The organism is Streptomyces sp. NPDC048650, from assembly GCF_043199095.1.
In the GTDB taxonomy this organism is placed as follows: Bacteria; Actinomycetota; Actinomycetes; order Streptomycetales; family Streptomycetaceae; genus Streptomyces.
In genome coordinates, this window is sequence record NZ_JBICVM010000001.1 from 839,746 (window position 1) to 897,416 (window position 57,671).

At 72.3% G+C, this 57,671-nt stretch carries 46 protein-coding genes and 1 tRNA gene (1 of these 47 running past the window's edge); 30 read left to right on the forward strand and 17 right to left on the reverse strand.

All coding sequences use genetic code 11. The features are described from left to right. The first annotated feature begins 95 nt into the window (after nucleotides 1–95). The 7 genes from ACGFML_RS03925 to fxsT all read left to right on the forward strand — a co-directional run bounded on the left by ACGFML_RS03925 (nucleotide 96) and on the right by fxsT (nucleotide 12,269). A complete protein-coding gene (locus ACGFML_RS03925) occupies nucleotides 96–500 on the forward strand; it encodes a CU044_2847 family protein (RefSeq protein WP_393539645.1) in 405 nt (134 codons plus the stop codon). After that, nucleotides 500–2,647: a trypsin-like peptidase domain-containing protein gene (locus tag ACGFML_RS03930; protein ID WP_393539646.1), complete on the forward strand. Its 2,148-nt coding sequence runs from the start codon at nucleotides 500–502 to the stop codon at nucleotides 2,645–2,647. The genes ACGFML_RS03925 and ACGFML_RS03930 overlap by 1 nt, the downstream gene beginning before the upstream one ends. A 361-nt stretch (nucleotides 2,648–3,008) precedes the next feature. Then, nucleotides 3,009–4,076, forward strand: a complete 1,068-nt coding sequence (locus tag ACGFML_RS03935) for an AAA family ATPase (RefSeq protein ID WP_393539649.1) — start codon at nucleotides 3,009–3,011, stop codon at nucleotides 4,074–4,076. 5 nt (nucleotides 4,077–4,081) lie between these two features. Then, on the forward strand, nucleotides 4,082–7,453 hold the full coding sequence (locus ACGFML_RS03940; protein WP_393539651.1) for an SAV_2336 N-terminal domain-related protein: 3,372 nt from the start codon (nucleotides 4,082–4,084) through the stop codon (nucleotides 7,451–7,453). Between the two features lie 107 nt (nucleotides 7,454–7,560). Next, on the forward strand, nucleotides 7,561–7,779 hold the full coding sequence (locus tag ACGFML_RS03945) for a YxD-tail cyclophane-containing RiPP peptide (protein WP_393539653.1): 219 nt from the start codon (nucleotides 7,561–7,563) through the stop codon (nucleotides 7,777–7,779). Between the two features lie 183 nt (nucleotides 7,780–7,962). Continuing rightward, entirely contained in the window at nucleotides 7,963–9,150 is a 1,188-nt protein-coding gene (locus ACGFML_RS03950; protein ID WP_393539655.1) for an FxsB family cyclophane-forming radical SAM/SPASM peptide maturase, read from the forward strand. Between the two features lie 110 nt (nucleotides 9,151–9,260). Then, entirely contained in the window at nucleotides 9,261–12,269 is a 3,009-nt protein-coding gene (gene fxsT, locus ACGFML_RS03955; RefSeq protein WP_393539657.1) for an FxSxx-COOH system tetratricopeptide repeat protein, read from the forward strand. Nucleotides 12,270–12,376: 107 nt separating this feature from the next. Here the strand turns inward: fxsT and ACGFML_RS03960 are convergent, their stop codons facing one another. From ACGFML_RS03960 to ACGFML_RS03975, 4 genes are all read right to left on the reverse strand, one after another. Next, on the reverse strand, nucleotides 12,377–16,177 hold the full coding sequence (locus tag ACGFML_RS03960; protein ID WP_393539659.1) for a multifunctional oxoglutarate decarboxylase/oxoglutarate dehydrogenase thiamine pyrophosphate-binding subunit/dihydrolipoyllysine-residue succinyltransferase subunit: 3,801 nt from the start codon (nucleotides 16,175–16,177) through the stop codon (nucleotides 12,377–12,379). Between the two features lie 248 nt (nucleotides 16,178–16,425). Next, entirely contained in the window at nucleotides 16,426–17,562 is a 1,137-nt protein-coding gene (locus ACGFML_RS03965) for a sensor histidine kinase (protein WP_393539662.1), read from the reverse strand. Then, the gene (locus ACGFML_RS03970) at nucleotides 17,559–18,299 is read right to left on the reverse strand and encodes a response regulator transcription factor (protein WP_393539665.1); all 741 of its coding nucleotides are present in this window, start codon (nucleotides 18,297–18,299) and stop codon (nucleotides 17,559–17,561) included. The genes ACGFML_RS03965 and ACGFML_RS03970 overlap by 4 nt, the downstream gene beginning before the upstream one ends. Before the next feature lie 74 nt (nucleotides 18,300–18,373). Then, nucleotides 18,374–19,120 (reverse strand): spermidine synthase, encoded by a 747-nt coding sequence (locus tag ACGFML_RS03975; RefSeq protein ID WP_393539667.1) that lies wholly within the window; start codon nucleotides 19,118–19,120, stop codon nucleotides 18,374–18,376. Between the two features lie 218 nt (nucleotides 19,121–19,338). On the opposite strand from ACGFML_RS03975, the gene ACGFML_RS03980 reads away from it, so the two are divergent. The 3 genes from ACGFML_RS03980 (at nucleotide 19,339) to lon (ending at nucleotide 23,725) form a co-directional block, all read left to right on the forward strand. Next, complete coding sequence (locus ACGFML_RS03980) at nucleotides 19,339–20,112, forward strand: rhomboid-like protein (protein ID WP_393539670.1); 774 nt, start codon at nucleotides 19,339–19,341, stop codon at nucleotides 20,110–20,112. Between the two features lie 205 nt (nucleotides 20,113–20,317). Then, on the forward strand, nucleotides 20,318–21,160 hold the full coding sequence (locus ACGFML_RS03985; protein WP_393539673.1) for a pentapeptide repeat-containing protein: 843 nt from the start codon (nucleotides 20,318–20,320) through the stop codon (nucleotides 21,158–21,160). A gap of 156 nt (nucleotides 21,161–21,316) precedes the next feature. After that, on the forward strand, nucleotides 21,317–23,725 hold the full coding sequence (gene lon / locus ACGFML_RS03990; protein WP_393539676.1) for an endopeptidase La: 2,409 nt from the start codon (nucleotides 21,317–21,319) through the stop codon (nucleotides 23,723–23,725). Between the two features lie 69 nt (nucleotides 23,726–23,794). Here lon and ACGFML_RS03995 read toward each other — a convergent pair whose 3' ends face one another. Beyond that, nucleotides 23,795–24,670 (reverse strand): lysozyme, encoded by an 876-nt coding sequence (locus tag ACGFML_RS03995; protein WP_393539678.1) that lies wholly within the window; start codon nucleotides 24,668–24,670, stop codon nucleotides 23,795–23,797. 308 nt (nucleotides 24,671–24,978) lie between these two features. On the opposite strand from ACGFML_RS03995, the gene ACGFML_RS04000 reads away from it, so the two are divergent. Further along, a complete protein-coding gene (locus ACGFML_RS04000) occupies nucleotides 24,979–25,446 on the forward strand; it encodes a MarR family winged helix-turn-helix transcriptional regulator (protein ID WP_393540402.1) in 468 nt (155 codons plus the stop codon). 36 nt (nucleotides 25,447–25,482) lie between these two features. Here ACGFML_RS04000 and ACGFML_RS04005 read toward each other — a convergent pair whose 3' ends face one another. Then, nucleotides 25,483–26,328, reverse strand: a complete 846-nt coding sequence (locus tag ACGFML_RS04005; protein WP_393539681.1) for a hypothetical protein — start codon at nucleotides 26,326–26,328, stop codon at nucleotides 25,483–25,485. Nucleotides 26,329–26,811: 483 nt separating this feature from the next. Between ACGFML_RS04005 and ACGFML_RS04010 the strand changes: the two genes are divergently transcribed. The 5 genes from ACGFML_RS04010 (at nucleotide 26,812) to ACGFML_RS04030 (ending at nucleotide 32,609) form a co-directional block, all read left to right on the forward strand. Beyond that, nucleotides 26,812–29,679: a nitrate- and nitrite sensing domain-containing protein gene (locus tag ACGFML_RS04010; RefSeq protein ID WP_393539684.1), complete on the forward strand. Its 2,868-nt coding sequence runs from the start codon at nucleotides 26,812–26,814 to the stop codon at nucleotides 29,677–29,679. Beyond that, a complete protein-coding gene (locus ACGFML_RS04015) occupies nucleotides 29,676–30,164 on the forward strand; it encodes a roadblock/LC7 domain-containing protein (RefSeq protein WP_393539686.1) in 489 nt (162 codons plus the stop codon). Before ACGFML_RS04010 ends, ACGFML_RS04015 begins: the two co-directional genes overlap by 4 nt. 73 nt (nucleotides 30,165–30,237) lie before the next feature. After that, the gene (locus tag ACGFML_RS04020; RefSeq protein WP_393539689.1) at nucleotides 30,238–30,645 is read left to right on the forward strand and encodes a DUF742 domain-containing protein; all 408 of its coding nucleotides are present in this window, start codon (nucleotides 30,238–30,240) and stop codon (nucleotides 30,643–30,645) included. Next, the gene (locus ACGFML_RS04025) at nucleotides 30,626–31,297 is read left to right on the forward strand and encodes an ATP/GTP-binding protein (protein WP_393539691.1); all 672 of its coding nucleotides are present in this window, start codon (nucleotides 30,626–30,628) and stop codon (nucleotides 31,295–31,297) included. The genes ACGFML_RS04020 and ACGFML_RS04025 overlap by 20 nt, the downstream gene beginning before the upstream one ends. Before the next feature lie 58 nt (nucleotides 31,298–31,355). Beyond that, a complete protein-coding gene (locus ACGFML_RS04030) occupies nucleotides 31,356–32,609 on the forward strand; it encodes a styrene monooxygenase/indole monooxygenase family protein (protein WP_393539693.1) in 1,254 nt (417 codons plus the stop codon). Nucleotides 32,610–32,678: 69 nt separating this feature from the next. On the opposite strand, the gene ACGFML_RS04035 is transcribed toward ACGFML_RS04030, so the two are convergent. From ACGFML_RS04035 to ACGFML_RS04050, 4 genes are all read right to left on the reverse strand, one after another. Beyond that, nucleotides 32,679–33,707 (reverse strand): coiled-coil domain-containing protein, encoded by a 1,029-nt coding sequence (locus tag ACGFML_RS04035; RefSeq protein WP_393539695.1) that lies wholly within the window; start codon nucleotides 33,705–33,707, stop codon nucleotides 32,679–32,681. 117 nt (nucleotides 33,708–33,824) lie between these two features. Further along, a complete protein-coding gene (locus tag ACGFML_RS04040; RefSeq protein ID WP_393539697.1) occupies nucleotides 33,825–34,103 on the reverse strand; it encodes a hypothetical protein in 279 nt (92 codons plus the stop codon). A 36-nt stretch (nucleotides 34,104–34,139) separates the two neighbouring features. Next, complete coding sequence (locus ACGFML_RS04045) at nucleotides 34,140–34,880, reverse strand: TetR/AcrR family transcriptional regulator (RefSeq protein WP_393539700.1); 741 nt, start codon at nucleotides 34,878–34,880, stop codon at nucleotides 34,140–34,142. A 72-nt stretch (nucleotides 34,881–34,952) separates the two neighbouring features. Then, on the reverse strand, nucleotides 34,953–35,900 hold the full coding sequence (locus ACGFML_RS04050) for a diiron oxygenase (RefSeq protein ID WP_393539701.1): 948 nt from the start codon (nucleotides 35,898–35,900) through the stop codon (nucleotides 34,953–34,955). Nucleotides 35,901–36,157: 257 nt separating this feature from the next. On the opposite strand from ACGFML_RS04050, the gene ACGFML_RS04055 reads away from it, so the two are divergent. Continuing rightward, nucleotides 36,158–37,264 (forward strand): ferritin-like domain-containing protein, encoded by a 1,107-nt coding sequence (locus ACGFML_RS04055; protein ID WP_393539703.1) that lies wholly within the window; start codon nucleotides 36,158–36,160, stop codon nucleotides 37,262–37,264. 56 nt (nucleotides 37,265–37,320) lie between these two features. Here the strand turns inward: ACGFML_RS04055 and ACGFML_RS04060 are convergent, their stop codons facing one another. Beyond that, the gene (locus ACGFML_RS04060; protein WP_393539705.1) at nucleotides 37,321–37,632 is read right to left on the reverse strand and encodes a hypothetical protein; all 312 of its coding nucleotides are present in this window, start codon (nucleotides 37,630–37,632) and stop codon (nucleotides 37,321–37,323) included. A 115-nt stretch (nucleotides 37,633–37,747) separates the two neighbouring features. Here ACGFML_RS04060 and ACGFML_RS04065 point away from each other — a divergent pair, with 115 nt between their 5' ends. Continuing rightward, nucleotides 37,748–38,644 (forward strand): ADP-ribosylglycohydrolase family protein, encoded by an 897-nt coding sequence (locus ACGFML_RS04065; protein ID WP_393539706.1) that lies wholly within the window; start codon nucleotides 37,748–37,750, stop codon nucleotides 38,642–38,644. Here ACGFML_RS04065 and ACGFML_RS04070 read toward each other — a convergent pair. From ACGFML_RS04070 to ACGFML_RS04085, 4 genes are all read right to left on the reverse strand, one after another. After that, complete coding sequence (locus tag ACGFML_RS04070; protein ID WP_393539708.1) at nucleotides 38,641–39,462, reverse strand: ABC transporter ATP-binding protein; 822 nt, start codon at nucleotides 39,460–39,462, stop codon at nucleotides 38,641–38,643. The genes ACGFML_RS04065 and ACGFML_RS04070 overlap by 4 nt on opposite strands. A 71-nt stretch (nucleotides 39,463–39,533) precedes the next feature. After that, a complete protein-coding gene (locus ACGFML_RS04075; RefSeq protein WP_393539710.1) occupies nucleotides 39,534–39,995 on the reverse strand; it encodes an HD domain-containing protein in 462 nt (153 codons plus the stop codon). 4 nt (nucleotides 39,996–39,999) lie between these two features. Then, the gene (locus ACGFML_RS04080; RefSeq protein WP_393539713.1) at nucleotides 40,000–41,484 is read right to left on the reverse strand and encodes a penicillin-binding transpeptidase domain-containing protein; all 1,485 of its coding nucleotides are present in this window, start codon (nucleotides 41,482–41,484) and stop codon (nucleotides 40,000–40,002) included. Further along, nucleotides 41,481–42,935, reverse strand: a complete 1,455-nt coding sequence (locus ACGFML_RS04085; RefSeq protein ID WP_393539715.1) for an FtsW/RodA/SpoVE family cell cycle protein — start codon at nucleotides 42,933–42,935, stop codon at nucleotides 41,481–41,483. The genes ACGFML_RS04080 and ACGFML_RS04085 overlap by 4 nt, the downstream gene beginning before the upstream one ends. 544 nt (nucleotides 42,936–43,479) lie before the next feature. Between ACGFML_RS04085 and ACGFML_RS04090 the strand changes: the two genes are divergently transcribed. The 5 genes from ACGFML_RS04090 to ACGFML_RS04110 all read left to right on the forward strand — a co-directional run bounded on the left by ACGFML_RS04090 (nucleotide 43,480) and on the right by ACGFML_RS04110 (nucleotide 48,978). Continuing rightward, nucleotides 43,480–44,766: a cytochrome P450 gene (locus tag ACGFML_RS04090; RefSeq protein ID WP_393539717.1), complete on the forward strand. Its 1,287-nt coding sequence runs from the start codon at nucleotides 43,480–43,482 to the stop codon at nucleotides 44,764–44,766. A gap of 639 nt (nucleotides 44,767–45,405) precedes the next feature. Further along, nucleotides 45,406–46,017 (forward strand): LuxR C-terminal-related transcriptional regulator, encoded by a 612-nt coding sequence (locus ACGFML_RS04095; RefSeq protein WP_393539719.1) that lies wholly within the window; start codon nucleotides 45,406–45,408, stop codon nucleotides 46,015–46,017. A gap of 272 nt (nucleotides 46,018–46,289) precedes the next feature. Continuing rightward, nucleotides 46,290–46,985: a hypothetical protein gene (locus tag ACGFML_RS04100; RefSeq protein ID WP_393539721.1), complete on the forward strand. Its 696-nt coding sequence runs from the start codon at nucleotides 46,290–46,292 to the stop codon at nucleotides 46,983–46,985. Between the two features lie 176 nt (nucleotides 46,986–47,161). Continuing rightward, on the forward strand, nucleotides 47,162–47,755 hold the full coding sequence (locus ACGFML_RS04105) for a DUF5819 family protein (RefSeq protein ID WP_393539723.1): 594 nt from the start codon (nucleotides 47,162–47,164) through the stop codon (nucleotides 47,753–47,755). Then, complete coding sequence (locus tag ACGFML_RS04110; RefSeq protein ID WP_393539725.1) at nucleotides 47,752–48,978, forward strand: HTTM domain-containing protein; 1,227 nt, start codon at nucleotides 47,752–47,754, stop codon at nucleotides 48,976–48,978. Before ACGFML_RS04105 ends, ACGFML_RS04110 begins: the two co-directional genes overlap by 4 nt. 57 nt (nucleotides 48,979–49,035) lie before the next feature. On the opposite strand, the gene ACGFML_RS04115 is transcribed toward ACGFML_RS04110, so the two are convergent. Further along, nucleotides 49,036–49,425, reverse strand: coding sequence for a hypothetical protein (locus ACGFML_RS04115; protein ID WP_393539728.1), 390 nt, complete (start codon nucleotides 49,423–49,425; stop codon nucleotides 49,036–49,038). Between the two features lie 597 nt (nucleotides 49,426–50,022). Here ACGFML_RS04115 and ACGFML_RS04120 point away from each other — a divergent pair. After that, on the forward strand, nucleotides 50,023–50,517 hold the full coding sequence (locus tag ACGFML_RS04120) for a hypothetical protein (RefSeq protein WP_393539731.1): 495 nt from the start codon (nucleotides 50,023–50,025) through the stop codon (nucleotides 50,515–50,517). Nucleotides 50,518–50,604: 87 nt separating this feature from the next. Here ACGFML_RS04120 and ACGFML_RS04125 read toward each other — a convergent pair. Next, nucleotides 50,605–50,676: transfer RNA gene (locus tag ACGFML_RS04125), tRNA-Arg, on the reverse strand. 214 nt (nucleotides 50,677–50,890) lie between these two features. Here ACGFML_RS04125 and ACGFML_RS04130 point away from each other — a divergent pair. From ACGFML_RS04130 to thrB, 6 genes are all read left to right on the forward strand, one after another. Continuing rightward, nucleotides 50,891–51,475, forward strand: coding sequence for a PleD family two-component system response regulator (locus tag ACGFML_RS04130; RefSeq protein WP_393539733.1), 585 nt, complete (start codon nucleotides 50,891–50,893; stop codon nucleotides 51,473–51,475). 108 nt (nucleotides 51,476–51,583) lie between these two features. After that, the gene (nrtL, locus tag ACGFML_RS04135) at nucleotides 51,584–52,567 is read left to right on the forward strand and encodes an ArgS-related anticodon-binding protein NrtL (protein ID WP_393539735.1); all 984 of its coding nucleotides are present in this window, start codon (nucleotides 51,584–51,586) and stop codon (nucleotides 52,565–52,567) included. A 24-nt stretch (nucleotides 52,568–52,591) separates the two neighbouring features. Further along, complete coding sequence (gene lysA, locus ACGFML_RS04140; protein WP_393539737.1) at nucleotides 52,592–53,983, forward strand: diaminopimelate decarboxylase; 1,392 nt, start codon at nucleotides 52,592–52,594, stop codon at nucleotides 53,981–53,983. 137 nt (nucleotides 53,984–54,120) lie between these two features. Further along, nucleotides 54,121–55,413, forward strand: a complete 1,293-nt coding sequence (locus ACGFML_RS04145) for a homoserine dehydrogenase (protein WP_393539739.1) — start codon at nucleotides 54,121–54,123, stop codon at nucleotides 55,411–55,413. Between the two features lie 8 nt (nucleotides 55,414–55,421). Beyond that, entirely contained in the window at nucleotides 55,422–56,507 is a 1,086-nt protein-coding gene (gene thrC / locus ACGFML_RS04150; RefSeq protein ID WP_393539740.1) for a threonine synthase, read from the forward strand. 336 nt (nucleotides 56,508–56,843) lie between these two features. Further along, nucleotides 56,844–57,671, forward strand: the 5' portion of a protein-coding gene (gene thrB / locus ACGFML_RS04155; RefSeq protein WP_393539742.1) for a homoserine kinase. It continues 90 nt past the right edge of the window; only the first 828 of its 918 coding nucleotides appear in the window; the start codon lies at nucleotides 56,844–56,846; its stop codon lies off the right edge, out of view.

The following is a 57,671-nucleotide window of genomic DNA, read 5'->3' on the forward strand; positions in this document are numbered from 1 at the left end:
CTCTCGCGCCACAGGCACCCGAGGGCTAACCTGATCGCCTGTCAACGGTCCTGCGGCAATGGGTAGTTGCCGTCCAGGGGGAGCAGGAGGCCGTGATGCAAGATCGCGCGCAGTACATCGAGCTGCCCGACGGTACGGGAGTCTGGGCCCGGGTCTCCCGGCTGGACGCGGCCGGACTCGACGGGCGCGGCGCGGCGGACGGGGACTTCGACGACGTCGGCGCCTGGGACACGCTCGGCGCCCGGGTCGAGGGCCTGCGCGAGGTGGTCGGCGGCGTCGCCGCCAGCGTCCGCGAGGCCGCCGCATCGGTCGCGCCGCACGAGACCAGCGTGACCTTCGGAGTGGAGGTCTCGGCCAAGCCGGGCAAGGCCGTCGCCCTGCTCGCGGACGGCGAGGCGAAGGCCAACCTCTCCATCACGCTGACCTGGCGGCGCGAGGACGGCGCGGCCGCGCCCGACCGGCCGGCCGGCAGCCGGGAGCCGGACGATTCGGGCCGCTGATGACGCCGCCGGACGGCCCCGCCCGACTCCACGCCGGACGGGCCGGATACGCGGAGCTGCTGGAGCACGCCGGGCGCGCGACCGTAGGGCTGTGCGCCGCCCCCGGCGGCACGGAGGACGGGCTGTGGGGGAGCGGGGTGCTGATCGCCCCCGGCTGGGTGCTGACCTGCGCCCATGTGCCCGCCCCGCACGACGGGCGGCGCCGCTCGGCCGGCCCGGACGGCGTCCTCGGCGTCGTCGTCGGCGGCCGGGTGACCCCCGCGCGGCTCGCATACGACCTCAGCCGGCCCGCCCCGGAGGCCGGCACCGCCGCCGCACGGCCCGATCTCGCACTGGTCCGGCTGCTCGACCCCGCCGTCGAGCACCCCTGCGCCTGGGTCAGCGATCAGCCGGCCACCCTCCTGGAGGACGCCTACATCTTCCGCGGCCACGACGAGCCGGCGTCCCCGCGGCCGGGCGAACGCGTACTACGCGAGTGGGGTCCCGCCGGGCACGGCAGCGGCGGCAACGGTCCGGCCGGCGGGCCCGCCGAGCCCTTCATCGCCGTCCGGTTCGGCGCCCGGGACGCCCGCGGCCTGCAGTTCGGCAGCGACGTCCGGGTCACGCCCGGCGCCTCGGGCGGGCCGCTGGTCGAGTGCGACCGCGGCGAGGTCGTCGGCATCGTCAAGGGCAGCCACCGGCACGACCACCTCGGACTCGCGGTGCCGGTCACCGCGCTCCGCGGGCTGGGCCCCGAACACCTGGTGGCGGGCGCCGAGGGGCTGGGCCCCGACCCGTACCACGCGCTGATGAGCCGGCACGACCGCTGGCACTGGAGCGGCCAGGACCTCGGCCGCGCGGGCGGGGCCACCTGGTTCGACGCCCAGCACGCCATCATGGCCGGACGCGGGCGCCTGTGGGGCGTCCAGGAACGCCTCCAGGCGCTCGACCTGCTCGCCCGGCTGCCCGCACCGCGCGACCCGCTGGTCGTCCAGGAAGCGGTCGGCGCCGCCCTGGACCGCACCGACGGCGGCCCCGGCGCCTGGACGCTGCGCACCTGGCGGGACGGGCACGGCGCGCTCTACCAGGGCAGCGACCCGTACACCGAACTGCGCGCCTTCGTGCACTATCTGCGCATCGTGGCGCAGCTGACCGCCGACCGGGCCCGCGACGTCCCCGGCGACGAGGCCGCCTCGGTACGCGAAGAGGCCGCCAGGCTCACGGAGTTCGTCCAGGCCAAGGCGGTCGTGCTGCGGCCGCAGGACCGCCGGCGGATCGGCCCGGTGCGGCGCCGGCCGCGCTCCGTGCTCGTCGAGTTCGAGCCGCTCTTCTTCTCCGACGAGGCCGGACGCGAGCTGTTCAACTGGTCGGTCAGCGAGGGCTACGGACGCGGCCAGTGGCTGCGCGTCGAGGTCCGCGAATCGGCCGGCGGGGTGCCCTTCGAGCAGGCCGAGGGCGAGGTGCTGCGGCGGCTCGGCGCGCGCCTGCTGCGCGCCGACGACGAAGCGGGCGACGACACCCGGGTGCGCCTGGAGGTCGCCGTCCCCGAGGGCCGCTGGCACACCCCGGCCGGCCAGTGGGAGGTCGCGGCCTCCACCCGACGCACCGCCAAGGGCTGGCCGGTGGGCCCGCGCCGCCCCGTGGTGCTGCGCGACCAGGCGCGCCGCGAGGAGGTCGATCCGGCCTGGCTGCGCCGCTGGGACGGCATCACCGCCGCCCGCGAACTGCGTGCGCTGCGCCTGCTGACGGACCGGACGTCCGGCGGGACGGGGCCGGGCTCCGCCGAGGCGCTGCTGCGGCTCCTGGAGAGCGCGGACGACGGCACGCTGCCCGTGCTGTGCCACACCGTCGCCGGCGGCCCGGGCCAGGAGGCCGTCGGCATCGCCCTGGACAGCGGCTACCCGGCGGCGCTGTGGCCGTCGGCCGGCCACGGCGAGCGCGCCTGCGACGCCGCCTGCGAGGAGTTCCACCGCGGCGTACGGGAGCTGCTGCAGGGCCCGGGCGGCGTGGCCCGGCTGCCGGAGCTGGTGCGCGAGCTGCGCGCGAAGGCCGCCGAGCCCGCGGCGCGGGGCACCCACTGGGCGCGCGACCTGGTGCTCCTCTACGACGACCCGCTGGACCCGCTGCCGCCGCTGTTCGCGGACCGCCCGCAGGTCTCGCCCCGGTGAGCCCCGCACCGGCGGCGGCATACGCCGTGCCGCGCGCCGTGCGGTACGCCCCGCAGGCGCCAGCGTCCCCCTGCACGCGCCCGGCGCCCGCTCCCGCCGCGGGCGCCCGTGCCGCGCAAGTCGCGCCCCGGGAACGGCACTTGGCGCCCATGGTGAAAACATCGGAGACCGGAAACCGCCCCGTGACCTTCCGTACGGCTGGGTACTGTCATAGCGTCGTGGGAGAGAAGCGAGACCGAGATTTTCGTGAGGGGCGTGGCGGACGCGGGGGAGCGCCGGGGGCGAAGGCCGACGTCTCCCGGGGGGCCCGCCGAGACCGTCGCTCCTGCCTGATGCCCGGCCGGCGACGAGGAGTTCCGACGTGAGCGACTGGCTCATCTACCGTGGCGCGGGGGCACCGCACGACGGCATTGAGCACCTTCCGCCGCCCCCGCCCTGGCGCGATTTCGACGGCGGACCCCTGGTGCCGCCGCCCGCCGCCCTCGACCCGGCCTCCGAGCGCCGACTCGGCGTACGGCCCGCCGAAGCCCGCCACCACCGGCCCGGCGAGACCGAGCGCGAGCTGGTCAACGCCGCCCTCTATCTGCGCCGGCCCCTGCTGGTGACCGGCGCCCCGGGCAGCGGCAAGAGCACCCTGGCCCACGCCGTCGCCTTCGAGCTGGGCCTGGGCCGGGTGCTCAGCTGGCCGGTCGTCAGCCGCAGCACGCTCCGCGACGGCCTGTACGCCTACGACGCGATCGGCCGTCTCCAGGACCTGCAGATCGCCCGCGCCGCCCCGCAGCAGTCCGATTCCGGCCAGACCCCGCAGCCGGGCGCGGAGGCCGATGCCGCCGCGGAACCCGGCGGCGGCATCGGCCGCTACATCCGCCTCGGCCCGCTCGGCACCGCGCTGCTGCCCGCCGCCCGGCCCCGGGTACTGCTCGTCGACGAACTCGACAAGAGCGACATCGATCTGCCCAACGACCTCCTGAACGTCCTGGAGGAAGGGGAGTTCCGGATCCCGGAGCTGGAGCGGCTGGCCGGACCCGCCCCCGAGGTGCCGGTGCTCAGCGACGACGGCACCCGGGTGACGGTGCGCGACGGCCGGGTGCGCTGCCGGGCCTTCCCGTTCATCGTCCTCACCAGCAACGGCGAACGCGACTTCCCGGCGCCCCTGCTGCGCCGCTGCATCCACCTCCACATCCCGCTGCCGGACAAGGAGCGGCTCGCCTCGATGGTGCGGGCCCACTTCGGCGAGGGCGCGGCCGAGCGCCACGAAGCGGTGATCGACCGCTTCCTGGACCGCGAACCGGGCGATGTGCGGGCCGTCGACCAGCTGTTCAACGCCATCCACCTCACCCAGAAGGCCGGATGGACCGACGAGGACGAGGAGGAGACCCGACGGCGGCTGACGGCCGAGCTGATGCGACCTCTTGACCGGACGAGGTGAGGACGGTGCCTCTCGGGGAGCCTGGCCCAGGTCCCCTCGACGGACTCGGTGAACTCGTCGGGCGGTTGACGGCGGCGGGAGTGCCGGCCGACGCCCGCTCGATGGCCGACGCCCTCTGGCTCGCCCAGTGGATCACGCCGGACCCGGCGGGAGCCGCCGCGCATCCCGGCCCGCCGCCCGGCGACGGCCGGGAGCCGGCCGGATTCTCCGTGGGGGCGGTCGGGGAGCCGCCGGGCGCGAGCGGGACGGACCCGGCGGCCACGGGCGCGCCGGCGGCGGACCCGGCCGCCGCCGACCCCCACCGCCCGGACCGCCCGGCCGACCTGCTGCCCCGCCACGACGACCGCGCCGCCGACCCCGACCATCTCCGCCTCGGCGAGATCGCCGTCCCCATCGCCTCCGCCTTCCCCGGACTCCTGCCGCTGCAGCGCGCCATGCGGCCGGTCCAGCGCTATCACCCGCCGACCGCTCCGGCCCGGCGGGAGCTGGACGACGACGCCACCGCCGAGCTCTCCGCGCACGCCGAGATGGTCATCCCCGTGCTGCGCGGGGTGCACCGCCGCACCGCCGCGCTGCGCCTGCTGATGGACGGCTCGTCCTCGATGGCCGTGTGGGAGCAGATGCTGCACGACCTGCGCCAGGTCTGTGAACGCGTCGGCGCCTTCCGCGACGTCACGGTGCACTACCTCCACCCGCACGGCCCGGACGTCGGCGTCGCCGCGGCCCCCGGCGCGGGCCGCCCGCTGCGCCCCGCCGACCAGCTGCACGACCCCACCGGCCACCACCTCACCCTCGTCATCAGCGACTGCGCGGGGCCGCTGTGGGAGGACGGGCGGATGCAGCGCCTGCTCTACCGCTGGGCGGCCGACGCGCCGCTCGCCGTCGTCCAGCCGCTCCCGCAGCGCATGTGGGCGCGCACGCTGCTGCCCGCCGTCGCCGGCACCCTCGTCCGCCGCCAGGGCCCCTACCAGGCACTGGACTTCCGGCCCGCCCGGCGCCGCCGACGCGCCGCCCCGCCCGGCGCAGCGGCCGGCGCGGCCCGCGAACGCGCCGTACCGGTCCTGTCGCCCACCCCCTCCGCCCTCGGCACCTGGGCCCGGCTGGCCGCCGCCGACGCCGGTCTCTCGCTGCCCGGCGCGGCCACCGTCGTACGGGCCGACCACGGCGCCGAGCCCGCTCCGCCGCGGCCGCCCGCGGGCACCGAACCGGCGCGCATGGTGCGCGAGTTCGACCAGCTGGCGTCCCCGGCCGCCCGGCTGCTCGCCGTCCACCTCTCGGCCGTGCCGCTCGCGCTGCCGGTGATCCAGCTCGTGCAGCGCGCGATGCTGCCGCAGACCGGCCCGGCGGAGCTGGCCGAGGTGCTGCTCAGCGGGCTGGTGACCCAGCTGCCGCCGGACAGGGGGATACCGACCTGCTCCTCGACAGCTCGGGGGAGTCTGTCGGGAGCCGCGGGGGGCGGCCCGTGGTACGACTTCGCGCCCGGCGTCCGCGACGAACTGCTCGGGCGGCTCAGCGCGGGCGAGGCCGCCCTGGTCCTCAAGCACTGTTCGCTCTACGTCGAGCGCACCTTCGGCCGCGGCGCCCGCAACTTCCCGGCCGTCGCGGTCGCCATGCTCTCCGGCAGCGGCCGCGAGCCCAGGACCGGCCAGCGCGCCGTCCCCGAGCCGTTCGCCCGCGTCTCCGAGCGCGTCCTGCGCCGCTTCGAACCGGCGCTGCGCCCGCCCGACCGGCGGCCGTACGCGTCCGACGGCCCGGCCGCCGAGGGCGCCGCCCTCCTGGAGCGCTACGAGAACGACCGGGCCGTCCGCGATCTGATCGAGGCCGTGCGCCTGCTGCGGGCCGCCGCCGGCCGCCTGCCGCTCGCGGGCACCGACCTCGCCCGTGCCCTGCTGCACGCCTGGGCCACCTGGCGCCAGCCCGACGCCCTGGCGGAGGCCGAGGAGGCGGTGCAGGCGGCGGAGCGGGCCACGGCGCAGGGCGGCGCCGACGCCGAGCGGACCCGGGCGCTGATCGTGCTCGGCCGGGTCCGGCACGCCCGCGCCCAGGAACGCCGCGCGGCCGGCGACGGGCCCGAGGAACGCGCCGCCCTGGCGGACGCCGCCCGCCGGCTCGACGCCGCCTGCGGCCTGATGAGCCTGCTCGACCCCCGGGTCCTGGAGAGCATGGTGCTGCGCACCGAGATCCTGCGCCGACTGGCCGCCCTGCCACCGAGCCCCCCGGCCCCGGAGCCCGGCGCGACACCGGACGCCGGCCCGCTCGCCGAGGCGGAACGGTCCCTCACCACCCTCCTCGACCAGTGGCCCAGCGGCCGCCAGGTCCCCGGCGAGGTCTACGCCGCCCGCGGCGGCGTCCTCCTGGACCGGGCCCGCCGTGCCGAGGGGCCGCAGCGGGCCGACGCGTTCGCGGTGCGCGCCGCGGCCGACCTCGAGTCCGCCACCGTCCTGCTGCGCCGCCGCGGCAGCGCCGCCGACCGGCTCGTCTGCGAAACGCTGCTGGACCTCGCCGCGGCCCGCTCGCTGACCGGCGGCGCCGACCTGGCGTCCGTGCTGCCCACCCTGGAGCGGGCCCGCGCGATGGCCCGGGAGCTGGCCGACCCGGCCCTGGAGGCCGACAGCCTGCGCCGGATCGCGGCCGCCCAGAGGGCGGCCCACACCCGTACGGGCTCCCTGGCCGCCCTCGACGAAGCCATCGCCGCGCAGGCCGCCGCGCTCCGCCTGGCCACCCCGGACTCGCCCGAACACAGCGCACTGCTCGCCGAACGCGGCGCGGCGCTGCTGCTGCGGGCCCGGCTGGAGCCTCCGGAGGCAAGCATCGGCTCCACCGGAGCGGTCGGCGCCGCGCTGCCCTCCGCGCCGGGCAAGCGGCTGGCCGACGAAGCCGTGCACGTCCTGCGCGAGGCGCTGGGCCGGGTCGCGCCGCAGGACCCCGACCTCGGCAGCCACCGCCTGCTGTTCGGCCGCGCGCTGCGGCTGCGCTATGAACGCCAGCCCTCGCTCGCCGATCTGCACGAGGCCGACTGGATCCTGGAACTGGCCGCCCGCGGCACCGACGTGGCATCCGTCGCCGCCGAGGCATGGCTCGAAGTCGGCGACGTCCAGCTGCTGTTGGACCGCCGCCTCGACTCCCGCGAACGCCACGACCGGGCCGCCGCCTGCTACCGCCGCGCCGCCGCCGCGGCCCTGGACGCCGGCAGCGCCCTGCTGGCAGCCCGCGCCCACCACCGCCGCGGCGAGGTCCTGGAGGACACCGCCGGGCCCCAGTCCGCGCTGCACGCCTACCGCGAGAGCTGGGAGCAGTGGCAGCGCGCGGCCGAGGAGACCGGCGCCGAGGCCCAGCGCACCCGCACCCGTATGCGCGCCCTCGAATCCACCGCCTGACCGCTTCTGTGCGCCCCGGCCGAGTGCCTGGCCCTGTGCCGTCGCACGTGTTTCCGTGGAGGGGAGTGCGGGAACACACCCGTCCAGCCGGCCCAGAGGAGAGCAGTGTGGCGACGACTGACCGCACCGAACCGGCTGTGGCCGCGCCATGGGCCCCGTCGGCCGAGCCGTTGCCGGATTTCGGGGGCGTGGAGGTGCGCGCGCTGGCCGCGCGGACGGACCATCCGGTGCTGGGCGAGGTGGCGGCGCTGCTGTTGCGCAACTGGCCGTCCGAGGCCGACGCGGTGGCGTACTACGAGGACAGCCCCCGCGGCCCCGACGACTGACGGCGCCCGACGGGTCCGCAGGCGAGTGTTTTTGGGCAATCCGGCTCGGGAACCGGCCAGTTGTGGAAGGAGTTCGGTTCTGGGGCCGGTGGGGGAGCCATGTACCCCACAGGCAAGTACTGGACAGCGGACCGGAGTTGACCCTCCCGGATCGCAGACTCGGCGAGAGCGGGGGGCGGCGCCGTGGGCGGACAGAGTGGCCCGGCCCCCTCGGTGCCCTTCCGGCAGTTCGTCATCAAGATCCACAGTAGGTGCAACCTCGCCTGCACCTACTGCTACATCTACACCGGTCCCGACCGCAGCTGGCGCGACCGTCCGGCACTCGTCCCCGCCGCCACGGTCCGCCGGACCGCCCTGCGCATCGCCGAACACGCCCGGACCCACCGGCTGCGTGAGGTCCGCATCGACCTGCACGGCGGCGAGCCGCTGCTGACCGGGCCCGGCCCGCTCCTCGAACAGGCCGCCGCCATCCGCGCCGCGCTCCCGGCCGGCTGCACCGCCGCGCTGGGGGTCCAGACCAACGGCACCCTGCTCACCCCGTACGTGATCGACACCCTGGGCGCCGCCGGGTTCCGGATCGGCCTCAGCCTCGACGGCGGCTCCCCCCACCTCAACCGCCGCCGCGTCGACCACGCGGGCCGCCCCTCCTGGCCCGCGGCCGCCCGCGCCGTACGCCTGCTGGGCGCCCGGCCCGACGTCTTCGGCGGCATCCTGTGCACCATCGACGTCACCGCCGACCCCGCCGAGGTCTACGGCTCGCTGCGGGCCCTGGAACCGCCGATGCTCGACTTCCTCCTCCCGCACGCCAACTGGTCCAGTCCTCCCCCGGCCGCCGCCCGGGGCCCCCGGCATGCCCCCGCGGGCCGCACCCCGTACGGCGACTGGCTGTGCACGGTCTTCGACCTCTGGTGGGACGGCGGCCCCGGCCCCCGGGTGCGGATGTTCACCGAGATCCTCGGCCTGCTCCTGGGTCGCCCCAGCTCCAGCGAGGCGGTCGGCCTCTCGCCGGTCGTCGCCCTGGTGATCGACACCGACGGCGCCATCGAGCAGGTGGACTCCCTCAAGTCCACCTACGAGGGTGCCCCTGCTACCGGCCTCGACGTCTTCCGGCACACCTTCGACCAGGCCCTGGCCCACCCCGGCATCGCCGCCCGCCAGCGCGGTCGTGACGGCCTCGGCCCCCAGTGCCGCAGCTGCGCCCTGATGGCGGTGTGCGGCGGCGGGAACTACGCGCACCGCTACCGCGCCGGCCCCAGCGCATTCGCCAACCCGTCCGTGTACTGCGCCGACCTCGAACGCCTCATCCGGCACATCGCGGCCCGCCTGGACGCCACCGTTTCACTCAACTCGCGCTGTCCCGACATGACCTGACGCACTGTCGCCGAATCGGGGGGCACTTGGGCTATCGTGCAAATCAGCCAGGCGTGTCCCACGAACCAGCCTCTGCACGCGCGCACACCGCATCTCAGGGAGACGGTCGCATGGTCGGTCAGTCCGCTCTTTCCGGTCCTTCCGGCTCCGCCGAGCACATCACCATCAGCTACGCGGGCTTCGCCCGGCCATGGGCCGCCTGGATCTCCCACCAGCTGGAACAGCTCGGCCACGGTACGACCATGCTGCGCTGGGACCCGCAGGCCGACACCGCGCTGGCCGAGGAGCTGTCGGGGCTGCTGGCGGCCGAGGGACGGCTGCTGATGGTGCTCGACGACTGGTACTTCCGGCTGGGCCCCAAGAACCAGGAGGAGTGGACGGCCGCCCTGCGGGACGTGGTGGCGCCGCACGCCGAACGCTTCGCGGCGGTGAGCGTGGCGTTCCAGAGCCTGCCCGCCACCGCGGCCCTGCTCCGCCCGGCCGACCTGCGCGACCTGGACGCCCGCGAGGCCCAGCGCCGGGTGCTGCACCGGCTCGGCATCACGGGCGCCGGCAGCGTGGACGAGAGCGCACCGGGCGCGCCCCGCTTCCCCAACAACCCTCCCGTGGTGTGGAACATCCCGCGGCGCAACAACCGCTTCACCGGCCGCGACGACGTGCTGGAGGAGCTGCACGACAAGCTGGCCGACTCCGGCGCGGGCTCGGCCCCGCCGCTGGAGACCCGGATCGCGCTCTACGGCACCTCCGGCGTCGGCAAGAGCCAGATCGCCGCCGAATACGCCCACCGCTTCGGCAACGACTACGACGTGGTGTGGTGGATCAGCGCCACCAACCGCGGCGCCGCCCGCGAACAGCTCGCCGAACTCGCCGGCCGCCTCGACCTGCCGGTCGGCCAGGAGCTCGGCGACCGGATCCGCGCCGTCCACGAGGCGCTGCGCATCGGCCGCCCCTACCGCCGCTGGCTGCTGATCTTCGACAGCGCCGACGACATGGAACAGATCGAGGACCTCGTCCCCGACGGCCGCGGCCATGTCCTGATCACCACCCTCACCCGCGACTGGTCCGGGTCCGGCAGCGCCCAGGAGATCGAGGTGCTGCCCTTCACCCGCGTCGAGTCCGTCGCCTACGCCCGGCGCCGCGCCTCCCGGTTGACCCCCGTCGAGGCCAGCCTGCTCGCCGACGCCGTCCAGGACCTGCCGCTGCTGCTCGCCCAGACCGCCGCCTGGCTCGACGCCAACCCCATGCCGCCCAGGGAGTACATCGAGCTGATCCGTCGGGGCGAGCCCAGCCTCGTCGGCATCCGGATCTCCTCCGACTACCCGATGGCCTTCCAGACCAGCTGGGCCATAACCCTCAACACCCTGCGCGAACGCAGCCCGGCGGCCGTGGAGCTCCTCAAGCTGTTCGCGTTCTTCGCCCCCGACACCATCCCCGTACCGATGCTCGCCAAGGCCCGCCGCGGCGACCTCCCCGAACACCTCGCGGACCTCGCCGCCGAGCCGATCAGCTGGAACACCGCGCTGCGCCGGCTGACCGAGTCCACCGCCGTGCGCCTGGACTACCAGGTCTCCCAGGACTCCGACCCGGCCGTCGAGACCGCCCTGATGCACCGGCTCTACCACCGCTTCCTGCGCAGCGACATGAGCGAGGACGAACGCGACCAGATGTCCGCGTCGGCCTGCCGCGTGCTGGTCACCGCCGACCCGCAGAACCCCTCCGACACCCGCTGCTGGGAGCGCTACGCCGAACTCATCCCGCACCTGGAGTCGGCCGGCGTCCTCGACAGCCCCGACCCGGCCGTCCAGGGACTCCTGCTCAACTGCATCGAATATCTGCGGGTACGTGGCGAACACCGGATGGGACTGCGGCTGTGCGAACAGTTCATGTCCCGCTGGCGCACCCGCATCGAACCCACCCAGCGCACCATGCTCGTCCTCACCCACCAGCACGCCAACATGCTGCGCCGGCTCGGCCGATACCGCGAGGCCGAGGCGGTCGGCAGCGCCGTCGTCGACCAGCTCGCCACCGAACGCGACGCGTCCGACGCCGACCTGCTGCGCGCCCAGGACGGCCTGGCCGGCACCCTGATGGCGCTCGGCTCGTACGAGGAGGCCCACCGGCTCTTCGACGCCGTCTGGCGCGCCTACGCCGGCCTGCTCGGCACCGAGGCCCCGCGCACCCTCTCCTCGCGCCACAACCTCGGCTGCGTCTTCGCGATGCTCGGCCGCTACGAAGAGGCGCTGGTCACCCACCGCGAGGTGCTCGCCTTCCGCGAGCGCGAGCTGCGCGCCCGGCACCACCTCACCCTGAACGCCGGCAACGCCTACGCCCGGATGCTGCGCCTGCTGGGCCGCTACCGCGACGCCACCTCCACCCAGGAGCTCAACGCCCGGCTGCATCTGCAGGTGATGGGACCGCACACCCCGCAGACACTGCGCTCCGAACACGACCTCGCGCTGTGCCTGCGCCGCTCCGGCGAGACCGCGCGGGCCGGCGAGCTGATGGCCGACCTCGTCGAGCGCTCCCGTCAGGTACAGGGCCCCCGGCACCCGGAGACGCTGATGGTGCGCGCCGACTACGCCAACTTCCTGCGCGAGCACGGCGACCTCGGGCAGGCGCGCGACCTGGCGGACGAGGTCGCCGAGCGGTACCGCGCACTGGCCGGCGACGCGCACCCGTACACCGTCGGCACCCTGGGCAACACCGGCCTGGTGCGCGGTGAGTTCGGGGACCTGGCGGAGGCGCTGGAGATCGCCGAGCGGGCGTTGAGCGGGATGCGCGAGGTGATGGGCGCCGATCACCCCTGGACGCTGGGCTGTGCGCTGAACGCCGCCGCGGCCCGCAACCGCGTCGACGACGAGGAGGGCGCCGCGGAGCTGGGCCGCGACACCCTGGAGCGGGCGAAGATCATGGTGGGCGACACCCATCCGCTGACCCTCTCCGCCAAGACGGCGCTCGCCGAGGACCTGCGGGCGCTGCGCCGCGGTCAGGAGGCGGCGAAGCTGGAGCAGGAGGCCATCGGACAGCTCGGCGAGACACTGGGCGCCGAACATCCGCACACCCTCTCCGCCCGGCGCCGCCGCCGCCCGTACTGGGACTTCGAACCGCAGCCCGTCTAGGGAGCCGCCCGCAGCAGCAGGCCGGGCCGGCGCCGTGACAGCCCGAAGGGCCCGCCCCCGCAGTGGGGACGGGCCCTTCGGCTGCTGCCGGCCGGTGGTCTCGACGCCTACGCGTCGAAGACCTCCGCCACCAGCTGTGCCTGCTCGGCCTGGTGCCGCTTGGCGGAACCGACCGCCGGCGAGGAACCGTGCGGCCGCGAGATGCGGCGCAGGCGCTCACCGTGCGGCACGTCCGCGCCGACGGCCAGGTCCAGGTGGTCGATCAGGTTGAGGCCGAGGAACGGCCAGGCACCCTGGTTCGCCGGCTCCTCCTGGGCCCACAGGTACTTCTCGGCGTTCGGGAACTTGGCGATCTCCGCCTGGAGCTCCTTGCCCGGCAGCGGGTAGAGCCGCTCCAGACGCACGATGGCGGTGTCGTGCGCACCGCGCTTCTCGCGCTCCGCCTCCAGGTCGTAGTAGACCTTGCCGGAGGTGAAGACGACCTTGCGGACGTCCTCCGGCTTGACCGTGGAGTCGCCGATGACGGGACGGAAACCGCCCGTGGTGAACTCTTCCGTCTTCGACGCCGCCGCCTTCAGACGCAGCATCGACTTCGGGGTGAAGACGACCAGCGGCTTGTGGTGCGGGTTGTGGACCTGCCAGCGCAGCAGGTGGAAGTAGTTCGACGGGAGGGTCGGCATCGCGACCGTCATGTTGTTCTGCGCGCACAGCTGGAGGAAGCGCTCGATCCGGGCCGAGGAGTGGTCCGGGCCCTGCCCCTCGTAGCCGTGCGGGAGGAGCAGGGTGACGCCGGACGTCTGGCCCCACTTCTGCTCGGCGGAGGAGATGAACTCGTCGACGATCGTCTGGGCGCCGTTGACGAAGTCACCGAACTGCGCCTCCCACATGACCAGCGCCTCCGGGCGGGCCAGCGAGTAGCCGTACTCGAAGCCCATCGCCGCGTACTCGCTCAGCAGCGAGTCGTAGACGTTGTACCGGGCCTGGTCCTCGGACAGGTAGAGCAGCGGCGTGTAGTCGTCGCCGGTCTCCCGGTCCACCAGCACCGCGTGGCGCTGGCCGAAGGTGCCGCGGCGGGAGTCCTGGCCGGCCAGCCGGACCGGGGTGCCCTCCATGAGCAGCGAGCCGATGGCGAGGGTCTCGCCGGTGCCCCAGTCGATCGTGCCGTCCTCCACCTGGGCCGCGCGGCGCTGCAACTGCGGCAGCAGACGCGGGTGGACGGTGACCCGGTCGGGGATGTTGACCTGGGACTCGGCGATCCGCTTGACGACCTCCTGGGAGATCGCGGTGTCCACGAAGACCGGGAACTCGGCCTTGGGCTGCGGCACCTCGGGGGTCACCGGCGCCGTCGTGGCGTCGCGGACCTCGGTGAAGACCTTCTCCAGCTGGCCCTGGAAGTCCTGGAGCGCCTGCTCCGCCTCTTCGAGGGTGATGTCGCCCCGGCCGATCAGCGACTCGGTGTAGAGCTTGCGCACCGAGCGCTTGCGGTCGATCAGGTCGTACATCAGCGGCTGCGTGAAACCGGGGTTGTCGGTCTCGTTGTGACCGCGGCGGCGGTAGCAGATCAGGTCGATGACGACGTCCTTGTTGAACGCCTGGCGGAACTCGAAGGCCAGACGGGCAACGCGGACGACGGCCTCGGGGTCGTCGCCGTTGACGTGGAAGATCGGCGCCTCGATCATGCGGGCCACGTCCGTGGCGTACATGGAGGAGCGGGCCGACTCCGGGGCGGCGGTGAAGCCGACCTGGTTGTTGATGACGATGTGCACCGTGCCGCCGGTGCGGTAGCCGCGCAGCTGGGACATGTTCAGCGTCTCGGCCACGACGCCCTGGCCGGCGAAGGCCGCGTCACCGTGGAGCTGGACGGGCAGGACCGTGAAGTCCGTGCCGCCCTTGTTGATGATGTCCTGCTTGGCGCGCGAGATGCCCTCGACGATCGGGTCGACGGCCTCCAGGTGGGAGGGGTTCGCGGCCAGCGAGACGGTGATCTGCTCGCCGTCCAGGCCGGTGAACGTGCCCTCGGCGCCCAGGTGGTACTTCACGTCGCCGGAGCCGTGCATCGACTTCGGGTCGAGGTTGCCCTCGAACTCCCGGAAGATCTGCGCGTACGACTTGCCGACGATGTTCGCGAGGACGTTGAGGCGGCCGCGGTGGGCCATGCCGATGACGACCTCGTCGAGCCGCGACTCGGCCGCGGAGTCGATGACCGCGTCCAGCAGCGGGATGACGGACTCGCCGCCCTCCAGCGAGAAGCGCTTCTGGCCGACGTACTTGGTCTGCAGGAACGTCTCGAACGCCTCGGCGGAGTTCAGCCGGCGCAGGATGCGCAGCTGCTCCTCGCGCTCGGGCGACTTGTGCGAGCGCTCGACGCGGTCCTGGATCCACTTGCGCTGCTTGGGGTCCTGGATGTGCATGAACTCGATGCCGGTGGTGCGGCAGTACGAGTCGCGCAGCACGCCCAGGATGTCGCGCAGCTTCATCATGGACTTGCCGGAGAAGCCGCCGACCGCGAACTCGCGCTCCAGGTCCCACAGGGTGAGGCCGTGCTCGATGATGTCGAGGTCGGGGTGCTTGCGCTGGTGGTACTCCAGCGGGTCGGTGTCGGCCATGACGTGGCCGCGGACCCGGTAGGAGTGGATCAGGTCGAAGACCCGCGCGGCCTTGGTGACGTCGTCGTCGTGCGAGACGTCGATGTCACGCAGCCAGCGGACCGGCTCGTACGGGATCCGCAGCGACTTGAAGATGTCGTCGAAGAAATCGTTCTCACCGAGCAGCAGCTGGCTCATGATGCGCAGGAACTCGCCGGAGGCGGCGCCCTGGATCACGCGGTGGTCGTACGTGCTGGTCATCGTCATGACCTTGGCGACGCCCAGCTTGTTCAGGGTGTCCTGGGAGGTGCCCTGGAACTCCGCGGGGTAGTCCATCGCGCCGACGCCGAGGATGAGGCCCTGGCCGGGCATCAGGCGGGGCACGGAGTGGACGGTGCCGATGCCGCCCGGGTTCGTCAGCGACGCGGTGACTCCGGTGAAGTCGTCCATCGTCAGCTTGTTGTCGCGGGCCCGGCGGACGATGTCCTCGTAGGCCTGCCAGAACTCGAAGAACGAGAGCGTCTCGGCCTTCTTGATGGCGGCGACGACGAGCTGGCGGTCGCCGTTCGGCTTCACCAGGTCGATGGCCAGACCGAGGTTGACGTGCTCGGGCTTGACCAGCGTCGGCTTGCCGTCCTTCTCCGCGAAGGAGTGGTTCATCGACGGCATGGCCTTGAGGGCCTGCACCATCGCGTACCCGATGAGGTGCGTGAAGGAGACCTTCCCGCCCCGGGCGCGCTTGAGGTGGTTGTTGATGACGATGCGGTTGTCGAACAGCAGCTTCACCGGGACGGCGCGGACGGACGTGGCCGTCGGCAGCTCCAGGGAGGCGTTCATGTTCTTCGCAACGGCGGCCGACGGGCCGCGCAGGGTGACGAACTCGGGGCCGGCCGCGGCCTCGGTGTCCGCCGTCTTGGCGGCCGGCTTGGCCGCGGGCTTGGCCGCGGGCTTCTCGGCCGGCTTGGCCGGGGTGGCGGGGGCCTTGGCGGCCGGCTTCGCCTGGGCCGGGGTGGCCGGCTTCTCGGCGGGGGCCGCGGGTGCGGCCGGCGCGGCCGGCGTGGCCGGTGCCGACGGGGCCGGGGCGGCCGGCGCAGGGGAGGCGCCCTCCGCCGGCTGGCTCGGCGCGGTGGCGCCGCCCGGCTTGTAATCGGCGAAGAAGTCCCACCAGGCTCGGTCTACCGAGTTCGGGTCCTGGAGGTACTGCTGGTAGATCTCGTCGACGAGCCACTCATTTGGACCGAACGCGGCAGCAGGGTTCTTTCCCTGCCCCGCTTGATCGGTCTCGGTCGAGATGCTCGAGCTGTTGGGGGACTGTAGCGACACGGCGGCAACCGCCCTCTTCCGCTTCCTAAGGTGGTGGACAGCGGGAATAAAGGCTACGCCTCTTGTGACCTTTGGTGCAGTCCGGGAGGGGTACTCGTCGTGCACGTCACATTCGCGGACGGGTTTCGCGGCATGACTTGGCGGGAAACACACGAGGTTTGCCCGCGTGCGGGTAGAACAACATCGCGGCGGCACCCCGGAACGAGTGCGTCCGCCACCGACCCTACGTCAGCGGCCGCCGGAAGCCGTCAGCTCCGAGCCGACTCCAGCCCCGGAAGGGTGACGCGGATCCGGCAGCCACGAGGGGATTCGGCCACTCCGATGCGTCCGCCGTGCAGATCCACCGCCCAGCGCGCGATGGCCAGGCCCAGTCCCGTGCCGCCGTCGCTGCCCGGACCGGACGGCGCCGGGCCGCCACGGTTGAACCGTTCGAAGACCCGGTAGCGCTCGGACGCGGGGATCCCGGGGCCCTCGTCCTGCACCTCCAGCTGCAGGCTCTCGGGACCCTCGCCGCGCCGCGCGTGCACCGTGACCCGGCCGTGTCGCGGGCTGTGCTTGATCGCGTTGTCGATGAGATTGGCGACGACCTGGTGCAGCCGTTCGGCGTCCGCGTGCGCGGTCAGCTCCGGCGGTGAGACGTCGAGGTGGAGATGGACGTCCGTGCGGGTGTGGGTGCCGGAGCCCGCGAGCCCGGACAGCGTCGAGGCGCCCCGGCTCATGTTGGCCTCCTTGAGCACCCCGGACAGATACGGCCACACCTCGAAGCGCCGGGCGTGCAGCGGCACCACGCCGTTGTCCAGCCGCGACAGGTCCAGGAGGTGCTCGACCAGCCGCCCCAGCCGTTCGGTCTGCTTCAGCGCCGTCCGCATCGTCTCCGGGTCCGGCTCGCAGACGCCGTCGACGACGTTCTCCAGCACCGCCCGCAGCGCCGCGATGGGCGTCCGCAGCTCGTGCGACACATTGGCGACCAGCTCCTTGCGGTGGGTGTCCACCGCCTCCAGGTCGGCCGCCATGCGGTTGAACGCCTCCGCCAGGTCCCCGAACTCGTCCCGGCGCTCGGAGCGCACCCGGCGCGAGTAGTCACCGTGCGCCATCGACCGCGTGACGTCCGTCATCTCGTCGAGCGGCGCCGTCAGGCTGTTCGCCACGAACTGGGTGACCAGCAGCGAGGCGATGATCGAGAAGACCGTGATCACCCGCAGCTCGGTCGCCGACGCTATGGCCACGAACACCAGGAGCGTCGTGATGATCACCGAGACGATGACCAGGGCGCCGAGCGCCGCCTTGACGGAGCGGTACGGATCCAGCGGCCGCAACCCCTCCCAGATCCGCTCCCACAGCCCCCGGGTCGGCGCCTGCCACTGCCACTGCCGGCGCCGCGTCATGCGGCCGGAGTCTCCAGGGCGTAGCCGACGCCGTGGACCGTGCGGATCCGCTCGGCGCCGATCTTGCGGCGCAGTGCCTTGATGTGGCTGTCGACCGTGCGGGTGCCGGAGGCGTCCGCCCAGTCCCACACCTCGGCCAGCAGCTGCTCGCGCGAGAGCACCGCGCGGGGGCTGTTCGCCAGGCAGACCAGCAGGTCGAACTCGGTCGGCGTCAGATGGACGTCCGCGCCGCGCACCCGCACCCGTCGCTGTGCGTGGTCGATCTCCAGCTCACCCAGCCGCAGGATCCCGCTGCGCGGCGTGTGCGCGGCCAGCGCGGCCCGCTCGACGCGGCGCAGCAGGACGTGGACCCGGGCGGCCAGTTCACGCATCGAGAAGGGCTTGGTCATGTAGTCGTCGGCGCCCACGCCGAGGCCGACCAGCATGTCCGTCTCGTCGTCGCGGGCGGTGAGCATCATCACCGGCACCGGGCGCTGGGCCTGGACCCGGCGGCACACCTCCAGGCCGTCGAAGCCCGGGAGCATCACATCCAGCACCAGCAGATCGGGCTGCCACGCCTCGGCGGTGTCCACCGCGGCCGGGCCGTCGGTGGCCGTCTGCACCTGGAACCCCTCGGCGCGCAGCCGGGCCGCGATGGCGTCGACGATCGTCGGGTCGTCCTCCACGACCAGCACCCGGCGCTGGGCGCCCGGCGTGGCCGCGGTGGTGCCGCCCTGGGTTGTCTGAGTCTGGTCCATCGCCCGCCCCTGCATTGCCCCTGCGTGGTCGCGTCCTGCTGGGGAGCAGCGTAAAGCCATGCCGTGACTGTCGGCTACGCGCCCTTGCGCGCAAGATGCACCACGTCCGGGACACCCCGGACAACGGGAATCTCTTCCGTACGCACCCCCTCGAATCCGGCATTCCGCAGCGCCTGTTCGAAGGCGGGCGAAGGCTGCGCGGACCAGACGGCGAGCACCCCGCCCGGTGTCAGCCGGTCCCGGCAGGCGGCGAGTCCGGCGGGGGAGTAGAGGCCGGCGTTGTCGTCGGTGACGGTCCAGTCGGGGCCGTTGTCGATGTCGAGGCAGAGTGCGTCGAAGGGGGGCCCGGCCGCATGCAGGCAGGCGAGCAGGCCGGTGTGCAGGATCTCGGTACGGGGATCGGCCAGCGCGTCGGCCGAGAGGGCCGACAGCGGGCCCGTGCGGTGCCAGTCGATCACCGCCTCCTCGCGCTCGACGACGGCGATCCGCCCCCAGCGCGGCTCGGCCGCAGCCCGCGCCAGGGAGAAGCCGACGCCCAGGCCGCCGATCAGGACGGCGGGCCGCTCCCGGTCGGCCGGGAGCGCCGCCAGGGCCACGTCCATCAGCAGTTGCTCCGAGCGGCCGTCGGAGGTGTCCATCAGGAAGCAGCCGTTGGCGATGATCTCGTAGACCGGCGCGGGCGCCCGCGGTGGTTCGGCGGGGCCGGGGGTGCCGCCCCGCTGCCGCAACACCACTTCGCCGTACGGGCCCTCGCGGCGGTCGAGGGTGCGCGGTGCCTCCTGGAGGCCGGGCTTCTGGGGGAGCGGGGGAACGGGAGCCATGCCGTCATCCTGGCCAACGGCGAGGGCGCGGGTCCAACCCCTGGACGAGGCGTTGCGGCGTGACGTGGCACATCGCACAGAGGTTGCTTCACGTGATGCATCTCACGTCCACAGCTCGCTCATGGGTTGAGCGTGCAGGGTGGTCGCGGACGTAGTGCAAGGCGGAGGAACCGCGGCCGCGAGACCGCGTGCACCACCGACGGAAGGGGCCTCGGACAGTGAGCTGGGCGGACACCGCCGACCGCGCGTCGGCAGAGACCGGGCGGTCCGCCGCCCTCCCGGGCATTCCACGCCAGCGCGGCGTCCCGGCGGCCCCCGCCGCCCGGCCCGACCTGCCCGGGGCGCCCCTGCCGTCCGCGCCGCCCCGTCCGTGGCGGCTGTTGCCCACCCCCACCGGCACCCCCTTCACCTTCGGCTACGCCGGCCTCCTCCTCGCCACCTCACTGTTCGCCGCACACGCCGATCCCACCCTGGTCGGCGAACTGCTCCGCGGCTCCAGCACCGACGTCATCCACCTGGCCCAGGCCCCGCTCCTGGTGCTCGTCGCCTCCGCGCTGTGGGTCGCGGGCGGGCTGACCTCCGGCTACGCCGTCGCCCTCCTCTTCGTCCTCACCGCTCTGGAGCGGCGGATCGGCGGCCTGCGCGCCGCCGCGGTCTTCTTCGGCGGCCATGCGCTGGCCACCCTCGCGACCGAACTGCCCGTCGGCTTCTCGGTCGCCGCCGGAGCGCTGCCCGACAGCTCCCTCCAGCGCCTCGACTACGGCATCAGCTTCGGCGTGATGACCTGCGTCGGGGCCGTCGCCGGGCTGCTCCCGCCGTGGCCGCGCCGGCTGCTGCTGGCCGGCGCCGGCTATCTGGCGGTCACCGGCCTGCTCGCCTACGCCGACCCGATGACCGACTGGGGCCATCTCCTCTCGCTCGCCCTCGGTGCGGCGAGCTGGCCCCTGCTGCGCCGGTGGCGGGCGGCGCGCACCCGGCTGCGGTCGGCGTGAGCCTGCCGGCCCTCCGGCGGCCCAGCGGCTCGCCGCTCTCGCGCGAGGACCGGACGCTCCCCGGCCCCCGTGCCGGGACCGGCCACTGACAACGCCGGTGCGGCGCACGCGCAGCGGCAGCGGCGGGCACCCGATCCGGTCACCCGCCCCCGGCCGCCTGGGAGAATGGCGGCCCCGCCCCACGCCGCCCCAGGAGCCGACCGCCGTGACCCACGACAGCCCTCGCCCCGCCCCCGGAGCCACCGAGCTCGACCTGTTGTCCGACTGCGGCAGCTGCTTCGGGCTGTGCTGCGTCGCGCTGCCGTTCGCGGCCTCGGCGGACTTCGCCATCGACAAGGACGCCGGCCGGCCCTGTCCGAACCTGCGGACCGACTTCCGCTGCGGCATCCACACCGACCTGCGCGAGCGCGGCTTCTCCGGCTGCACGGTCTTCGACTGCTTCGGCGCCGGACAGAAGGTCTCCCAGGTCACCTTCGGCGGCGAGGACTGGCGCCGGGCACCGGGCACCGCCCGGCAGATGTTCGAGGTCTTCCCCGTCATGCGGCAGCTGCACGAGCTGCTGTGGTACCTCGCCGAGGCGCTGGCCCTGCCGGACGCCCGCCCGGCCCACGCCGACCTGCGGCGCGCGCTGGCCGACACCGAGCGGCTCACCCGGGGCAGCGCCGCGGAACTGACCGCGCTGGACGTGCCCGCGCACCGCGCCGAGGTCAACGCGCTGCTGCTGCGGGCCAGCGAGCTCGTACGGGCCGAGATCCCCGGCCGCAAGAAGGACCGGCGCGGTGCCGATCTCTTCGGGGCCCGGCTGAAGGGGGCGGATCTGCGGGGCGCCAGCCTGCGCGGAGCCTGCCTGATCGCCGCGGACCTGCGGGGCGCCGACCTGCGGTCCGCCGACCTGATCGGCGCCGATCTGCGGGACGCCGACCTGCGCGGCGCGGACCTGACCGACAGCATCTTCCTGACCCGGGCTCAACTCGACGCCGCCAGGGGCGACGCCACCACGCTGCTGCCGGACGCGCTCGGCCGTCCCGCTCACTGGCCGGCCGCCTGAGCACGTCAAGGAGGTCGAGCACGTCGAGGACGTAGCGACGGGGTCCGCACGGTCGGGGGCGGCCCGATCGCTGAGGGCGAACAGGCGCCGGGGAACATCTCCTGCCCCCGCTGCATTGAGTGGGTAAAGCTCAACTTGTTTGCCGAAGGGGAGATCATGGCAACGACGTCCACACCGCTCACTCTGCCCGTGCTGCCCCTCGATGACGAGGTCGTACTGCCCGGCATGGTGGTGCCCCTGGACCTGTCCGACGCGGAGGTCCGCGCCGCGGTGGAGGCGGCACAGGCCGCCGCCTCCTCGGGTAACAAGCCGCAGGTGCTGCTTGTGCCCCGGGTCGACGGGAACTACCCGGGAATCGGCACGCTCGGCCGGATCGAGCAGGTCGGGCGGCTGTCCGACGGCGACCCCGGCGCGCTGATCCGCGGGCTCGGCCGGGTGCGGATCGGCTCCGGCACAACCGGACCCGGCGCCGCGCTGTGGGTGGAGGGGACCACCGTCACCGAGGACGTGCCCTCCCCGCTGCCCGGCTCGGTCGGCGAGTTCGTCACCGAATACAAGGCGCTGGCCACCAGCTGGCTGCGCAAGCGCGGCGCCTGGCAGGTGGTGGACCGCGTCCAGGGCATCGACGAGGTCTCCGCGCTCGCCGACAACTCCGGCTATCTGCCGTTCCTGACGGTTGAACAGAAGGTGCGGCTGCTGGAGACCGTCGACCCGGTCGCCCGGCTGAAGGCCGCCACCGACATCCTGCGCGAGCATCTCGCCGAGCAGGATGTCGCCGAGTCCATCGCCAAGGACGTCCAGGAGGGCGTCGACAAGCAGCAGCGGGAGTTCCTGCTGCGCCGCCAGATGGAGGCGGTGCGCAAGGAGCTCGCCGAACTGAACGGCGACCCGGAGGACGAGGGCGACGACTACCGCGCCCGGGTGGAGGCCGCCGACCTGCCCGAGGACGTCCGCAAGGCCGCCCTCAAGGAGGTCGACAAGCTGGAGCGCTCCAGCGACCAGAGCCCCGAGGGTTCCTGGATCCGCACCTGGCTGGACACCGTCCTGGAACTGCCGTGGAACGAACGGACCGAGGACGCCTACGACATCGCCGGGGCCAAGGAGGTCCTGGACGCGGACCACGCCGGACTCCAGGACGTCAAGGAGCGGATCACCGAGTATCTGGCGGTGCGCAAGCGCCGGGCGGAGCGCGGGCTGGGGCTGGTCGGCGGACGGCGCGGCGGCGCGGTGCTGGCGCTGGTCGGGCCGCCCGGTGTCGGCAAGACCTCGCTCGGTGAGTCCGTCGCGCGGGCCATGGGCCGCAAGTTCGTCCGGGTCGCGCTCGGCGGTGTCCGGGACGAGGCGGAGATCCGCGGCCACCGGCGCACCTACGTCGGCGCGCTGCCCGGCCGGATCGTCCGGGCCGTCAAGGAGGCCGGGTCGATGAACCCGGTGGTGCTGCTCGACGAGATCGACAAGGTGGGCTCCGACTTCCGGGGCGACCCGGCGGCCGCCCTCCTGGAGGTCCTGGACCCGGCGCAGAACCACACCTTCCGCGACCACTACCTGGAGGTCGAACTGGACCTCAGCGACGTGGTCTTCCTGGCCACCGCCAACGTCCTGGAAGCCATTCCCGAGCCGCTGCTCGACCGGATGGAGCTGGTCCGGCTGGACGGCTACACCGAGGACGAGAAGGTCGTCATCGCCCGGGACCACCTGCTGCCGCGCCAGCTGGAGCGAGCCGGTCTGGAGCCCGGCGAGGTGACGCTGGCGGACGACGCGCTGCGCAGGCTGGCGGGCGAGTACACCCGCGAGGCCGGCGTACGGAACCTGGAGCGGTCGGTCGCCCGGCTGCTGCGCAAGGTCGCCGCCCAGCACGAACTGGGCGAGCGGGAGCTGCCGTTCACGGTGGGTGCGGACCAGCTGCGCCCGCTGATCGGGCGGCCGCACCACACCCCGGAGTCCGCCCAGGACCCGGCCGAGCGGCGCACAGCGGTGCCCGGCGTGGTCACCGGCCTCGCGGTCACCGGCGCGGGCGGCGACGTGCTCTATGTGGAGGCGTCACTGGCCGACCCGGAGACCGGTGGCTCCGGACTCCAGCTGACCGGCCAGCTCGGCGACGTCATGAAGGAGTCGGCGCACATCGCGCTCTCGTTCCTCCGTTCGCACGGTGCGGAGCTGGAGCTGCCGGTCGCCGACCTCAAGGAGCGCGGAGTGCATCTGCACGTACCGGCCGGTGCCGTCCCCAAGGACGGGCCGAGCGCGGGGGTGACGATGACGACCGCCCTGGCCTCGCTCCTGTCGGGCCGCCAGGTCCGGCCGGACGTGGCGATGACGGGTGAGGTGTCGCTGACCGGGCGGGTGCTGCCGATCGGCGGCGTCAAGCAGAAGCTGCTCGCCGCGCACCGGGCGGGGATCACCACGGTGGTCATCCCCCAGCGCAACGAGCCGGATCTGGACGACGTCCCGGCCGAGGTCCTCAAGGATCTGGAGGTGCACCCGGTCTCGGACGTGCGGCAGGTGTTGGCACTGGCGCTGGTCCCGGCGTCCAGCGGCGCGGAGCCCAAGGCCCCCGTCGTGGCCTGAGGGCGGCGCCCGCCGCCCGGCGGAGGCCGGCCCGTCCCTCCCACCGGGGACGGGCCGGCCTTGGCCCGCTCAGCCGTTGGCCAGGGCCTGGAGCCGGTCCATTGCGCCGTTGAAGCGGTTGTGGTCGCCGACCGTCGGGCCGCTGGAGGTGTACTGCCAGATGGTGTGGAAGCCCCAGCCGGCCGGGAGTTCGCCGACCGACGAGCCGTAGCGGGGGACCCACAGCGGGTGGACGGCACCGAAGGCCGTGGAGTTGCCGGTGCACTGCTGCCACCAACTGGTGGAGGTGTAGATGACGGCGTCCCGGCCGGTGCGCGCCTTGTAGGTCGCGAACCAGTCCTTCATCCAGTTGACCAGCCCGGCCGCGCTCAGGCCGTAGCAGGTCGCGCCGTAGGGGTTGTACTCCATGTCGAGCGCCCCGGGCAGCGTCTTGCCGTCCTTGGACCAGCCGCCGCCGTGGTCGACGAAGTAGTTGGCCTGGGCGGCGCCGCTGGAGGTGTCGGGGGTGGCGAAGTGGTAGGCGCCGCGGATCATGCCGGCGCTGTAGGCGCCGTTGTACTGCTGCGCGAAGTACGGGTTGGTGTAACTGGTGGACTCCGTCGCCTTGGTGTAGGCGAAGCGGACCCCGCTGGACCAGAGCGTCGACCAGGCGACGTTGCCGTTGTGGCTGCTGACGTCGACACCCTCGACGGACGCGGCCAGCGCGGGTGGTGACGGAGCCGTACCGGGCGCCGTCCCCTCGTGTTTGGCGATCTGGGAGCCGGCCCAGTCCTGGGCCGGATGGACGGGTTCCGGCGCATACCGGGGGGCCGCGGCACCCGCGGTGCCGACCGTGCCCGTCAGGAGCGAGAGGACCGCGACGAGGACCCCGGCCGCGGTGGCCAGGGACCGGGCGGGCCGGGAGGTGGGGGAGCGGTGGGGGGTGCTGGATCTGAGCACGGGCATACGTGCCTCCGTAGATCTCGAGGATCTCGGTGAGTGACCTGAGGGGGAAGGTCCGGGGACCTGAGGGGTCGGTGGGGGGTTGTGCGAGAGATACCCGACGGCAGGGCACGGATAACAACTTGGTGTGGCCATGCCATGAAAAACGATACGCGCGTAGACCGATGGGACAATAGAGGGTGACGGGGCTGCCGTTGGTCTAATCCTGCGAAATACTGGCCCAGCTGCGGCTTCGGCCGTCGGTGAAGGAAACTTTCAGGACGGGGAAAGCGGGAAAGGGCGCTGACGTGCACAACACCGGAGCCGACGGAATGCCGGCGGACGGCGAACAAACTGGTGTGGACCACGTCTTCCTCTCCCTGGAGAGGGAGTTGGCGGTGTTCCTCCGCCGCGCCCGCGCCTCGTCCGGTGAGCTGGCGCGCGAGGTCCACCCCGACCTGGAGCCGGCCGCCTACGGGCTGCTCGTCCGGCTGGCCGACGCGGGTGCGCAGCGTGCCACCGAACTCGCCGCCTACTTCGGGGTCGGCAAGGCCACCATGAGCCGCCAGCTGCACGCCCTGGAGAAGCTCGGCCTCGTCGCCCGCGAACCGGACCCCGCCGACGGACGGGCGGTCCTGGTGCGGATCACCGACGAGGGCCGGGAGCGCTTCACCCGCGTCCGCACCGCCCGCCGCGCCCGCTACGCCCGCCGGCTCGCCTCCTGGGAGCGCCCCGAGGTCGCCGAACTGGCCCGACTCCTGAACCGCCTCAACGCGGAACAGGAGGGGGACGAGGGGTGACGCCCCGGGCCGGCCCCGCCCCCCGGGGCCGGCTTGTCACGGCGCCACAAAGATCACCGAGGCATCGTCCCGTGCCTTGCCCCTCGGATACGCCGCGCCCTGCGGATCCGCCGCCTCCGCCGCCCGGACCCGGTCGATCAGCGCCTGCGGCCCCTGCCCGGACACCAGCGCCGCGCACTGCGCCCAGGATCCCTCGCGGAACACCTCGACCCAGCGGCCCGCCCCGTCGCTCAGCGCCGTCAGCGAACGGACCTCGGGGCGCGGCGTACTCCCCGTCACCGCCCGGGCGGCCACGGCCGGATCGGCGGCCGCGGTGAAGAAGCCGCCCTCGGCGTTGCGCAGCGCCTCCACCGCCCGGCCGTACTCCCGGCCGGCGGCGGCGCGTTCGACCGACCCGCGGGGCAGCGACCGTACGGCGTCCCGCTGGGCGCGGACGACCGGGGGCAGTTCGTCCAGCCGGGCGTCCAGTACCGGATGTACCGATCCGTCCGGGTGCTCCAGGAGCAGTACGGAATCGGACAGCACCAGATGCTCGACGGTCGCCCCTGACCACCGTGCGGCGACGACAGTTGCCTGTGGAGTGCGCGCGTGAGAAAGGTCACAGGTGCCTCGGTGGGCGTCGGCCGTCCGGGAGATGGCCGCGGCGAGGGCCTCAGCGAGCGTCATATCCCGGTGTGAAACAGACAGTTCGAGCATTGCGCCCCCGAGTCGCGCGGTGAACCACGCCACCGGGTGGACGCAGCCGTAGTCCTCCTCCGGGGGCGTCACGCCGTCCAGCAGGACCAGCGCCCCGCCCTGGCCGGCGGCGGGCAGGGCGACCGACGCGTGGTCCTCGTTTGGGCGTTGGGGATCGCCGGGCTCGGTGGCGAGTTCGATGCGCATGCCGAAAGTCTGCCGGAGGGGCGGAGCGGGGCGCGCGGGCCGGGCCGGTGCCCGGGTGGGCGGCAAAGCGGCAGCTCAACGCCGCGGGGGGAGGCGCGGGCCGCGGGCCGGGCCGGGTGCGGGCGGGCATCTTTCCAGGGCCGGGTCGCATCTCCAAACCCGTCCCGGGGCCGGCCCCCGCCGCGCCCGTCCCGGCCGGTGGACGGAAGTTGATGGCCAAACAACGATTGATGTTCACTCCTTCAGGTGGCCGGGCAGGTGTTGCCGAGCCACTGCGCGGAGCCGGTGGAATGGTCGTTGCCCGGATCAATGGGGCAAGACCGGGACGATCGTCGCGCCGCGCAGAGCCGGGCTGTTTTCCCTTCGCGGAAGAGTGCGCTGCTGCGGTTTTCGCGCAGGTCCCCTCCACGGGCGGAGAGCGAGCCGGGTCGGCGCCGCCACACGGTGTGCGCAGGCGAGACAGGAATGCGAGCAGCGGTGCGGATGAAGCGGCTTCGAGGCGGCGCAGGGAAGCCGGGGTCACCGGCCGGTTCGGCTGCGGGCCCGGGCACGGGACCCGGCGCGGGCACGGCGGACGACACGGTCCGTACGGGACGGCGTCCCGCACGGGTACGCAATCGGCTCGTCGGGGCCGTCGCGGTGGTGGCCGCGGCCGTCCTCGGAGCCGGCGCCCCCGCCGTCGCCACGGCGGCCGACGACGCCCAGAGCTCCCAGCGGCTGGTCGACCTGGCCGACTTGAACGCGCGCGCCATCGGGCTCGCGCACTCCCTCGCCGACGAGCGCGACGCGATGACCGCGTACGTGGCCGCCGGCCGCGGCACCGGCACGGTCAACCGCACCGGCGCCCGGCCGAACGTCCGGGCCGGCGCCCCCGCCCCGGAGACGGCCGCCCAGCGCAGCCGGGTGGACCGGCAGATCAAGGAGCTGCGCCAGGAGGCCGGCGACACCGCCGCGGACACCGAGGCGTTCGCCGCCGCCGACAAGCTCCTGGGCGGGCTCCAGCAGACCCGCCGTCAGGCGCTGACCGGCCCCGGCACCCCCGAGGAGACCTACGCCACGTACACCGAGGCCGTCCAGGCGCTCGGCGCGATCAGCGACGACATCGCCCGCGGGCTGCCCGCCCGCGCGGACGCCGCGGACGCCGGCACCCGCGCGCTGCCCACCCTCGGCCGCGCCGTCGACCAGGCCGCCGGCACCCGCGGCCTGCTGCTGGCCGCGCTGGGCGCGGGCGGGGCGCAGCCCCGGCTGACCGCCGCCGCGCAGGTGGCGCATCTGCGCGAACAGAGCGCCCTGGGCGACTTCGCGCAGCTGGCCGGCGACGGCGCCCGCGAGCGCTACGACCGCACCGTCACCGGCGGCGACGTCACCACCGCCGAGCGGTATCTGACCCGGCTCACCGACCAGCCCCGCCTGGACGCCGCCGACCTGCGGCTCAACCGCGCGCGGGTGCAGTCCACGCTCACCACCCGGGTCGGGCTGATGCGCGGCGTCGAGTCCGCGACGGCCACGGCCGACATCCAGCGGCTCGGCGCGCTGCGCGACGACGACGTGACGGCGCTGGAGATCCGTATCGGTCTGGAGGGGCTCTGCCTGCTGCTGGCCGTCGGCGCCGGCGTCTGGGCCGCCCGCACCATGACCCAGCCGCTGGCCGCGCTGCGGATCGGCGCCAAGCGGGTCGCCGAGGACCCGGCCCACGAGGATCCCATCGGCTACACGGGACGCAACGACGAGTTCGCCGCCGCCGTACGTTCCGTCAACACGCTGCACGCCCGGGTCGGCGAACTGGCGAGGAAGAACGAGGAGTGGACGGGTGAGCGCAAGCGGCTGATCAGCGGCCGGCAGCGGCTGGTCGCCGAGCGCGAGGTGTTCCAGGAGCAGGCCGCGGAACTCCACACGGAGATCGCCGACCTCAACGAGCGGTTGGCCGCCCTGCGCTCCGGCGTGCACGGCCGGTTCGTCAGCCTCTCGCTGCGCACCCTGGGCCTGGTCGAACGCCAGCTGGGGGTCATCGAGTCGATGGAGGAGGGCGAACAGGACCCGGACCGGCTGCAGACCCTCTTCAAGCTGGACCACTTCGCCGCGCGGATGCGCCGCAACAGCGAGAACCTCCTGGTCCTGGCCGGCGCCGAACAGCACGGCAACAGCCACCCGGGCCCGGTGCCGCTGTTGGACGTGCTGCGCGCCGCCATCAGCGAGATCGAGCGCTACGAGCGGGTGCTCGTCCAGTCGCTGCCGCCGCACTCCCAGGTCGCCGGGTTCGCCGCGGACGACCTCAGCCACCTGGTCGCCGAACTCCTGGAGAACGCCACGGCGTTCTCGCCCCCCAACGCCCATGTCGAGCTGTCCGGCTGGCTGCTGGAGAGCGGTGAGGTCATGCTCTCCGTCCAGGACGAGGGCATAGGGATGACCGCGGACCGGATGGCGGAGCTCAACGAACGGCTCTCCGACGTCGATGCCGCCTCGTCCTCCGAGACCATCGACGAGGCGCTGGGGCTCGGCCTGTACGTGGTGGTGCGGCTGGCCGCCCGGCACGGCGTACGGGTCCAGCTGCGCGACCAGAAGCAGGGCGGCGTCGCCGCCGTCGTCGTCCTGCCCAAGTCGATCCTGCCCACCCGGCCGGCGCCGAACGGACCCGCGGCGCCGAGCGTGCCGCAGGACGCGGCGCACGCCCCGAGCCTGCCCGGCTCGGTCGCCGAGGCCAACTCCAACGCCCTGCCGGCACGGGCCGCCCGCAGTGTGCCCGCGACGCCGCCGGCCGCGGCCGGGGACGCGTCGGCCGACGCGGCGCCGGCCGACGAGACGGCCGACCCGCTGGTGGCCGCCGCCGAGCGGGCCGTCGAGGCGGTCGGCCGCGGCGAGGCCGCGGCCACCGAGCACACCCGGCCCGCGGAGGCACCGGCCGCCGCACCCGGTCCGGCCCGGCCGGCGGACGGCGCCGACGATCCGTACGCCGTCGGCCCGGACGAGCACACCGGCCCCGATGAGACCGGTACCGGGACCGCCGAGTCGGCGGCCGAGGGCGCCGCCGGTCGGGCCGCCGACGAGTCCGACGCACCCGCCTCCGCCGCCCCGCCCCTCGGGAAGCGGCGGACCGCCACCGGACTGCCCAAGCGCACGCCCAAGGTCGTGGCGCAGCAGCAGGCGCCCGCGACACCGCGCAAGAGCGGCGCCTCGACGGCCGACGCGCTGCGGCGCCGGCTCGGCGGCTTCCAGCAAGGTGCGCTGGAGGGCCGACGGGACGTCGAGGCCGAGATCGCGGAACGCACCGCGGAAACGCACATCCCACAGACGGATACCGATGGAGCGGGGGCCCCGGGCGAGAGCAATGTTGTCGAGGAGGCACGCGATTGAACGCGCAAGCGCCCACCGGTTGCGGACGCGGACTGAGCAGCCAGGCCAGAAACCTGCACTGGCTGCTGACCAACCTGGTCGACGAGGTGCCGGGCATCCGCTCGGTCGCGGTCGTCTCCTCCGACGGACTGCTGCTGCTGTCCTCCGACCCCGGGGCGGCGGACGCGTCCGGGCCGGACACGGACGGCCCCAAGGGGTCCAGTGCGGACCTGGCCACCATCGTGTCCGGGATCGGCAGCCTCACCAACGGTGCGGCCAAGCTGATGGACGGCGGCGGCGTCAAGCAGACGATGGTCGCGATGGACGAGGGCAGTCTGTTCGTCATGTCGATCAGCGACGGCTCGCTGCTCGGCGTGCATGCCGCCCCCGACTGCGACATGAGCGTCATCGCCTACCACATGGCACTCTTCGTCGGCCGGGCCGGCCATGTCCTGACCCCCGAACTCCGCACCGAACTGCGTCAGTCGATGGAGAGCGCCCAGTGAGTGAACGTAGCGAGCGAGCCGTTGAGAGGTGTGCGCCGAGCGCATGCGAAGCCGGGCGAAGCGAGGATTCGGCATGAGTGGCACTCCCAAACTTCCCGTGCGCGGTGCGGACAGGAAACCCGCGCGGGTGCGGCCGTACTCGCTCACCGGCGGCCGGACCCGGTTCGGCCATGTGCTGCTCGTCGAGACGTTCGTGGCCGCGCTGGAGGCACCCGAGGAGCGGCGCGAGCTGGCCTCGACACCCGGTCGCTGGGTCGAACGCGTGATGCCGGAGATGCGGGCCATCGTGGAGCTGTGCCGCCGGATGCGTTCCGTCGCGGAGATCTCCGCGCTGCTCAAGATGCCGCTGGGCGTGGTCCGCGTCCTGCTCAGCGACCTCGCCGACCAGGGAAAGATTCGCGTCTACGGCACCGGGCACGGCTCCGGCCGGCCCGACCGCGCGCTGCTCGAAAGGGTGCTGGGTGGACTTCACAGGCTCTGACACGATATCGGCCGGGTCGACGGCCGCCGGTTCCCCCGGACCGGCGGATCCGGTGGCCGCACCCGGCGACGCGGGGCTGCAGAGCTGGCAGACCGACCGTACGACCGCGCCGATCGCCACCAAGATCGTGGTGGCGGGCGGCTTCGGCGTCGGCAAGACCACCTTCGTCGGCTCGGTCTCGGAGATCACCCCGCTGCAGACCGAGGCGGTGATGACGCAGGCCAGCGAGGACACCGACGACCTGACGTCCACCCCGGAGAAGACCACGACCACGGTCGCGATGGACTTCGGGCGGATCACCCTCGACCGGGACCTGGTGCTCTACCTGTTCGGCACGCCCGGACAGCAGCGCTTCTGGTTCATGTGGGACGACCTGGTGCGCGGCGCGATCGGCGCGATCGTGATGGCCGACACCCGGCGGCTGGAGGACTGCTTCCCGGCGCTGGACTACTTCGAGAGCTGCGGTCTGCCGTACGTCGTGGCCGTCAACCACTTCGAGGGCACCGACTCCTACGCCGTGGACGACGTCCGCGAGGCGCTGACCGTGCCGGAGCACGTGCCCGTCGTGATCATGGACGCGCGCGAGCGGACCACCGTGGTCCAGTCCCTGCTGGCGCTGGTCGGCCACGCGCTGGAGACCAGTCCCGAGTAGGCCGCCGCGCCCACCGCCACACCTCCCCTCGACAGCAGTAGCAGAGAAGAGCACCGCCATGCGGAAGATACTCATCGTGGGAGCCGGCCAGTCCGGTCTCCAACTCGCCCTCGGGCTCCAGTCCCAGGGCTACGAGGTCACCCTCATGTCCAACCGCACCGCCGACGAGATCCGCTCCGGCCGGGTCATGTCCACGCAGTGCATGTTCGACACCGCGCTCCAGCACGAACGCGACCTGCAGATCAACTTCTGGGAGAACCAGGCCCCGCGCATCGAGGGCCTCGGCGTCTCCGTCGCCGCACCCGGGAGCCACGAGGCGCCCGAGGGCTCGCAGCGCGCCATCGACTGGGTCGGCAGGCTCGACGGCTACGCCCAGTCCGTCGACCAGCGGGTGAAGATGGCCGGCTGGCTGGAGACCTTCGCGCAGCGCGGCGGCCAGTTCGTCATCCACGGCGCCGCCGTCTCCGACCTGGACTTCTTCGCGAGCCGCTACGACCTGACGCTGGTCTCGGCCGGCAAGGGCGAGCTGGTGTCCATGTTCGGCCGGGACGCCTCCCGTTCGCCCTACGACGCCCCGCAGCGCGCGCTGGCCGTCGCCTACGTCCACGGCATGGGCCCGCGCCCCGAGCACCCCGATTTCGACGCGGTCCGCTGCAACCTCGTGCCCGGCGTCGGCGAGCTCTTCGTCATGCCGACCTACACCACCTCAGGTCGCGCCGACATCCTCTTCTGGGAGGGCATCCCCGGCGGCCCGCTGGACGTCTTCCAGTCCGTCAAGGACCCGGGCGAGCACCTGGCCACGACGCTGGAGCTGATGGAGAGGTTCCTGCCCTGGGAGTACGCGCGCTGCACGAAGGTCGAGCTGACCGACGCCAACGGCACGCTGGCCGGCCGCTACGCGCCGACGGTGCGCAACCCGATCGGCAGGCTGCCCTCGGGCGGGCTGGTCCTCGGCGTCGCGGACGTGGTCGTCGCCAACGACCCGATCACCGGCCAGGGCTCCAACTCGGCCGCCAAGTGCGCGGCGTCCTACCTCTCGTCCATCGTCGAGCGCGGTGACCGACCGTTCGACGCCGACTGGATGCAGGCCACCTTCGACCGCTACTGGAACACCGCCCGGCACGTCACCAAGTGGACCAACGCGATGCTGGCCCCGCCGCCGGAGCACGTGCTGAACGTCATCGGGGCGGCAGGAGCGCTCCAGCCCGTCGCGGACCGCTTCGCCAACGGCTTCGACGACCCGTCCGACTTCGAGAACTTCTTCTACGACCCGGACAAGGCGAACGCCTACCTGGCGTCGCTGGCGGGCTGACGACCGGCGCCCACCACCCTCCCGGCCGGCGGACTCCTCCTTATGGTCCGCCGGCCGGGTTCTTTGCGTTCAGGCCTCCGCCGGCAGGTCACGCCGCGCGCCGTCGGTTGCCTGAGCCTCCAGCCGCCCCAGTTCCGTGAGCTGCTGCGGGGAGAGCGAGGCGAGCAGCGCCTCGACCTCCTTGAGCTTGTGCGCCGACGTCTCCCGCAGCGCGCGCGCCCGGTCGGTGAGCGCCTGCTGTCTGTTCAGCGCGTCATGGGCCCTGGTGGCCAGCGTGTCGGCCCTCTTCTCGCCGGCGGTGAGCCGGGTCACGGCGGCGCGCTGGTCCCGGGCCGCCTCCCTGATCAAGTGCCGGGTGTCCATGGCCTGCTGGGGGTTCCTGGCCAGCAGCACCCGCAGATACGACGAGGCCGGCGACCTCGACCCCTGGTACTGGAGTCGCGCCAGCCGTCCCGCGTCGGCCCGCCCGCCGGCCAGCTGCGCGCGGGCCTGCGCCAGCTGCGAGCCCAGGCTGTCCGACTGCCGCTGCACGGCCCGGAGGTCGTCCTCCGTCGCGCGGTAGGCCCTGGTGGTCTCCTCGGACTGCCGGTAGAGGCTCTGCAACTGCTGGAGGAGGGCGACCGGGCTCTGCTCGCCGGCCGCAGAGGGGGCGGCCGAGGGGGCGGACGAGGAGCCCGCCGGGCCGGTGTCGGACGGCTCGTCGGTGCCGCCGGTGGTGGCAGTGGTGTCCGGCATGCCGTCCGGGCCGTCCGGGTCGTCCCCGTCCATGCCCTCGGTGACCCGGCCCAGCTCGCCTTCGCCGGTGTCCGGGATCCAGGTGTCCGACGTCCCGGTGTCCGTGGACCCGGGGGTCGGCCGGTCGTCCGGCGGGCGGACGCCCCGGGGGCCGGTGCCCGGCGGCCGGGGGTCGGAGGACCGGGTGCCCGACGGTCTGCCGTCGGACGGCTTGGTGTCCTCCCAGCCCGTGGACATCGACCCACCGGGCATCGACCCCGCGGGCACCGGGCTCGGGTCGGCGAGGACCGACGACGGCAGCGTCAGGGCCACCACCCCGATGAGCCCCAGGGTGCAGACCCAGGGCAGAATCCGTCGGGACACCGGTCCACCTCCGTCGTGAACGCCGAGCGCCCGAAGTGTTCGGGCGATTCGGATGTTGTCACGACAGTCATACATTTCGGACGAATGGGCGTCGGTGGCGTCGCCCGGTCCACCCGATCAGCCGCCGGAGCGGGACCGTCGGAACAGCCGGCGCAGCATGCCGCCGCCCCGCGCCGCCCCCTCGGGGTCGTAGGTGTACCGCCATCCGCGCGGCAGTCCGAGGCGTCCCACCCGGCCCGGGACCCGCCGGTAGACATGGACCGTGGGCGGCCGTCCGTCGTCGTTCGGCACCGGGATCTCGTAGCTCTTCGGCGGCTGGCCGGTCGCGCCGACCAGCACCGGCAGGACCCGGCCGTCCAGCGGCCCGCCGACGAAGGGGGTGTTCTCGCTTCTCACCCCCTCAGTGTCACACCACCGGCGGGGGGCGACGGGTCAGAGCAGGTGGGCGGCCTCGCCGACGACCGGCAGGATGCGGCGGGCGAGGTCGCCGACCGGGCCCTCGGCGGTCTCCAGCGCCAAGGCCGTCCGGGTGACCCGGGCGGTCTGCTCGTCCCGGGCCGCGGTCGCGGTCAGCAGCGCGACGAAGTGGTCGACGAGCCAGTCGCGCAGCTCGTCGAGGCCGGGCTGTTTGTCCTCGTCGAGCCAGATCAGCGAGGCGGCCTCGACGGCGGTGATCCACATCCGGACCGTCATCCGCAGCCGCAGGCCCGGCGCCGGCTCGCCCAGGTGCCGCAGGATCTGGTCCGCGGCGGCGCGGCGCACCTCGTCCACGATCGCGGTGGTGCGGGAGGTCTCCACCACGCTGCCGCCCTGGAGCAGGGCGCTGAACCCCGCGTCGTGCTCGTCGACGAACGCCAGGTAGCGGTCCAGGGCGTGGGACAGTCGCTGGGTGAGCGGGCCGGTCTCCGGTTCGGCGAAGCACCGCTCCAGTACGTCGGCGGCGCTGCGCAGCGCCGCCTCGTACAACTGCTGCTTGCCGCCCGGGAAGTAGCGGTAGACGAGCGGCCGCGAGACCTCGGCGGCGGTCGCGACGTCGTCGAGTGAGACGTCCTCGGGGGCGCGCTGCGCGAACAGGCCCAGTGCGGCGGCGAGCAGTTGACTGCGGCGCTGCTCGACACTCAGCCTGCGGTAGGCGGGTCGGGGTACTGCTGGGGCGGTGCCGCTGCCGTTCATGACCAGCAGCGTAACCGCCATGGATGCCGGGTCGTACAGGTGCTCGTGCCGTGCGGACGTCACACGGTCCCGTTACGCCAGCAGTCCCGAGCTGCGCCACAGTCGGCGTCCCAGGCCGCGCATGACGCCTATCTCGTCGAGGAAGTCGGTCAGTCGTCGGGCGCCGGACTGCATCACCTCGCGGCGGTGGCCGCTGGCCTTGACCTGGGCGACCGCCGCGCGCCGGTCGAGGCCGACGTTGGTGTAGACGTCGGGGTTGACGAAGGCGACGGAGAAGACCCGGGCCGCCTCGCCGGAGCTGATCCGGGTCAACTCCCGCTCCCAGCGCGGCGCGGTGACCATCTGGCGACGCAGCTCCTCGCGCGCGTAGCGCACGTGCCGGGCCTCCTCGACGACGTGGATCCGGGTCACCCCGCGCACGATGGTCTGCACCCGCTCGTCGGGGAACGTCAGCCGCTGCATCCAGTCCAGGATCTCTTCGCCGAGCAGGGTGCAGGCGAACGAACCGGGGGTGGTGGAGACCGTCTTGAGGACCCGGGCGAGGTTGTGGTTGAGCCGGGAGACCGGGTACGTGGGTGCGCCGCCGCGTTGGATCATGCGCGCGAACATCTTCGAGTGCCGGCACTCGTCGGCGATCTCGGTGAGCGCGTAGCGGACATGCGCGCTGGTCACCGGCTTGTCGTAGATGTGCCGGACGAGCAGCTGCATCAGGATGATCTCGAACCAGATACCCAACGAGGCGAGCGAGGCGGCCTCGTGCCGGGAGAGGTCCTGCTGCTGCTCCAGGGACATCTTCCGCCACAGCGGGGTGTCGTAGAGCGAGACGAGCTCCGGCGGCCAGAACCACTTGCCGTCGTCGAGGGGAGCGTCCCAGTCGAGTTCGGTGTCAGGGTCGAAGGAGTGCTTGGCGGAGGAGTCGAGCAGTCGCTCGGCGACCTGTTCCCGGTCCTTGAGGAGCCCGAGGGCGTCCCGCAGGACTTCGGTGTCCGTCACGGTCATGGCGGTTGGCGCGCTCGTCATTGCGGTGGCTACCTCACTCACGGAGTTACCGGCGGTCACGAAGGATCGCCTCTTATGAGACTGCGTGTCAGCAAGCCCGTCAATCCCCCGTGCACGACTTATTGACCCGTCGGTAAGAAACGTGTGAGCCTGCCAACGACTGCCCCCGGCCGGGCCTTTGGCCGGCGAGTGACGCATGTCGTGTCACCGCCCCGGCGAGTGGGCCGCCGACGGCCGTGGTGCGCGTGTGGCGAGTTTCATGAGCTGAGGAGGCGCCGGTGTCGACCCGCGATCTGTACGTTCAGGACCCAGGCGACCCCCTGTGGCAGGTGCCCGCCGCCGGCGCGGCCCGCTTCAGCTGGGAGTACGACGACGGCCGCGACCGGCTGCTCGCCCTCTACCAGAAGGGCAAGGACAAGCAGTGGGACGCCACGTCGCGCATCGACTGGGACCTGGAGGTCGACCCCAAGGACCCGCTCGGCACCCCCGATGAGTCGATGTCCCTGTACGGCACCAGGTACTGGGACAAGATGACGGAGAAGGACCGCGGCGATCTGCGTCAGCACTACACCTCCTGGCAGTTCAGCCAGTTCCTGCACGGCGAGCAGGGCGCGATGGTGTGCGCGGCGCGGATCGTGGAGTCCGTCCCGGACCTCGACGCGAAGTTCTACTCCGCCACCCAGACCATGGACGAGGCCCGGCACGCGGAGATCTACGGCCGCTTCCTCCAGGACAAGATAGGGATGCTCTACCCGGTCAACGACAACCTCCAGGCGCTGCTGGGCGACACCCTCAAGGACTCCCGGTGGGACATGCCCTATCTGGGCATGCAGGTGCTGATCGAGGGCCTGGCGCTGGCCGCCTTCGGCATGATCCGCGACACCACCACCAAGCCGCTGCCCAAGCAGATCCTCGCCTACGTCATGCAGGACGAGGCCCGCCACGTCGCCTTCGGGCGGATGGCGCTGCGCGACTACTACAAGCAGCTCACCGAGGCCGAACTGCGCGAGCGCGAGGACTTCGTCATCGAGGGCTGCTACCTGATGCGCGACCGGCTGCGCGGCCTGGAGGTGCTGGAGAACTTCGGCATCCCCCATCAGGAAGCCGCCGAGATCACCGAGCGCTCCGAATTCCTGCACCTGTTCCGCAAACTGCTCTTCAGCCGGATCGTGCCGTGCGTGAAGGACATCGGCCTGTGGGGCGAACGGCTGCAACGCGCCTATCTGGACATGGGCGTCTTCGAGATGGGCGACTCCAACCTGGACCTGCTGATGGCCCAGGACGAGGAGCTGGCCGAGCGCCTGGACGCGGAACGCTTCGCCGCCGAGGAGGCGGCCCGCACGGCCGAGGTGGCGGAGGCCATCGCGGAGGGGGCGGAGGGCTGACACCGCGGCGCGGGCACCGCCGGCCGGTGGTACCCGCGCCGTCCGGGCGCGACGCCTCAGTTCAGCTGCCGGAACAGCTCCCCGCAGACCAGCCGGCAGACCACCACGCCCGCCAGCGCCACACCGGCCCGGCGGAACCGGTCCTGCCAGTTCCGGACGACGACGAAGAGCCCCGCATACGTGCCGAGCAGAGTCAGCACCGGGATCCACCACAGCCCCGGATTCCTTCTCACCGCAGCCCAGAGGAAGACCCATGGGGCCCCCAGGCCAAGGATCACCATCGCCCGCTGGTAGAAGCGGATCTTCCAGTCCGGAAGCCCGTCCCGCGGCAAGGGGTCTGCCATGTCGGGGAGTTCTGGTCGGGTCACGCCGTTCCCTTCTCGTTGCCACCGGGCCCGGTCGTCGTACCCCGAGCCGTATGGGTGGTGAGTTCACCCGACTCCACGCCGGACGGGGCGGATCCTGCCATGGCAGGATCCCCGCATGGACGACCGACCACGAGCCGCCGCATACGCAAGTCTCGACGGGCTGGCCTTCGGCGACGCCTTCGGGGAGCGCTTCTTCGGGCTGTTCCGCCCGGAGGACGAGGCCCGCCGGCTGATTGCGGAGCGCCGTACGCCCCCCGATCCGCACTGGCACTGGACGGACGACACCGCCATGGCGCTCGGCCTGCTCGCCGGCCTGGAGGCGCACGGCGAGGTGCTGTCGCAGCCGCTGGCCGAGCGGTTCGCCGCCGACTACAAGGCCGACCCCGGCCGCGGCTACGGCGCCGGCATGCACGCCCTGCTGCCCCGCGTCGCCGCCACCCCCGGTGAGTGGGAGACGCTGGCGACCGCCCTCTTCGGCGGCGAGGGCAGCCTGGGCAACGGCGCCGCCATGCGGGTCGCCCCGCTCGGCGCCTGGTTCCACGACGACCTCGACCGCGCCGCCGAACAGGCCGGCCACTCCGCCCGGGTCACCCACGCCCACCCCGAGGGCGTCGCGGGGGCGGTGGCGGTGGCCGTGGCGGCCGCCCTCTCGGCCCGCGGCGAGACGCCGGCACTCGCCGCGGTCGCCGCCCGTACGCCCGACGGCCCGGTACGCGAGGGTCTGCTGCGGGCCGCCGCGCTGCCCCCGGGAACCGCCCCCGAACAGGCCGCCGGGATCCTGGGCAGCGGCCGCCGGATCCGCGCCGACGACACCGTCCCCTACGCCCTGTGGTGCGCCGCCGGACACCCGGAGGACCTGGCGGCCGCACTCTGGGCGACCGCCGCGGGCCTCGGCGACGTGGACACCACCTGCGCCATCACGGGCGGGGTGGTGGCGGCCCGTACCGGAACGGGCGCGTTGCCCGCGGAGTGGGCGCGGCGCCGCGAACCGCTTCCGCACGTGGGCGGTTAGCGCCTGCCCGACCGGGCCAGCCAGCGCCCCTCGTGGCGGGACACCTCGATCGGCCGGCCGAAGCACGCCGTCATCCGCTCCCCGGTGAGCACCTCGGTGACCGGGCCGCGCGCCTGCACCCGCCCGTCGCGCAGCAGCAGGGCGTGGCCGATGGCCGGGGACAGCTCCTCCAGGTGATGGGTGACCGTCACGGTCGCCAACTCCGGTCGCACCAGGGCCAGTCGGTGCAGTGCGTCGATCAGGTCCTCACGGGAGGGCAGGTCGAGCGCGTTGAACGGCTCGTCGAGCAGCAGCAGCCTGGGGTCGGACATCAGCGCGCGGGCGATCAGGATCCGGGCCCGCTGACCGCCCGAACACACCCCGTACGGGCGGTCCGCGAGCTCCTTGCAGTCCAGTTCGGCGAGCAGCCGATGAGCGCGCTCGCGGGTCCGGGCGTCGTACTTGCGCCACAGCGGCTGCACGGTGCCGGTGGCGCCGGTCAGCACCACGGTGTGCCCGGTCGCGTCCTGCGGGACCTTCTGCGCGCCCCAGACCAGGCCGATGACCGCGCGCAGTTCGCGGACGTCCACCGAGCCGAGCCGGTGCCCGAGCACCTCCACGGTGCCGACGGTGGGGAACATCAGCGCGCCGACGAGCTTCAGGACGGTCGTCTTGCCCGCGCCGTTCGCACCGAGCAGCGCCCAGTGCTCCCCGGAGCGCACGGTCCAGTCGATGGCGTCGAGGATGACCTGGTCGGTGGTGTGGCGGCGGACGCCGACGCCGTCCAGCGCGGCGATCACGCGGTCGGATCGCGGGTCCGAAGGCTGCGGGAGAGTCATCGCCGCAGAGTAGCTGTGGGGGGCACCTTTCCGTGCCGGAGTCCGATGTGTGGACCCCCGCCCCCGGCGGCCTACGCCAGCCCCAACAGCGCCCGAACCCGGGCGTACTTGACCCGCAGCCGCTCCCGGGTCGCTGCGTCCAGCACGGCCAGCCGGGCCGGATCCGCGTTGTGCGCCAGATCGGACTCCTTGACCAGCAGGGCGCCGGGGGTGGCCAGGATGCGGGCGGTGTACTCCTCGACGGGCTCGCCCGCCCGCTTCGTGAGGGCCAGGACCATCGCCTTGGTCGCATCGGAGAGCGCCGCGCCCGCCAGCCACTGTCGGCTCAGCGCCGCGTCCTCCACGGAGTCGTGCAGCCACGCCGCCGCGATCTGCTCGTCGCTGCCGCCGCGCTCGCGTACCCCCGCCGCGACCGCGGCCAGGTGTTCCGCGTACGGGCGGCCCGCCTTGTCGGTCTGCCCGCGATGTGCGCGCCGGGCCAGCTCCTCGACCTCGGGAAGGGACAGCGGCGGGGCGGGCGGGGTGTCGGCCATACGGTCATTGTGGCGTGCGGCCGTTGCGGGTGCCGTCGCGCAGTGCCGCGGCCATCACCCCGCGGGCGATCGGTGCCGCGATGCCGCCACCGCTGATGTCCGAGCGGTCCGCGGCGGCGTCCTCGACGACCACGGCCACCGCCACCGCCGGTTCGCTTCGCTCCTTCGCCCTGGCCCAGGAGATGAACCAGGCGTACGGCACGCCCTCGTTGTGTGCGCCGTGCTGCGCCGTCCCGGTCTTGCCGCCGACCGTGGCGCCCTTGATCGCCGCCTGCCGCCCGCTGCCGTGCTCGACGACGTCGGTCATCATCTCCTGGAGCCGCTCGGCGACGCCGGGCTCCATCGCCTGGTGTGCGGACCGCTGCGACCCGGCGGCCAGGACGGTTCCCCGGGAGTTGGCCACGTCGTCCACCAGATACGGCGGCGCCAGTACGCCCCCGTTGGCGACCGCCGACGCGACCATTGCCATCTGGAGCGGGGTGGCGGCGGTGTCGAACTGCCCGATCGCCGACAGCGCCACCTGTGAGGCGTCCATCCGCGTCCCGAACGTGCTCGGCGCCACGGGGGAGGGGATCCGCAGCCGCCGGTCGTTGAACCCGAACCGCTCGGCGGTGTCTGCCAGGGCGTGCAGCCCGACCTCGGCGCCCAGCCGCGCGAAGACGGTGTTGCAGGAGATCCGGAAGGCGTCCTTGAGGCTGGCGTTGCGGCAGCCGTGCGCCGTGTTGCCCAGGCGGGTGGTGGTACCGGGCAGCGTGTAGGGGTCGGGGGTACCGGTCGGGGCGTTGATGTCGGTCACCGCGCGGCTCTCCAGCGCCGCCGCCGCGGTGACCACCTTGAAGACCGAGCCCGGGGGGTACGTCCGGCCGATCGCCCGGTTGAGCATCGGCCGCTGCGCCGCGCCGGTCAGCCGCCGCCAGGCGTCGCCGACCGCCGAGCCGTTCCCGGAGAGCGCGCCGGGGTCGTACGAGGGCGTGCTGGCCAGCGCCAGGATCCGACCGGTGCGCGGCTCGATCGCGGCCACCGCCCCCTTCCTGCGGCCCAGCCCGAGGAACGCGGCCTGCTGCATCGCGGGGTGGATGCTGGTGGCGACGCTGCCGCCCGGCCGGTGCCCGCGGATCAGCCGGTCCCGCCAGGGGAAGGTGGCGAGCCGGCCGTCGGTGCCGGCCAGGATGCCGTCCTCGGCGCGTTCGAGCAGCGAGGTGCCGTACAGCTGCGAGGAGTAGCCGGTGACCGGTGCGTACAGCGGGCCGTCGGAGTACGTCCGCTCGTAGCGCAGCCGGCCGCCGCTGTCCCGGGAGCCGGTGACCGGCCGGCCCGCGACGAGCACCGGGCCCCGCGGCTGTGCGTAACGGGCCAGCGCGGCACGCCGGTTGGCGGGATGGGCGGTGTAGGCGTCGGCCTCCCACAGCTGGACCCGGGCGGCGTTGACGAGCAGGGCCAGCAGCAGGAGGAGACAGAGGGCGGCGGTCTGCCGGATGCAGCGGATCACGGGCGACGCTCCGGCCCCCGGCCACCCGCCGCCGGGCCCGCACCTGCGGCCGGATCCGCACCCGCGGCCGGATCCGCCACCCGCCGGCGCCCCCGCCGCGGCCGCTCGGGCCCCCGCGCCCGGTCACTGAGCCGTGCCAGCAGCGCCACGATGATCCAGTTCGTCACGACCGACGAGCCGCCCTGCGCCAGGAACGGCAGCGCCATCCCGGTCAGCGGGATCAGCCCCATCACCCCGCCCGCGATGACGAAGACCTGAAGGGCGGGCAGCGCGGCGAGCCCCACGGCCAGCAGCCCGCCGAACGGCTCGCGGATGCCGAGCGCGGCGCGGAACCCGCACCCCACCAGCAGCGCGTACAGCACGAACAGCGCGCAGAGCCCGGTCAGCCCCAGCTCCTCGCCGAACGTCGCCAGCACGAAATCGGACTTCATGGCGAACCCGATCAGCTGCGAGTCGCCCTGGCCCAGCCCCGTGCCCAACAGCCCGCCCGCCGCGAACGCGAACAGCGACTGCGCCAGCTGGCCCGGCCCCTCACCGGCCGCGGCCCCGGCGAACGGGTGCAGCCAGTCCGCCACCCGCCCGTGCACATGCGGCTCCAGCGTGCCGACCGCCACCGCGCCCGCCCCCGCCATCAGCAACCCGACCACCAGCCACCCGATCCGGCCGGTGGCGACGTACAGCAGCACCACGAAGATGCCGAAGAACAGCAGCGAGGTGCCCAGGTCCCGCTCCAGCACCAGCACGCCCACGCTGAGCAGCCAGATCGCCACGACCGGCCCGAGCACCCGGCCGGTGGGCAGCCGCAGGCTCCACATCGTGCGCCCGCTGACGTCCAGTGCCTCGCGGTTCGCGGCGAGATGGGCGGCGAAGAAGACGGTGATGAGTACCTTGGCGAACTCGCCGGGCTGCAACGAGAGTCCCGCGACCCGGATCCAGATCTTGGCGCCGTTGATCGCCGGGAACCCGATCGGCGCGATCATCAGCAGCAGCGCGAGGGCCGCACAGCCGGTGGCGTGGCGCTGGAGCGTGCGGTGGTCGCCCAGCAGCACCACCACCCCGGTGAACAGCCCCACACCCACCGTGGACCACACCAACTGGGCGGGTGCGGCCGAGTCGCCCGGTGTCTCCAGGTCGAGCCGGAAGATCAGCACCAGCCCGAGGCCGTTGAGCAGCACGGCGATCGGCAGCAGCAGCGGATCGGCGTGCGGGGCGCGGAAGCGCACGGCGAGATGGGCGAGCAGCGCGAGCGCGCCGAGGCCCGCGCCGTACTTGGCCGCACCCGCCGGGAGGGCGTGCTCCGTGGAGAGTCCGACGACCAGGTAGCCGCAGACGCTGATGAACACCGCGCCCGCCAGGAGGCCCAGTTCGATGCCCCGCCGCTTGGGCGGCAGCGGCAAGGGTGGGGGAGTGTCCGCGGGGCGCGCGGGAGCCGCCGGTGCCGTTGCCGTCATGCCAGGCAACGTAGCAAGCACCACGCTATATATCCGTTATGTCGCACCCGGCGCCCGCGGCGGGGTCGGCGCCCGGCCGGGTGGGCGAAGCGGCCGGACCGGCGTCGGGTCCCGGCGCGGTCGGCCGGGCGGGGGCGGGTGTGCCGTCCCGCCGTCGCCGCGGCCACGAGATCTTCGCCACCCCCGGCCCCTGGGGGTGGTGTCGGGCCCGGTGTCTCAGGGATCTTTCAGGGTCGGGCTCAGGGATGTCCCCCCTCGTTCCGTGAACGCTCCCAATGACAGTTTGTAAACTCGTCCGGACCGACCGATCGCACCGAACGAACTGAACAAACAGACCAAAAGCACAAGGCCGAGCTCGTCACGCTGATGTGGACGCCCGAAGACACGGTCGTTCGCATGGACCTGCGCCATGACCACCGCAGGCGAGGGGCTATGGCGTACGTCTCATCCGGGCACGCCGAGTGGAGGTCTCGTGCCGCCGCGGCCCCTTGGGGCCGCGGAGCGCGGGTGACCGACCCCCTCGACGAAAGGCAGTATTAGCGTCATGACGACTCTCCGTTCCCGGATCATCGCCTGGGCCGGCCGCATGTATCTGGCGAGAACGCGCAGAAAGGGCTTCGACCTGTCTCGAATGTCCTTCTTGCCCGAGTCGGTCCTGATGCCTTTGCGGCGCGATGGGCTCGACCCCGTGGGCGATCTGGGGGCCGTCCGGGAGAAGGAGCCGATCAGCAAGCTGCCGGTGCCGATAGCCGCCAACGTCTGGCTGGTCACCGGCTACGACGAAGTCAAGGCGGTACTGGGCAAGGCCAATGCCTTCAGCTCGGACTTCACCAACCTCGTCGGCAAGGCCGGCGCGGGCGCCGAACAGAACCCGGGCGGCCTCGGTTTCGCCGACCCGCCGGTCCACACCAGGCTCCGCCGCCTGCTGACCCCCGAATTCACCATGCGCCGCCTCGGCCGGCTCACCCCCCGCATCCACGAGATCGTCGAAGAGCGCCTCGACGCCATGGAGGCGGCGGGCCGGAGCGGCGAACCGGTCGACATCGTCCATTCCTTCGCCCTGCCCATCCCCTCGCTCGTCATCTGCGAACTCCTCGGCGTCCCCTACGAGGACCGTGCCGACTTCGAACGCCTCAGTGCCGCGCGCTTCGACCTCTTCAGCGGGGCGAACGCGTCCTTCGGTGCCATATCCGAATCGCTCTCCTACTTCCGGGACATCGTCAAGAAGCAGCGCGAGAATCCGGGCGACGGCCTGCTCGGCATGATCGTCAAGGAACACGGCGACTCGGTCAGCGACGAAGAACTGGCCGGCCTCGCCGACGGCGTCCTGACCGGCGGTTTCGAAACCACCGCCAGCATGCTCGCCCTGGGCGCCCTGGTCCTCCTCCAGGACCCGAAGCACTTCGCGGCCATCAAGGACGGCGACGACTCCGTCGAGCGCTATGTGGAGGAGCTGCTCCGCTACCTCACCGTGGTCCAGGTCGCCTTCCCCCGTTTCGCCCGCGAGGACATCGAGATCGGCGGCGTGCAGATCTCCTCCGGGGACGTCGTTCTGTGCTCCCTCAGCGGCGCCGACCGCGACGGCGAACTCGGCCCGGAAATGGAGCGGTTCGACCCCTCGCGGAATGTTCCCTCGCACCTCGCCTTCGGTTACGGAATACACCGCTGCGTCGGCGCCGAACTCGCCCGCATGGAACTCCGCGCCGCCTATCCCGCCCTGGTCCGCCGTTTTCCCGACATGCGTCTGGCCGTGCAGCCGGAAGACCTCGAATTCCGAAAGCTGTCGATTGTCTACGGCATCGAGTCCCTGCCCGTCCACCTCGGCAACTGAGCGGCCCGGCGCGCTCGTTCCGCGCCCGCCGCACCGCTTCCCCCGACCGGACACCCGGCCGTACCGGCTCGGTGTCCGGTCGGCGCATTCCGCCGCGGCGCCCGCACACGACCCCGGCGCGCGCCGCCGCGACGAGAAGCCTCCGCGCTCGACCGAGCGCAGGAAGCGCCGCCCACACACGGCAGAGCCAACTGGTCCGCCGCCCCTTGGCCGGCCCCTTTCTCGATCCGCCACGGGCCGGGCCGGCTGATTTCTCATCCCCTTCCAGGGGATTCTTCCGAAATTCAGCCACCGAATGCAGAGTGTCGTCACACGGCTCGGCCCCCATGCCTTCTCCGCCGGAAAGCGGGACCGCTGACACCCGTATCGGCCGTGGATTCCGCTCACCGACCACACGCACCACACGCCCCGTGCCACCCCGGCCGCACGGCCGCCGACCGCGGCCCGGGCGCCCGCCACCTGAACGATGGACGACCGTGGGCCCGCGCAGGTCAGGGGGCGGGCCAGGTGAGCCACCTGGCCTATTGAGCATGCCGATCTCCGCCGATGCAGCCATTCTGAGTCCAGACGGTAGGGCCGCCGGCCGATGACTCCGTTGCCCGTCGTACGGCGGGTGTTCCTACCTCTCCTGGAACCTCGATGAACCCACCTCTGACGCCGATCACTGTCATCTGCGACTGCCCGCTGGTTCTTCACGGCCTCGCGCATGTGATCAATCCTGAGCCGGATCTGCAGATTGTGACCTCGGTCAGGAGGGCCGGCGATCATCGCAGCGAGGGGAACGGCGGAGGGGTCGTCCTGCTGAACCTGCAGGTGCCTACCTGGGAGGTGTCCAGTGTCGTCACCCAGCTGCACCGGAAGGGGCATGCGGTCATCGTGTTGTCGGTCTCCGAAGCGCAGACAGACGTGGTCCTGTGCATCAGGGCCGGCGCGCGCGGTTACCTCGGACAGGCGATCAGCGAGACCGAGTTGCTCACCGCCATCCGTGCCGTGGCTTCGGGACGCAGTTACTTCTCTGCCCGCTTCAACGGGCTGGGCCTGCCCGTGCCGCCTCTCCACATCACCGACCGTGAGAGGCAGATCCTGCAACTCCTCGCCAACGGCGCCACGGACCGGGAGATCGCCGTCAAGCTGGATATCACGGAAAACACGGTGCATTCGCATCTCGACCGCCTGCGCAGCAAGAGCGGATCCCACCGAAGGGCAGATCTGACGCGGCTGGCGCTACACTATGGCCTGACGGGTGATTGACTTTTGAAGGAAATTAGGCAGTTCTACCCACGTGGTCGTCGGCGATCTCGCCCACACGTAAACCAGCCATTCCGCCTCTTGATCTGACGAGCGATGGGGACAAGTGTTGTGTCCGTTAAGGATGCGACGAGAGCAGCGCCAACAGCACGTCGTGTAGCGGCCACGCGTTAGAGCGCTCAAGTGGAAGCTTCACGTCACCGGAATTCCGGTTGACGATCATGAAACTTACGCAACTACCCCATCGAGACAATTAAATTTTCACGAGGCCGGCCATGAAGAAGAAGATATGGCAGAGCATAGGTGTCGCAGCAGCTGCTTGCCTGGCGGTGAGCACATATGGTGTAACGGCCGCCAGTTCCAGTGAACCCCAAACGGTCGGTGCAGCAGCTGCACAGAGCCATGCCAGCGCAAAAGCACACTCCAAGACGAACATTCCGGATCGTAGAGTGTGCTTCAGGCAGAACCACAAGTGGAAGTGCTTCAATAAGTTTGTGGGCGGCGGCGGTCAGGGTAATGCGATCGGCAACGCCCGGGGTAACGCAGGAAATGCTGCTCAGGGTAATGCGATCGGCAACGCCCGAGGCAATGCAGGAAATGCTGCTCAGGGCAATGCCATCGGCAATGCTCAGGGCAACGCTGGTAACGCTGCTCAGGGCAATGCCATTGGTAACGCGCAGGGCAATGCAGGTAACGCTGCTCAGGGCAACGCCATTGGTAACGCGCAGGGCAACGCTGGTAACGCGGCTCAGGGCAATGCCATCGGCAATGCTCAGGGCAACGCTGGTAACGCGGCTCAGGGCAATGCCATTGGTAACGCGCAGGGCAACGCTGGTAACGCGGCTCAGGGCAATGCCATTGGTAACGCGCAGGGCAACGCTGGTAACGCTGCTCAGGGCAACGCCATCGGCAATGCTCAGGGCAACGCTGGTAACGCCGCCCAGGGCAACGCCATCGGCAACGCGGGCTAGTAGCCATGGGGACCGGAAAAGCCAAGAAGCCGTCTGAGGCAAAGGCGGCGGACGAGGCACTGCCGGACAGGCCCGCGCCGACCGGACACTCTCCGGGCGGCGCGGGCCAGGGCAGCGGAGTGCCGCCGGACCGTGTCGGCGGACCGGGGGGCATCTCCGGTCTCTCACGCGTATCGGTGAGCATCATCGCCCTCGCGGTGGTGGGCGTGTTGATCGCGGGCGTCGTGCACCTGGCGATGGTCTTCCTCAACGTCGCCCCCGTGAACTCCTTCTCCACGCAGCACGCCGCAGGGATTCACAAGTACATTTCCCCCGACTTCACGCAGGGTTGGAAGCTCTTCGCCCCCAACCCGCAGGCGCAGAACTCTCATGTGCAGGCACGCGCGACGGTCCTGATGCCCGACGGAAGCCTCGCCACCACCAGCTGGGTGGACCTGAGCGCGCTGGACGAGTCACGGATCGTGCACAATCCCTTCCCCAGCCAAACGCACCAGAACGAGCTCTCTGTCGCCTGGACCAACTTCGCCGCCTCACACGACAACCAAGGTCGTCCCCTCGGCGCGTCCGCACACCAGGCGCAGGAATACCTGTTGCGCATCGTCGCCCATCGCTTCGGGCCGCACTTCAACGGCGGCACGGTGGTCCGTGTCCAGGTGCGCTCGGCTGTCACCCCGGTGGCGGCGCCTCCCTGGACCCATAAGGACACCGACACCAAGACCAGCTATCTGGCGCTGCCGTGGTGGGCCGTCAACAGCGAGGACTTCTCATGACCGCACCCTCTCCGGCCACGCCCGGCCACGCACACGTGCCGCCGTCTTCCGCCGGGCTGCGGCGCAGTATCGGCGCCGCGATAGGACGCGGCCTCGAGCGCATCACCGGCGGTGCCATCGCGCCCTACCAGTCGGCCGTCCTGCGGATCGGCCTCTCGCTCACCTGGCTCGCCCTTCTGCTGCGTGAATGGGTGCACCGCAACGAGCTCTACGGGCCGGGCAGCCCGTGGAGCTGGACCATGGCCCATGAACTGATCGGCACGCACCAGACCCTCAACGCCCTCATGTGGTCCGACAGCCGGCTGTGGTTCGAGATCGTCTACGTGATGGCGATCGCCGCGTCGGTGATGCTGTTCCTCGGGTGGCGGACCCGTACCGCCTCGCTGCTCTTCATGGCCGGTGTGCTGGCACTCCTGAACCGCAACCCCTATGTGGGGAACGCCGGCGAGGACGTCATCCACATCATGGCGATCTACCTCGTGTTCACGCGTTGCGGCCGGGTCTGGTCGCTGGACGCGCGGCGTTCCGCGGAGGGCCGGGGCGGTGGACGCGACGCCGTCGGGATCGTCATGTGGGTGTTCCTCACCGCCGCACTCACCCTGGTCACCGTGCTGGGCAAGTTGGGCACGGGCTGGGCCGTGCTGCTCTGGGGCTTCGTCGTCGTGCAGGCGGCGTGGTGGCTGGTGCGCCGCCGGGCGCCCGGCGAGCCCCGCACCGTCATGGAGATGGTCGGCAACGTCGTGCACGCGGGGGCGATACTCGTGATCGCGCTCCAGGTGTGCCTGATCTACTCGGCGTCCGGCTGGTACAAGATCCAGGGCTCCAACTGGCAGGACGGCACGGCGCTCTACTACCCCCTGCACGTGGCCGTCTACACCCCGTGGCCCGCCGTGTCCCACGCCCTCGCGAGCAGCAGCCTGATCGTCCTGCTCCTGACCTACGGCACGGTGTTGGTGGAAGTCGCCTTTCCCTTCACGCTCTTCACCACACGCGTGCGCACCGTGATGGTCCTGATCATGATGAGCATGCATGCGGGCATCGGTGTCCTGCTCGGCCTGCCCTTCTTCTCGATGGCGATGATCGCGGTGGACGCGATCTTCCTCCCGACCGCCGTTCTCCGGTGGACGGTCGACCGCGTTGCGCGCGCGGTGCCGCGGGCGCGCCGTGGTGCCCAGCCCCAGGTGGCCCAGGAACAGGCGGAGCCCGTCCACGACCGTGCGTGAGGGGAATGAGGTTCTGCTACGCGGCCGCGAGTGGGGGTGATGCGTGAGCGCTGTCCCTTATCGCGTCGCGGCGCAACCTGTAGTTGCGGTTGGACGCGCCGACGCGCGCACCGGGATTGGGGTGCCGTCCGCGAATTCATACAGCCGAAAGAAGAGACCGCCAACGCCCGGCACTCGCGCGACGTTACCCAAGAGCCCAAGAGGTGCCCCGAATGCAAACGCCAGCACTCCCCATGCCACAATTTGAGAACCTGAGCCTGAGGCGCCGGCTTGCAATCCGTCCGGGGCGGCGGCAAGAATCGAATCCTTGAACAGGTAGTAAGTAACCACCCCGATGGCCAGCCCAAGAGGCGCAAGAATGACTGATTCAATCTTGGATTGACGGAAATAGCCCACCAGAAATGCGTAACAGGCCCATGACAACCCGCCGGAGAAAATGACATCCACGACCACACCGGCGGGACTGTTCCACTTTCCGGCAAGAGGGCCTAGTAGGCCAAGCAGCAAACCAACCCCGAGTGGTGCTGCCAGCGACAGAGCGCGGGCGCCCGGAAAGTTTCCGATTTCTCTTCCCCCGTTCGGTCTGAGCCCAAGCGGAGACAGTAGAGCTCTGGGTCCACCCCGCCTGGCAGGAATTCACCCCGCAAAGCGGGTCGCATTCAAGCGTTATTGTAGTAAGCGTAGCAAGTGTATGCCAGGCCAATGGTTGCATTGGCGTAGGAAGTCGCGTCCTTTGCCACCCAGCCGCTTGAACGGTCGACGTTACGGGAGTTTCCGGGCGCTCCATCCAGCCACAATTGGTTCGAATTCAGCTGTGAGTACGTTGAGGAACGGTGGAAAGGCGGCGCGGCCAGGAGCCGTGACAGCATTACCGATGGGCTGGCCACGGCCGCCCTGGTCATGGTGGACGACGGCAAGGAGTAGCCGGACGGCGAGGTCCTGCGGGCCGCTCTCCGGCGGACCGTTGTCCCGGCAAACAGGGAATCTGAGACCCCCGAGCATCTCGTTCAGGCGCGGAGCCGGCTTGGGAGGCGCTCGCTTCGGGTGAAGGAACTCGAAGACCCGAAGCGGGCCCGGGAGTTGGCCTACCAGCTCACGCGGAAGCTCGACGGAAGCGCGGCTGCGGGAGACGTGGCCCGTCGGCGACGCCGAGTCGTCAATACGGCCTTGGAATGGGCCGTGGAGATCGAGGAGTTGACCGCGAACCTGCTCACGAAATTGAAGCGCAAGCGAGTCGCGGCACGCTCCCCGCTCACCGGCCGCCCGTACGACCTCCGTCACGCCTGCATCACAAACTGGATCAACGCCGGGGTGCCGGTCCCCGAGGCGGCGAAGCGGGCGGGCAACTCGGTGGAGGTGATGCGCCGCCGGTACGAGGGGTGCATCGACGGCCAGGAGGAAGAGCACAACCGGAAGATCGAAAGGGCGCTCGGCGGGGAGGAGGAAACCCGAAGCGGCAGGGGTGTGAACCGTAAGCCCCCTGAATCCCTCTCGCAGGTCTCTCGCAGGTCTCTCGCGAACAGTTCGAAACAACAATGAAGGGCCGGACTCAGTTGAACTGAGTCCGGCCCTTCATACACGGCACTTTGACTGGTCAGCGGTGTCATCACGCTGGTCCGGCTTCTGTGCCCCCGGCAGGATTCGAACCTGCGCACACGGCTCCGGAGGCCGTTGCTCTATCCCCTGAGCTACGGGGGCGTTGCCGCCTGTGTTCTCGTGGCGACGGGTAGAACACTACCAGCTCTGATGGGGTGTTCAGGAACAGGGTTTTTCCGGGCGGGACGACCGGTCCGGCAGGGGTTGTAGCGCATCCGCAGGGCGCGTCGGCGGCGGTCGGGGAAAGGTCCCCCGCACGGGGGCGGAAGTGGGCAAAACCGGGACGCAGCCGCAGGTGGGCCCCTAGCCTCATGGTGTGCCTGGCTTGTCCGGTCGGATCCTTGTCGTCGATGACAACAAGGTGATCCGGCAGTTGATCAGGGTCAATCTCGAGCTGGAGGGCTTCGAGGTGGTGACCGCGGCTGATGGTGCCGAATGTCTGGATGTCGTGCACCACGTGAGACCTGATGTCGTGACCCTTGATGTCGTGATGCCGCGGCTCAACGGTCTGCACACCGCGGCGCGGCTGCGGTCCGATCCACGGACGTGGGACATCCCCATCGTCATTGTCAGCGCATGCACCCAGGGCGAGGTGGGCAACGGCGAGTGGGTGGGCGTCGACGCCTTCCTGGCGAAGCCGTTCGAGCCGGCCGAGTTGGTACGGACGGTGGACCTGCTCGTGCGCGAAGGGCGCCGGCGGGAGCCCGGTACCGACGGCGAGGGCGAGGGCGAGGGCGGGAGCGCGGCCGTGGGCGTTCGCGCCGCCGAGGGCGGGGTGGGCACCGCGGTACAGGTCGGCGGATGCCGGACGCGAGCCGACGCCGGGCCCGTCGGCGTGGGGCCGGACACCGACGTGGCGACGGGCGGGGGAGCGGAGCCCGCCGCCCGGCCCGGCGGCTGAGCTGCGGCGGGTCGTCCCGCACCAGGGGAGCGGCCCGCGGGTCCGTGGAGATGTCCACAGGGCGAAACCGGTCGCGTCTTCGGCGGGCTTCTCCCATACGCTTGTCCCGTGACCCCCGCCGAGCTCTCCCGTACCGTCCTGCGCTCCGTGCGCGGTGCCGTGGACGCGAAGGAGCTCTCCGTGCCGGTGCCGGTGCGGATCGTGCTGCGTCCGCCACGGCGGGCCGGGTGCGGGGACTACGCCTCCAACGTCGCACTGCAGCTCGCCGCGGACGCGGGACGGCCGGCCCGGGAGGTCGCCGAAATCCTGCGGAAGCGGCTGGCGGGCAGCGCCGGGATCGCCCGGGTGGAGATTGCCGGGCCGGGCTTCTTGAATTTCACCCTGGGCGACGGCGCGCAGGCCGCCCTCGTGCGGGACGTGCTGGCCGCCGGCGACCGCTACGGCGAGCGCGAGGCCGGGGCGGCCGCCGTCGAGGGGCCGGTGCCCGCCGGGGCCCGCGGCGTCGTGGTCGCCGAGGCACTGGCGCGGATCACGGCGGCCGGTCCGCAGGGTCGGAAGCCGGCCGTGGCGGCGGCTGCGGATCAGGAGCTCGCCGGGATCGTCGCCCGGCTGGGGGAGGACGAAGCGCGCTGGGCGCTGCTGCGGCCTGCGGCGCGGGACACGGTACGGCTGCCCGAGCGGCCGGTGCAGCGGGAGACGAACCCGCGGTTCCGGGTGCAGTACGCGTACGCCCGGACCCGGGCCTGCGCACGCGGCGCACGGGAGCTGGGGTTCACGGCCCGGCCCGGGGAGGTCGCCCCGGCGCAGTCGCCGTCCGGTCCGGCGACCCGGTCCCTGGCCGCCCTCCTCGCCACCTACCCCGCCGCCGTCGAAGCGGCCGCCCGACACCGCGCCCCGGACCGGCTGGTGCGACATCTGGAGGCGACGGCGGATGCGTTCTTCCCCTGGCACGAGGTGTGTCCGCCGCTGCCCGTCGGAGAGCAGAAACCCTTGGCCGCGCACCGCGCCCGGCTGGCCCTCGCCGAGGCCGCCGGAACGGTGCTCGCCAACGGCCTACGCCTGCTCGGCATCTCCGCTCCCGAACATCTGTGACGTGAAATCGAGGTCCCCGCTGTCATGAGTCGCTCCGCGCACCCCGCCGGGCCCCGGCATGCCGACGTGCTGCCCGAAGGGCACTACGCCGGGCCGCCCGCCGATCTCAACACCCTTGACCCGCGTGTCTGGTCCCGTACCGTCCGGCGCACCGCCGACGGGGCGGTGAGCGTCGGCGGGCTGGACGTCCGTGCGCTGGCCGAGGAATTCGGTACGCCGGCGTACTTCCTGGACGAGGACGACTTCCGGGCGCGCTGCCGCGCCTGGAAGGACGCCTTCGGGCCGGACGCCGACGTCTTCTACGCCGGCAAGGCGTTCCTGTCCCGGGCCCTCGTGCGCTGGCTGAACGAAGAGGGGCTGAACCTCGACGTCTGCTCCGGGGGCGAGCTGGCCACCGCGCTGGGGGCGGGGATGCCCGCCGAGCGCATCGCGCTGCACGGGAACAACAAGAGCACCGAGGAGATCACCCGGGCGGTCGAGGCGGGCGTCGGGCGGATCGTGCTCGACTCGTTCCAGGAGATCGTCCGGGTCGCGCACATCGCCGAGCGGCTCGGCAAGCGGCAGCGGGTGCAGATCCGGGTCACGGTCGGTGTCGAGGCGCACACGCACGAATTCATCGCGACCGCCCACGAGGACCAGAAGTTCGGGATCGCGCTGGCGGGCGGGCAGGCCGCCGAGGCCGTACGGCGGGCCCTGAAGCTCGACGGCCTGGAGCTGATCGGGATCCACAGCCACATCGGCTCGCAGATCTTCGACATGGCCGGCTTCGAGGTGTCGGCGCGCCGGGTGGTGCAGCTGCTGACCGAGGTACGGGACGAGCACGGTGTCGAGCTGCCGGAGATCGACCTGGGCGGCGGGCTCGGCATCGCGTACACCTCCGAGGACGATCCGCGTGAGCCGCACGAGATCGCCAAGGCGCTCGGCGAGATCGTGACCAAGGAGTGCGAGGCCGCCGGGCTGGCCGTGCCACGGCTGTCCGTGGAGCCGGGCCGGGCGATCGTGGGCCCCACGGCGTTCACGCTGTACGAGGTCGGCACGGTCAAGGAGCTCGAAGGGCTGCGGACCTATGTGTCCGTCGACGGCGGGATGTCGGACAACATCCGCACGGCGCTGTACGACGCGGAGTACAGCGTGGCGCTGGTCTCCCGCGCCTCGGACGCCGCGCCGATGCTCTCGCGCGTGGTCGGCAAGCACTGCGAGAGCGGCGACATCGTCGTACGCGACGCGTTCCTGCCGAGCGACGTGGCACCGGGAGACCTGCTCGCGGTGCCCGCCACGGGCGCGTACTGCCGGTCCATGGCGAGCAACTACAACCACGCGCTGCGACCCCCCGTCGTGGCCGTCACCAACGGCGAGGCCAGGGTGATCGTCCGGCGCGAGACGGAGGAAGATCTCCTGCGGTTGGATGTCGGGTAGGGCCGGATCCACGGGGCCGGACCCCGGATGAAATAAATGTCTCGGCATCTGGACGACGGACGGAATCTGCCGTCCGGTGCGTGAGACTTGTGCATGGGCAGAACGAAAATCGCCGATCGATGAGAAGCAGGGGTCGAATGATGCGTACGCGTCCGCTGAAGGTGGCGCTGCTGGGCTGTGGTGTTGTCGGCTCAGAGGTGGCGCGCATCATGACGACGCACGCCGACGACCTCGCCGCCCGCATCGGCGCGCCCGTGGAGCTCGCCGGGATCGCCGTGCGCCGTCCCGACAAGGTGCGCGACGGTGTCCCGGCCGACCTCGTCACCACCGATGCGACCGCCCTCGTCAAGCGCGGCGACATCGACGTGGCGATCGAGGTCATCGGCGGGATCGAGCCCGCCCGCGGCCTGATCATCACCGCCTTGGAGCACGGCGCGAGCGTGGTCTCGGCCAACAAGGCGCTGGTGGCCGCGGACGGCGCCGCGCTGCATGCGGCCGCCGAGGCGAACGGCGCCGACCTCTACTACGAGGCCGCGGTCGCCGGCGCGATTCCCCTGGTGCGCCCGCTGCGTGAGTCGCTGGCCGGCGACAAGGTCAACCGGGTACTCGGCATCGTCAACGGCACGACCAACTTCATTCTCGACAAGATGGACTCGACGGGGGCCGGCTACAGCGAGGCGCTCGACGAGGCGACCGCGCTCGGGTACGCCGAGGCCGACCCGACCGCCGATGTCGAGGGCTTCGACGCCGCCGCCAAGGCCGCCATCCTGGCCGGTATCGCCTTCCACACCCGGGTCACCATCGACGACGTCCACCGTGAGGGGCTGACCGAGGTCACCGCCTCCGACATCGCCTCCGCCAAGCGGATGGGCTGCACGGTCAAGCTGCTGGCCATCTGCGAGCGAGCCGCCGACGGCGCGTCCGTCACGGCCCGGGTGCACCCCGCGATGATTCCGCTCACGCATCCGCTCGCCTCCGTGCGCGAGGCCTACAACGCGGTGTTCGTGGAGTCCGACGCGGCCGGACAGCTGATGTTCTACGGGCCCGGCGCGGGCGGTTCGCCGACCGCCTCCGCGGTGCTCGGGGACCTCGTCGCGGTCTGCCGCAACAAACTTGCCGGTGCCACCGGGCCCGGCGAGTCCGCGTACACGCGGCTGCCGGTCAGCCCCATGGGCGAAGTCGTCACGCGGTACCACATCAGTCTCGACGTGGCCGACAAGCCCGGCGTTCTTGCGCAGGTCGCGACGGTCTTCGCCGAGCACGGCGTATCGATCGATACGGTCCGTCAGTCGGGCAAGGACGGCGAGGCATCCCTCGTCGTCGTCACCCACCGAGCGGCCGACGCGGCCCTGTCGTCGACGGTCGGGGCCCTGCGGGAGCTGGACACCGTCCGCGGTGTCGCCAGCATCATGCGGGTCGAAGGGGAGTAAAGGAACCCATGTCTGCCAATTCCACCGTCGCCACCACCAGCCGTCAGTGGCGCGGAATCATCGAGGAATACCGCGACCGGCTGCCGGTCAGCGACACGACCGAGGTCGTCACCCTCCGGGAGGGCGGCACCCCCCTCGTCCCGGCCCAGGTGCTCTCCGAGCGCACCGGCTGCGAGGTGCACCTCAAGGTCGAGGGCGCCAACCCCACCGGTTCCTTCAAGGACCGCGGTATGACGATGGCCATCACGCGGGCCAAGGAGGAGGGCGCCAAGGCGGTCATCTGCGCCTCCACGGGCAACACCTCCGCCTCGGCCGCCGCCTACGCGGTGCGCGCCGGGATGGTCTGCGCGGTGCTCGTCCCGCAGGGCAAGATCGCGCTCGGCAAGATGGGCCAGGCGCTGGTCCACGGCGCGAAGATTCTCCAGGTCGACGGAAATTTCGACGACTGCCTGACGCTGGCCAGGGCACTGTCCGACAATTACCCGGTCGCACTTGTGAACTCCGTGAACCCGGTACGCATCGAGGGCCAGAAGACCGCCGCCTTCGAAATCGTCGACATGCTCGACGACGCGCCCGACATCCATGTGCTGCCCGTCGGCAACGCCGGCAACATCACGGCGTACTGGAAGGGCTATCAGGAGTACGCCGCCGACGGCATCGCCACCCGCACCCCGCGGATGTGGGGCTTCCAGGCCTCCGGCAGCGCGCCGATCGTGCGTGGTGAGATCGTCAAGGAACCGCACACCATCGCCACCGCGATCCGGATCGGCAACCCCGCGTCCTGGGCGTTCGCCGAGCGCGCGCGGGACGAGTCGGGCGGCTTCATCGACGAGGTGACCGACCGTCAAATCCTGGCCGCCTACCGGATGTTGGCCTCCCAGGAGGGTGTCTTCGTCGAGCCCGCCTCGGCCGCGTCCGTCGCCGGTCTGCTCAAGGCCGCCGAAGAGGGCAAGGTCGACCCGGGCCAGAGGATCGTCTGCACGGTCACCGGCAACGGTCTCAAGGACCCTGACTGGGCGGTGGCCGGCGCGCCGCAGCCGGTCACGGTTCCGATCGACGCGGGCGCCGCGGCCGAGCGGCTGGGCCTGGCCTGATCCGCCGTCCGTGCGGGCCCGGCCCGGCCCAACGGTCCGGGGGCGGCGGACGGTCACCGTCCGGCCGCCCACCGAAAGCAAACTGTGCAAAGGCTGCAAAGCCGGAAGAGGTGCCACTGGGGCACAGGAGGCGCGCGACACGCATCGTGCGCCTCCTGTGCGCCCTGTGTCGCCACAGAACCTTCCTTCGATAGGCTGGCAGCCAACTCCCCTCCCCACGGCATAACGCAGTGGTGCGCAGGGCAGGTCAGAACGGACCCCATGACGCGTCCGGGCGCCTCGGTGCCGGTGTTCTGGGGCAGTACCGCAGCATCAATCAAGGAGAGTCATCGAGCGATGGCCGGTCCCGCGTTCCGCGCCGCCGCCGTCCGGGTGCGCACCCCCGCTTCCAGCGCCAATCTCGGTCCCGGCTTCGACGCCCTCGGCCTTTCCCTGGGCCTTTATGACGATGTCGTGGTGCGCGTCGCCGACTCCGGTCTGCACGTCGACATCGCAGGTGAGGGCGCCGAGACCCTCCCACGCGACGAGAGTCACCTGCTCGTGCGGTCGATGCGCGCCGCCTTCGAGCTGCTCGGCGGGCAGCCGCGCGGCCTGGAAATCGTCTGCGCCAACCGCATCCCGCACGGCCGTGGCCTGGGCTCCTCGTCGGCCGCCATCTGCGCGGGCATCGTCGCCGCCCGCGCCGTGACGATAGGCGCCGAGCAGAAGCTCGACGACGCCGCGCTGCTGGAGCTGGCCACGGAGATCGAGGGCCACCCCGACAACGTCGCCGCATGCCTGATGGGCGGCTTCACGCTCGCCTGGATGGACACCGGTACCGCGCGGGCGATCCGGATGGATCCCGCCGGTTCCATCGTTCCGGTGGTCTTCGTGCCCGGAAAGCCGGTGCTCACCGAAACCGCCCGTGGACTGCTGCCGCGTACCGTCCCCCATGTGGACGCCGCGGCCAACGCCGGCCGCGCCGCACTGCTCGTCGAGGCCCTGACCAGGCGCCCCGAGCTGCTGCTCGCCGCGACCGAGGACCGACTTCACCAGGAATACCGCGCCCCCGCGATGCCGGAGAGCGTGGCCCTGGTGAACCGACTGCGCGCGGACGGCGTCCCCGCAGTCGTCTCCGGTGCGGGCCCCACCGTGCTCGCACTGGTCGAGGACGCGGCGGCCGAC

What these genes read in the sequence shown, in the direction of transcription:
- ACGFML_RS03925 (WP_393539645.1), top strand. Translation starts at nt 96, where the DNA reads ATGCAAGATCGCGCGCAGTACATCGAGCTGCCCGACGGTACGGGAGTC.
- ACGFML_RS03930 (WP_393539646.1), top strand. Translation starts at nt 500, where the DNA reads ATGACGCCGCCGGACGGCCCCGCCCGACTCCACGCCGGACGGGCCGGA.
- fxsT (WP_393539657.1), top strand. Translation starts at nt 9,261, where the DNA reads ATGGTCGGTCAGTCCGCTCTTTCCGGTCCTTCCGGCTCCGCCGAGCAC.
- ACGFML_RS03965 (WP_393539662.1), bottom strand. Translation starts at nt 17,562, where the DNA reads ATGACGCGGCGCCGGCAGTGGCAGTGGCAGGCGCCGACCCGGGGGCTG.
- ACGFML_RS03970 (WP_393539665.1), bottom strand. Translation starts at nt 18,299, where the DNA reads ATGGACCAGACTCAGACAACCCAGGGCGGCACCACCGCGGCCACGCCG.
- ACGFML_RS03975 (WP_393539667.1), bottom strand. Translation starts at nt 19,120, where the DNA reads ATGGCTCCCGTTCCCCCGCTCCCCCAGAAGCCCGGCCTCCAGGAGGCA.
- lon (WP_393539676.1), top strand. Translation starts at nt 21,317, where the DNA reads ATGGCAACGACGTCCACACCGCTCACTCTGCCCGTGCTGCCCCTCGAT.
- ACGFML_RS03995 (WP_393539678.1), bottom strand. Translation starts at nt 24,670, where the DNA reads ATGCCCGTGCTCAGATCCAGCACCCCCCACCGCTCCCCCACCTCCCGG.
- ACGFML_RS04000 (WP_393540402.1), top strand. Translation starts at nt 24,979, where the DNA reads ATGCCGGCGGACGGCGAACAAACTGGTGTGGACCACGTCTTCCTCTCC.
- ACGFML_RS04005 (WP_393539681.1), bottom strand. Translation starts at nt 26,328, where the DNA reads ATGCGCATCGAACTCGCCACCGAGCCCGGCGATCCCCAACGCCCAAAC.
- ACGFML_RS04010 (WP_393539684.1), top strand. Translation starts at nt 26,812, where the DNA reads ATGAAGCGGCTTCGAGGCGGCGCAGGGAAGCCGGGGTCACCGGCCGGT.
- ACGFML_RS04020 (WP_393539689.1), top strand. Translation starts at nt 30,238, where the DNA reads ATGAGTGGCACTCCCAAACTTCCCGTGCGCGGTGCGGACAGGAAACCC.
- ACGFML_RS04030 (WP_393539693.1), top strand. Translation starts at nt 31,356, where the DNA reads ATGCGGAAGATACTCATCGTGGGAGCCGGCCAGTCCGGTCTCCAACTC.
- ACGFML_RS04045 (WP_393539700.1), bottom strand. Translation starts at nt 34,880, where the DNA reads ATGAACGGCAGCGGCACCGCCCCAGCAGTACCCCGACCCGCCTACCGC.
- ACGFML_RS04050 (WP_393539701.1), bottom strand. Translation starts at nt 35,900, where the DNA reads ATGACGAGCGCGCCAACCGCCATGACCGTGACGGACACCGAAGTCCTG.
- ACGFML_RS04065 (WP_393539706.1), top strand. Translation starts at nt 37,748, where the DNA reads ATGGACGACCGACCACGAGCCGCCGCATACGCAAGTCTCGACGGGCTG.
- ACGFML_RS04070 (WP_393539708.1), bottom strand. Translation starts at nt 39,462, where the DNA reads ATGACTCTCCCGCAGCCTTCGGACCCGCGATCCGACCGCGTGATCGCC.
- ACGFML_RS04075 (WP_393539710.1), bottom strand. Translation starts at nt 39,995, where the DNA reads ATGGCCGACACCCCGCCCGCCCCGCCGCTGTCCCTTCCCGAGGTCGAG.
- ACGFML_RS04085 (WP_393539715.1), bottom strand. Translation starts at nt 42,935, where the DNA reads ATGACGGCAACGGCACCGGCGGCTCCCGCGCGCCCCGCGGACACTCCC.
- ACGFML_RS04090 (WP_393539717.1), top strand. Translation starts at nt 43,480, where the DNA reads ATGACGACTCTCCGTTCCCGGATCATCGCCTGGGCCGGCCGCATGTAT.
- ACGFML_RS04095 (WP_393539719.1), top strand. Translation starts at nt 45,406, where the DNA reads ATGAACCCACCTCTGACGCCGATCACTGTCATCTGCGACTGCCCGCTG.
- ACGFML_RS04100 (WP_393539721.1), top strand. Translation starts at nt 46,290, where the DNA reads ATGAAGAAGAAGATATGGCAGAGCATAGGTGTCGCAGCAGCTGCTTGC.
- ACGFML_RS04110 (WP_393539725.1), top strand. Translation starts at nt 47,752, where the DNA reads ATGACCGCACCCTCTCCGGCCACGCCCGGCCACGCACACGTGCCGCCG.
- lysA (WP_393539737.1), top strand. Translation starts at nt 52,592, where the DNA reads ATGAGTCGCTCCGCGCACCCCGCCGGGCCCCGGCATGCCGACGTGCTG.
- ACGFML_RS04145 (WP_393539739.1), top strand. Translation starts at nt 54,121, where the DNA reads ATGATGCGTACGCGTCCGCTGAAGGTGGCGCTGCTGGGCTGTGGTGTT.
- thrC (WP_393539740.1), top strand. Translation starts at nt 55,422, where the DNA reads ATGTCTGCCAATTCCACCGTCGCCACCACCAGCCGTCAGTGGCGCGGA.